Raw genomic sequence first — 57671 nt, forward strand, 5'->3', positions numbered from 1 at the left:
TTATTAGCTTTTTCGATAGCTAAATCTAAAGCATTTTTAGTTTTTTGACCTAATTTTGATTCTTTTAAAGGTGCTGGAAATGCATCAAAAGTTTTTTGTTTTTCCTCTATTTCAACCGATGGGTCTGCAATGGTTTGTGCAAAAAGAATCATGGCTATTGGAGAGTCCGCATTTTTTTGCTTAAAGTCTTCCATAGCACTATTCATTTGCTCCATTAAGTCTTGTTGCTGTTTATTTAATTCTGCTAACTTTTGTTGTGAAGCCTCATCATTACTTTGTTGTAATGTCATTAGTTCCATTCCATTGTCGTTAGTAAAACTCATAATTGCCTCTACCTTAGGGGCCATTAAATCTTGGAAGTTCTGTACATCTTGATTGCCTTTAGTACCCCCTACTTTATTGTTTTTAGGATCTGCATTATCCATTTCAATAACAATTGCTCCAGGCTCTCCTAGGAAAAATACCCCACCATTGTCTTGATTTTGAATACGGATATATGCTTCTTCTATATCTGTAAAAGGATTCTCTATTTCAACCTTACCATTTTTAACAACACCCGTTGCCAAAACAACTGGTTCTTCACCAGCAACAGGCATAGATACAACCTCTACTGTTTTATCGTCCAATGACGCGTCAGTGGACTTAATTTCAATTGTATTACTTTTTCCACAGCTAAAAAAAGTAACAGCGCATAGCAATAAGATACTTAATCTTTTCATTTTTTGTGATTTTATTAGGTTTGGATATCTTGTTTATTTTATATTCTCCGTTTTCGGATTCTATGTCTTAAAAAAGATATTAATTAGCTAAAATAAACAAATAAAAATAATTTCAATTGTTTTTGCCAAGATATTAAGAGTAACTTAGCTTATAAAAGGTCCATTTTGGTAAAAAAGCTAAAAAACAAGTCTTATAAATTTATTTGTATTCGTTTTTAGAATTAAAAAAGGCCAAAACTATGTTTTGGCCTAATACTAACTAATCTATTTTATAAGAAAATCTATTTATTGTATTTAACTAAGTTACTCTAGCCAATTTTTAAAGTCATTTACTTTTTCACGGCTAACTATTAAATCTAAATTTTGGTAATTAACAAGGTGTAGTAGTAACCTGGAGTTTGAATAGGAATGAATTTCCTGAATACTTTTTATATTAATAATATATTTTCTATTTATGCGAAAAAAACAAGCAGGATCTAATTGCTTATCTATTTCCTCTAAAGATTGATCTAATAGATAATTCCTATTATCCAGTGTCTTTAAGTAAGTAGCTTTATTTTCGCTAAATAAACACATGATTTGATCTATAGTAATTATCTTTATTTGAGTACCTATTTTTACTGAAAATCGCTCTTTATAACTCTGCGTGCTGCCTCCTTTTAAAAATTCTTGAAAAACGTTCAATCTCTCACTAAAATCATAAGTGGCAGATCTATTGTTTAGGTATTTATTTACCGCATAGCTAAGTTCCTCTTGACCAATGGGTTTTAAAAGATAATCAATACTGTTTAGCTTAAAAGCCTTTAACGCATATTCATCATAGGCGGTTGTGAAAATAATAGAGCTATTTACATTTACTTGTTCAAAAATTTCAAAACTTAATCCATCGCTTAATTGAATATCCAAAAAAATTAAATCCGGATGGGTATTGTTTTTAAAATAATCTACTGCTTCCTCTACTGTACCTAAATATTTATCCACAGCGTATCCAAGTGCTTTAAGTTTTCTTTCTAAAGAACGTGCAGCTGGTTTTTCATCTTCTATAATTACGATTCTTTGAATGCTCATTGTCTAGTATATTTTGGTTTCTTTTTAATCTATCTATTTCCTTTATAAGCTTATTTTGTTCCCACTGCCTTAGATAAGGAATTTTATCACTATATAAAAACACACCATAACTAATTATGCAGGCCAACCAAAGCAACATAAAGTAAATAGGGTTTTTAAATCCAAAGTTGAAATTAACTTGATAATTCTCTTGTAAAAAATCATTGTAATAAATTACAATCCACATTAAGATCCATAGGCAAAAATAAATAAGTAAATTTTGCTTGCCTTTATATCTAGAATCTTTATTTGTTTTCATCGCTAAAGGATTTGTTTTCATTGATATATTCCTTTATTTTTTTACTCTCCCAGTCTTCTCCTAAGAAAAAGCTATAGTTATATACTTGCATTCCTTGTACCACAATGGAAATTCCCCAGGCAAATAAAACAATGAAACTCCACATGAAATTAGGTTCTGTAAGTAGATTTAAAATAATCAAAAAAACATTTACCATAATGTAAACCGTTAAATGGCTGTAGAATTTTTTAATCTTGGCTACTTTCTTTTTAGCTTGAGCTAATAACTCTTCGTTATTATACTGTTTTTCTTCAATTACTTTCATATGTTCAATTACTTTGGTTAATATTGGTATATATACAGAAAATACATCTTGAGTCTCCACTATTTTTACCGGTTTATTACTTAAAAAAGCATATCGCTCGGTTATATTACTTAAACCAATACCTTTACGGTCATCTAAAATGCTTTTCTTATTTAAGTTATTTGTAATTTCTAAATAGCCATTACTATGTTCAACGATTTGAATTTTTATGGGATTAGATTCTGTGGCTTTATTATGTTTTATAGCATTTTCTAATAACAATTGTAAAGACAAAGGAACTACCTTGGCGCCTTGTTGTTTAATCTGATCTGGAATCTCAAAGATTACACTATCTTCGAATCTCATTTGCAGTAGTTCAATATAGGTTCTGGCAAAAGCAAACTCTTGTTCTAAGGATACTAAATCTTTGTTTTTTTGGTCTAAGATATATCTGTAGGTCTTAGAGAGTGAGTGTGTGAATTTAACTGCCTTATCTTGATCCTCCTCGATTAAAGCACTTAAGACATTAAGGCTATTAAATAAAAAATGAGGATCTAATTGATTCTTTAAACTATTGAATTGTGCAGATACATTTACTGTAATTTCCTTTTGCTCTTCAATTATTTGTTCACTAGAAAAGGTATTTAAACGCACATAGGTATATAGAGCATAAATAATACTTACTGTGGTGGCAAAATTGAAAATATCTTTCCAATAATTTTGTTTAGCAAAGCTTGATAAACTAGAATTGCCTATGACATAAAAATCAATCCACTTTATTATAAAGGCTAAAAAAACCAGAGCAATAAAGCTAGCCAGGCTAATAAAGATGGTTGCTATTAGTATATTTTTCTTGTCTTTTCTTATAAATCTTTCCACCAAGCTTTGGAATTTATTCTTTATAGCTACATTTATGGCCAATAAAACAGCAATGAAAAAAGTTACATATGCCAAAAACAAAGGAATATTCATATGTGATAGCTTAAGTACTTTTTTGAACAATAAGAAAACAACAAATATTAATATAAATGCTTTAAATGTTTTGTTCTTCTGTGACATATGTAGTAAGATTATCTGATTGCTCAGGATTATTTTCTATAAGTTCTGTAGTAACTGAATTTGCTTGATTATTAAATACTATATCGATAAACGAACAAAGTAAATTAGATAAATACAAAGCAATAATAAGTATAATTTTCATAGTTCTTGATTTTAGCTTGAACAAATGTGCAACTATCCCGAGGTAATAAAAAAAAGGAAATACCCAATTGTAGAATTACCTAACCGAATTGTAAAAAAAGTAAAAACTTATAAAATTCTGAAGTTCAATTGCTTTAAAAAATACTATTAAAAACCTATTAAAATATTCTCTTTAAACAAATAATAAGTTTAAATTTGCTTTTTAATCTGGATAAAAATATGGTTTATAAATTTAGAATAATCCTTGATACAGAAGAAGATATCTTTCGAGATATTGCTATTTTAGAGGACGATACATTAGAGGATTTCCACAATGCTATTGTAAATGCATTTGGTTTTGATGGTATGGAGGCTGCTTCGTTTTATCTTTGTGATGATCAGTGGCAACAATCCGATCAAGAAATTTCGTTATTTGACATGGGAGAGGATGAAACTTCTTTGTCTATGGCATCTACAAAAATCAATCAGGTTCTAGACCAAGATCAAACAAAAATCATTTATGTGTATGATTTTTTAAATATGTGGACTTTCCTTGTAGAACTTGGAGCTGTTGAACAACAAGAACCGGGAGGAGTTTATCCGGAGTTATTGTTTTCTCATGGAATTTTACCTGAATCAATGCCAGTTAAAAACTTCAATGCTACTCCGATTTCAAATGAGGATATATATGGCGAGTTTGACGATGATATAGATCAAGATGATTTTGATATGTTCGATGGAGATGATTTCGGGGAGTACGGTTATCAGGATGATAACTGGAACTAATTAATAATATTATTTTTTTTAAATATAGGCTTGTCCTAAAGTAGAAGTATATTGCTATGATTAACTTATTTAATGCTCATGTAGAGACTTTGTCAATTCATCGTGTTGGAAATAAAAGCAGAAATGAAGCTTATTTCCTATCCAGTGAACCATATAGATTAAACGATGAAATTGCTCCTTTATTAAAAGAGTATTTTTTTAAGCCTTTTCGTGAAAAAGAGGAGAATTACTACCAATTTGCACACGATGTAGATTTAGAATTTAACGAAATGTATAATTTAGTTAATGAGGTTTTTAATGCACCCTCGGCTGAAAACATGCATGAAGTTTCTAAAAAAATAACCAAACATTTATTTGAGCAATCTAATCATCCCCACATTAAAAACGGAGAGGTTTACGTGACTTATTTAACCAATGTATCTATTGATAATAATGTAGTAGATGCCATTGGAGTTTTTAAAAGTGAAATTAAAACAGATTTCTTACAGTTTTCTGAAAACGGTTCTAATTTAGAGATGATACTTCAACAAGGTATTAACTTAAACAAATTAGATAAAGGTTGTATTATCTTTAATTATAAAAAAGAAGAAGGCTATAAAATCTTAACAATTGATAGTAATAAATACGATGCACGTTATTGGCTGGAGCATTTCTTATCTGTTGATATCTTTCAAGATGAAGCTTTTATGACAAAGAAATACCTTAAATTTTGTCAAGATTTCGCTAAAGAAGTTGTTCTACCTGCCGAAGACAAAAAAGAAGAGGTAATGTTTATGAATCGCTCTGTTAATTACTTTGCTAAAAACGATGAGTTTGAAGAGACTAATTTCTTAAATGAAGTAATTGACAATCCCGATTTAATTTCAGAATTCAAAAATTATAAAGTAGATAAAGGCGAAAAATATAGTATTGAAGATACAACCTCATTCCCTATTGCTAATAATGCGGTTTCGGATGTTAGAAAGAAAATCAAAAATGTTATTAATTTGGATACAAATATTCAGATTAAATTAGATTTTATAAATCCAGAAAGTGCAGATAAATTTGTAGAAAAGGGCTGGGATGAAGAAAAGCAAATGTATTATTACTTAGTTTACTTTAATAAAGAACAAAAGTCGTAATTCAATATCTAAATAAATTACAAAGAATCTTTATTTTGTTTAATTTAAAAACAGATAAAGATTCTTTTTTATATAGTTCAGTTACCCTTTTTTTTTAAACCTATAAAGAGGTCTTTTTAATAATGTCAATTGGATGACTTTTGTTTAAACAATTTATTTTATGAGAGAATTTCCTAATATTTTAATATCTCAGAATGCCATGATGGGCGATTCCCAGGATATTATTAATTCAAATATTTCTGTAATTAACTTTCTAAGGGGTAATTCAGTTAATGATGATGAGTTACATCCAGATGCCTTTGCAAGTTATTGTGTAGATTATTTCAATAGTATTTTACAACAAGAAGGCTTAGCTAGCTTTGTTCATAAAACAAAATGGGATTTAGATTTAATCGAAATAATTCATGCCGGCCTTATAGCCATTGCAGATAAACAATACATCGATTATTTTGAAATGCAAATGCGAAAAATAAAAGCTTTAAGTAAGATTAAGTTATCTAAATTCTTAGAAAAACCATATGCAACAGATAAGGAGCTAATGGCTATTATACAGGATGACTCTTTTAAGAATATTCCAACAGATTTAGTGTTATTAAATGCACAGTGGCTGAAGAACCATCCAGATTTAAAAGTCTGTAGTTTGGAAGATATGCAGAAAGAAATTCAAGAATTTCTTCTTTAAAACAAACCCCCATAGTAATACTATGGGGGTTATTTTATTTCTACTATTCAAATTCAATTTTGGATATTTTAAGAGTATTCCCTTTTTTCTCTAAATATATTTTCTCTAAAGTAGATTTGTTTTCGTATTTCACTTCGTATTGAAATATAAAATCTTTTGTTTTCTCTTTTTTATTACTATCGGTTTGCTCCCAATCTTTTAATACAAAAGATTTAATGGCCCCGCTGCTTTCTTGCCTGTCTTTAATAGCATTGATTAGTTGCGTTTGTTGAGCTGTTGTAAACGAGTTTGCATCTAATAAATTAGGAATAGAATCCAATTGATTACGCATCACATGGTAATAATACCACCCCGTTAATGATTCTCCTGCTTGTTGATCACCTAAAATTTTACTGTTTTTAGTATCCTTACATGCCATTAAAGCTACACATACCAATACTAGTGTAAGAAGTTTTTTCATATATATTTAAATTTAAGTTTGAGTTAAGCATCTAATGGTTTTTTTACCTTATAGATTCTAACTAAATTTAATAAAAATTTATGAAAATAACAAATACTATTTTTTTGAAATAATATATGTATATACCCAAGTTAGAGTAAAAGTGGGTATTATATCCATACCAGGACTTACTTCTTCTATAAAATTCACAATTGCCCCTACTCTACCTATCTTGCCAGGATACATCTTAGCTAATAAATATGCGGAAATCGGAGCCCATATAAGATCGGAAAATTCACCCAAAAAAGGTACCGTGTAACTTAACATTCCAATAGCATCCAAAAAGATGCTTAATATTAGTTGACGTTTTTTAATGGTTTTATCTGAGAGTATGGGTTTTTCACGCATGGATATAACTTATTTTAGCTTACTGGCATAAGAAGCTTTGAATTTTTCAATTTTTGGTTTGACAACCATTTGGCAGTACGGATTTTGGTCTCCTTTTAAAGCAAAATAATCCTTATGGTAATCCTCTGCTACATAAAATGTGGATGCAGGAGAAATCACAGTAACAATTGGATCTTGAAAAACATTCTCTTGCTTTAAAATGTTCATATATTCGTTGGCTAATTTGGCCTGTTGTTCCGTGGTATAAAATATTTCACTTCTATATTGCGTACCAACATCTTCCCCTTGTCTGTTTAGTGTTGTTGGATTATGGGTAGAGAAAAATATTTCTAGTAATTGATTATAATTTACTTTATTAGGATCGTAAGTTATTTTAACAGCTTCGGCATGAAGAGTTTCTCCACTACAAACTTGTTCATAGGTAGGATCTGGGGTTTTACCTCCTATGTAACCTGGTAAAACTTGGTCTACTCCTTTTAAATCTTTAAATATTGCTTCTGTGCACCAAAAACACCCTCCGGCGAAAATAGCTGTTTCTAAGTTGTTTGTATTCATAATTTAGCTCTGATTTAATTTTAATCTTTACTTTAAGTAAAGTTAGTGTTTTTTGTATTGTAAATTGTTTTATCTAAGGCTATTTATTACGCTATAAAAATCGTTACTTTGTGTGGTTTAAAATAACATAACAAATGATTAGAGCTACAAATATCCACAAATATTACGAAAATCTAGAGGTTCTTAAGGGTGTTGATCTACATATTCAAAAAAAAGAGGTTGTATCAATTGTTGGGGCTAGTGGTGCAGGAAAAACTACGCTTTTACAAATTCTAGGTACATTAGATAAGCCTGAATTTCTACCAAAAACTTCCCTGATAATAAATAATATAGATATTTTAAAACTAAGTGATAGGGAGTTGTCTAAGTTTAGAAACTTAAACTTAGGATTTATCTTTCAATTTCATCAGCTTCTACCTGAGTTTACTGCCCTAGAGAATGTATGTCTTCCAGGACTAATTGCTAATAAATCAAAATCAGAGGTACAAAACAAAGCCAAAGAACTCTTAAATTATTTGGGATTGTCACATCGTGAAAATCACTTTCCATCTCAATTATCAGGAGGAGAACAACAACGTGTAGCTGTGGCTAGAGCTTTAATAAATGATCCCCAAGTTATATTTGCTGATGAGCCCTCTGGTAATTTGGATACGCAAAGTGCACAAAATCTACATGATTTATTCTTTAAACTGCGCGATGAGCTTGGTCAAACATTTGTTATTGTTACCCATAACGAAGAACTAGCCAATATGGCCGATAGAAAACTAGTAATGGTAGATGGTAATTTAACCCTGTAATAAACAAAAGGTGGAAAAAGAGATTTTAAAAGAGTTTTTAGATCAAAAAGTGATTCTATATAATAATCCTAGTTTCATTGAAGATGATCCAATTAGTATACCACATGGATATAGTTTAAAACAAGATATTGAGATATCCGGTTTTTTAAGCGCCACAATTGCATGGGGTAATCGAAAAATGATTATTAAAAATGCACAACGCATGATGCAAATCATGGGTAACTCTCCATATGATTTTGTAATGAGCCACAACCAAAAACATTTAGATGATTTAACTGGTTTTGTACATCGTACTTTTCAAGATGTTGATTTAAAAACTTTTATTGTTTCTTTAAAAAATATTTATCAAAACAAACAAGGCCTTGAAAATATTTTTAACCAATACCCTTTAGATCTTCAAAAAGGTATTTCTGAATTTAAAAAAGTTTTTTTTGAAATAGAACATGAAACTCGTACTTTAAAGCATATTTCTGATCCACTGAATAAGTCTGCAGCCAAGCGAATAAACATGTTTTTAAGATGGATGGTCAGACAAGACAACAATGGGGTTGATTTTGGAATATGGAAATCAATCAGTCCTAGTCAACTATCTTGTCCCTTGGATGTACATTCGGGTAATGTAGCCCGTAAATTGGGAATTTTAAAGCGTAAGCAAAATGATTCTAAAGCTTTACTAGAACTTGATTTAGCCTTACGAGAGATGGACCCAGTAGATCCGGTTAAGTATGACTTTGCTTTATTTGGTTTAGGGGCTATTGAAAAGTTTTAGCCCCTAGTATTTCTGTTTTTATTGAATTTCTTGGTATTTTAAGCCTATAGTATCGTAATAAATCTCTTTTACAATACCATCAGAGACTCCTATTTTAGGAACATATATTTGTTTGGAATTACTCCATTTCATTGCATTTTTATAAATCCTTAAGGCTGGTATAATCACATCGGCACGATCTGGATTTAATCCTAAATTTGAAATTCTTTCTTCATATGACATCGAGCTTAGAATATTATACTGATTACTTACATAACTATAACTTAAGGGCTTGTCTTGAGGTTTACCAGAGAGTTTAAAAATTTTATTTATATTTCCTCCTGAACCAACCACAGTAACTTGTTCAAAGTCTTTTGTTTGATCTTTTATCCAACTCTCCATATCTTTCCAGACTTGTTGACTTACCATATCGTTTATTAAGCGAACAGTTCCGTTTCGAAAGGACTTAGAAGAGATTAATTCCCCTTTATTAAATAAAGTTAATTCGGTACTCCCACCCCCTACATCTACATACATAATAGCTTTGTCGCTATTTATAAAATTTTTCAAATCAGAAGCAGCTATAATCATAGCTTCTTTCTTTCCATCTATAATACGAATGTCAATACCAGATTGCTCAAAAATTTCTTTTGTAATCTCACTGGCATTTTGCGCCTCTCGCATGGCACTAGTGGCACAGGCCATAAAACGCTCTACTTTATTTACCTTCATTAATAAAGCGAAAGCTTTCATGGAATCTATCATTCGATTTTTAGACTGTATACTAATAATTCCCTGGGTGAAAGCATCCTGACCTAAACGAACAGGTACCCTTACCAAGGAACTTTTATTAAACACAGCTTTTTTATCCTTTTCCTCTACTATATTTACAATCAACAATCGCATCGCATTGGATCCAATATCAATTGCCGCAAATTTTCTTATTCTTAACATATTACTTTTCTGTAGATAATTTGTCTTTATAATAATTAAACATCTGTTTTTGAGAATGAAATATCTCCTTCCCTTTTATTGGCCTATATGCATTATCGTTTTGTTTTGTAATCATACGGGTCTTGTAATTTCCATTCCATCCTATATCAAAGGTTGCCATTAATTGTTCACGAATATCTTTATCATAAATAGGGCAAGTTACCTCTACTCTCTCATCTAGGTTTCGTGTCATAAAATCAGCAGAAGAAATAAAAATCGCTGGATTGTTATCATTACAGAAAATATAAATTCTAGAATGCTCTAAAAAACGGTCCACAATACTAACCACCTCTATATTTTCACTCATACCTGCAACCCCGGGTATTAAAGAACAAATTCCACGTACAATTAATTGTATCTTAACACCTGCATTACTTGCCTCATACAACTTATCGATCATACGCAAATCCGATAAGCTATTCATTTTGAGCCTAATATAGGCAGGTTTACCTAAAATAGCATTTGAAATCTCCGTCTCAATTAGTTTATAAAAACCTTTACGTGTATAATGAGGCGATACCAATAAATGTTTATACTTTAATACACGATAGTTTACCTGTAAGAACTCAAATACCTTAGAAACATCTTTTAAAATACCATTATCACTAGTTAATAAAGTTACATCGGTGTAAACTCTGGCTGTACTTTCATTAAAGTTACCTGTGGAGATAAACCCATATCGTTTTACTTTCTTATTCTCTAGGCGTTCAACTAAACATATTTTACTATGTACTTTAAGTCCTTTTACCCCAAAAATAAGTTGCACACCCTCAGACTGCATTAATTCAGAATAATAAATATTACTTGCCTCATCAAATCTGGCTTGTAATTCAATTTGAGCAATTACCTTTTTTCCGTTTTTAACCGCATTGATTAAAGAACTGATAATTTGTGAGTTTTTTGCCAGTCGATACAATGTTATATTTATAGAAAGAACTTGCGGATCTAAAGCAGCCTCTCTTAAAAAGCGCACTAAATAGGAAAAGCTTTGGTATGGCGTAGAAATTAAGTAATCTTTTTTGGCCACTTGCAGTAAGATACTCTCCTCTAGATTTAATCCCGGTACGGCCAAAGGAACAAGTTTTGGATAAACCAAATCACTACGGTCCATATTGGGAAACTTCATATAATCTCTTCTGTTGTGATATCTACCTCCGGGAATAATACTATCATTCATTTCTATTTCAATATTTTCAACTAGAAATCTTAAAGTATCTAATTCCATTTCTCGATCGTAAACAAATCGCACAACCGCCCCTTGGCGTCTATCACGCACTCCGCTGGATATCTTCTCTAAAAAACTTTTGTGTAGATCGGTATCAAAGTCTAGTTCCGCATCACGAGTTACTTTAATCATGTGAGCTGCATGTGCTTTATAGTCAAATATATTAAAGATGGAGTCCAGGTTAAAACGTATAATATCATCTAACATGATAATAAACTTTTTCCCATCTTTACTAGGAAGCTCCACAAATCGATTAATTGTATTTGGAATTTCTATAATAGCATACATCAAAGGGGCTAGACTTTTCTTATTCTTTGCGCTGTCATGTTTTTTGATTAATTGCTTATCTAATACTAATTTAACCACCAAATATCCATGGGTGTCCCTTAATAAAGGAAATTCAGCTAAATCACTAAGAATAATCGTTACTAAATCTGGGGAAACCACATGAAGGAAAAAATCTTTTACAAAGGCTTGCTGCTCTTTATCGATTTGCTTTTCATTTAAAATGAAAATATTTTGGTCATCTAATTTACTTTCTACTTCATTTAAAATACGTAAAGACTCATTTTGTAATTCAATAACTCGTTGGGTTATATCCAATAACAAATCTTTTACTATTACTCCACTACCTAGGCGTCTATTGCTTTCACCCAAAAGAGTCATTCTACGTATTGTGGCGTAGCGTACCCGGAAAAATTCATCTAAATTATTGGAGAATATCCCCACAAATCGCAAACGTTCTAATAATGGGACAGTAGAGTCTGCGGCTTCTTGTAAAACTCGTTCATTAAAAGAAAGCCAACTTTTTTCTCGATCTATATAAGTAAACTTCGGTGATTTATTGCTCATCTTGTTTAAGGTCTCTAGGAAATATGGTTAATTCAATATTGCCATATTCTATATCCTCCCACTTGTCTTGGTTAAAATTTAGTATAACTACTCCACAGGTAGGAATATTATTATAAAACAGGTTACCAAATTTATTAACAAATTTTGTTATAGCATTATTATGACCAAAAAGAATTAGGCTATCGTGGCGATTTTCACATTTCTTTATAGCTTCTAACAGGGTTTTATATTCAAAAGTATAAATTTCAGGTTTTAGAATTATACAATCTAGATTCATATCCATATTTTGTCCAAAGATTACAGCTGTTTCTTTAGCTCTTTTGGCAATACTTGACCAAATGATATATTTATCGGGTAAATGCTCTATTAAAGCTGTTGAAACTAGGTGGGCATCTTTAATTCCTCGCCTGGAAAGAGGACGCTCACTATCTTTCATTACCGTATCCCAAGAGGATTTGGCATGTCTGATTAAAACTAATTTTTTCATAATAAATAACATTTAAGGGTGAGTTTTAAAAAAAATAAATTTTTTAATGGAGTTTTTTGCATAGAAATCATTTCTATATCTAAATCTAATAAAAAAAATCAAAATAAAATATATTTTAAGCTATAAAATAAAAACTTTACTTTTGACTATTATTTATAAAACTTAATAATGAAGAAATTCTCTATTGAATTTAAGTGGGCTGCCATAGCTACTCTTGCAGCACTTATTTGGATGTTTTTTATTAAATCCATGGGATATCACCAGGTAGAAAAAATTCGATATGTGGTAGGATTCGATATTTTATTTAATATCGTACTTATATTGCTTTATTACTTGGCAATAAGACAGAAAAAAAAGGAATATTATAATGGTACTATTACCTGGCAAAAAGCTTTTTTAAGTGGACTTGCTATGTGTATTATGGTTACTTTCTTTTATCCATTAATTCAATATATTACCTTTAAACAAGTAACACCTGATTTTCTTGATAATCTGCAACTTGCCCTGCAAACTCAGATTAATATGCCAAGTGATGAGGCAATTAAAAACTCTTCATTTGATTTATTTTTAAGAAACGCTGTTACAAATAACCTATCTTTTGGTGTTGTAACTGTGGCAGTAATTGCTTATTTTATCCAAAGTAAAAACACAACAAATATCAAACAACAAGCCTCTAATAAACCAGAGGTTGTTAAAGTGAAAAAAAATAAAAATAAAAATAAAAAATAGCCGTATATGAATATTACTAACATTCCTTTAATTAAAAACACCGATGCAGATAACTTTTTTCTTCTAGCTGGACCCTGCGCCATAGAATCAGAAGAAATGGCTATGCGTATTTGTGAGCGAATTGTAAAGGTTACAGATGATCTTAAAATTCCATATGTTTTCAAGGGGTCTTTTAAAAAGGCTAACCGATCAAGAATAGATAGCTTTACAGGAATTGGGGATGAAAAGGCTTTGAAAATTTTACAAAAAGTTGGAAAAGAATTTAATGTACCAACTGTAACGGATATCCATGAGAGTTCCGATGCCGATTTAGCAGCACAATACGTTGATGTTCTACAAATCCCAGCTTTTTTAGTTAGACAAACTGATTTAGTTGTGGCGGCGGCCAAAACAGGAAAAGTTGTCAATCTAAAAAAAGGACAGTTTATGAGTCCTGAAAGCATGCACCATGCGGTAACAAAAGTTTTAGATTGTCAGAATCAAAATGTAATGGTAACCGATCGCGGTACTATGTTTGGTTATCAAGATATGATAGTTGACTATAGAGGTATTCCTGCTATGAAAGAATTCGCAACCACAGTACTGGATATAACCCACTCTTTACAACAGCCCAATCAAAGCTCAGGGGTAACAGGGGGAAGACCTGATTTAATTGAAACAATAGCTAAGGCTGGTATTGCAGTTGGTGTGGATGGTTTGTTTTTAGAGACGCATTTTGACCCGGCTAATGCTAAGAGTGACGGGGCAAATATGTTACATTTAGATTATTTTGAAGATTTAATGAAAAAACTAGTTGCCATTAGACAAACAGTAAATAAATTTTAAAAAAAAATATTCCCCGTACCATTTTTATAACCAAAGAGTTAGTGATACGGGGAAAAATAAAGTTAAAAAAAAATCAACATTGTCCTTGCACATTAGAGAAACAGCGCTATATTTGCAGCGTTGAAATCAACAAAACAAGCCAAGTTGCTTACAGGGGAGATACTCAAGCGGCCAACGAGGACGGACTGTAAATCCGTTGGGAAACCTTCGCAGGTTCGAATCCTGCTCTCCCCACCTAAGTTCTATAAAATACTGAAAATACTTAATAAAATGCCAATGGGGAGATACTCAAGCGGCCAACGAGGACGGACTGTAAATCCGTTGGGAAACCTTCGCAGGTTCGAATCCTGCTCTCCCCACTACTCTTAAATATATTTAAAGAGGGCATTTTATTTTAAAGAAACCACACTGGGGAGATACTCAAGCGGCCAACGAGGACGGACTGTAAATCCGTTGGGAAACCTTCGCAGGTTCGAATCCTGCTCTCCCCACAAAATTTCTTTAAACAAGTATAATAAAACAAAGAAACCATACTGGGGAGATACTCAAGCGGCCAACGAGGACGGACTGTAAATCCGTTGGGAAACCTTCGCAGGTTCGAATCCTGCTCTCCCCACAAAATTTCTTTAAAACAAGTATAAATAATAAAACCCAAATTGGGGAGATACTCAAGCGGCCAACGAGGACGGACTGTAAATCCGTTGGGAAACCTTCGCAGGTTCGAATCCTGCTCTCCCCACAAAATTCCCTTAAAACCTGTAGCATAATTGTTACAGGTTTTTTTTATCCCTAATACCAATATAGTAACGTTCTGCTTTTTTTAAAAAACAGCAAAAACCTATATTTGTTTTACTTGAAATAACTATAAGTTCAAAAAAAGTAATGTATATTTATATAAGGTATAGACTTTACTTATTTTTTAAAAAATTTGGCACACTTGATGCTATAAAATAGTCTAGGAATTAGACATAAACTAAAGCCTGATATTAATAATAAAAATTGTCAATTATGAAAAAGAAAATTTTACTTTGTTTAGCCATGGTCTTTGCCATTGCTACAACCAATACATTTGCTCAATCCGTATCGCCAGTTCATATTGGTATAAAAGCAGGTGCAAACTTTACCGAGATGTCCACTAACTTAAAAGATTACAACAGTAAATCTGCAACTGGCTGGGGTGCGGGAGCAATGTTTAGAGTAAACATAAAAAAAGCCTATCTACAAGCAGAATTGATGTATACGGAAAAGAACGTAAAGTTCGATGGGGCAACAAATCAAGAAACCTCTACTATGAAAAACCTTGAAGTACCATTGGTTGTTGGATATCGTTTTATAAAACTTCCTGTGTTACATGTAAGAGGTTTTGCTGGAGGAGTGTACACCAATATGGTAGGAGATAATTTTAAAACAAAAGATATAGCTGGAGTTTTTGATAATTTCAACAAAGATAATCTAGGATATAGAGTTGGTCTTGGTGTAGATGTTTTAAATTTCACACTCGATGTCTCTTATGATGGAGGATTTAAAAATGTAAGTAAAGATTCTAAAACTAAGCCAAGTGCTTGGATGGTTTCTTTAGGATACTTCTTTTTCTAGAATTAAATTTTAAGATTTACCAAAAGAGTTGTTACTTTGTAGTGGCAACTCTTTTTTTTGCCAGCATTGAATTAATTAAAATAACATTTTGCAAAATGCAGAAGAACATTAATATACAAAATAAAAGGGCCAGATTTGATTATGAAATCATTGATAGGTACACAGCCGGCATTGTGTTAACGGGAACAGAAATTAAATCTATTCGACTGGGCAAGGCCAATATCGCAGAGAGTTTTTGTGAGTTTCAAGGCCATGAGCTTTTTGCCATTAATACACAAATTGAAGAATATGCATACAGTAGACATTTCAATCATAAGGCCAAAACCGAAAGAAAACTACTTTTAAATAAAAAAGAATTACGCAGTCTTTTAAAAAGTGTACAAAATAAGGGTTTAACTATTATCCCGTTACGATTATTTTTAAACGAAAGAGGTTTAGCTAAGTTAGAGATTGCTCTTTGTCGAGGAAAGAAAAATTACGATAAACGAGAAACTATGAAAGAAAGAGATACAAAAAGAGATTTAGATCGCTTGAAAAAAGCTTTTTAAAAAAATTATAAAAGCCCCAAAAAGTTAAAGCCTCTTTTGGGGCTTTTCTTGTTTTAACTCTTATTGGCAAGTAAGGGCACAAATTTAAAATCCCCATGCTCATATTTTTCAAACTGAGTTTGATTTATTCGCACAAGTTCTGTCATAATTTGGCTATGTTCCCCAAGTGGAATAATTAGCCTGCCTCCTATTTTAAGTTGAGCCATCAAAGCTTCAGGAATAAAAGGGGCTCCTGCTGTGACTATAATTGAATCATACGGGGCATAACTAGCAAGTCCCTTATAACCATCACCAAAACTCAAATGTTTAGGTCTAATACCTAATTTTGGCAATAAAGCACTTGTTTTTTTAAAAAGCTCATGTTGACGCTCTATACTATACACCCTTGCTCCCATTGCAACTAAAACTGCAGTCTGGTAACCACTCCCTGTGCCGATTTCCAGTATTTTATCTTCTTTGTTAACTTGTAAGAGTTGCGATTGAAAAGCCACGGTATAGGGTTGCGAAATTGTTTGCCCTGCTGCAATTGGAAAGGCTTTATCTTGATATGCAAAATCTTCAAAACTAGAATCTAAAAAAAGATGTCTAGGGATTTGTTTAATAGCTTGTAGTACCTTGGAGTCACTAATACCTTTTTGCTCAAGGCTTTGTACTAATTTGTTTCTTAAACCTTGATGTTTTACAGAATCTTTCACTATTGTTAAAATTAGTTTAAAACAAAAATACACATTATATCTAATAAATGAAGTCTTATTAACTGCTTTGAAAAATAACTATAAAAACCTATATAAAATTTAAATATATCCAATAGGTTTTCTCCTTATGGGTAGCTTCTAGTTTTTTTTAAAGGGTGTTTATTCTTCCACTATTTTTTAGCCAATTACCGGCTATTCACAAAAGACTAATAAATCTGATAAAAACTACTATTTTAACAATTGTAAATGTTTTGGAATTTATTTTGCCTAAAAAGACATTTAAATCAAAATAAAAACAATCCAGAACACAACTAATTGAAAATTAATAAAATAAATAGTTTTTACTTTTTCAACAATACAGACTGCTTACTTATCCACTACTGAGAAACATAAATAATACCTATTGGTGTTTGGTATTATATCGCTCAAGATTGTTTTACCAAGGTTTTTAAAAAAATTAAAACACTAAAGTTTATGGTGCTTTTTTTACCCAAAGAGATAAATATGTTATATTTTTGTTGGAAATAAATTTAATATGCTAAAAGTTGGTGTATTGGGAGCAGGTCACTTAGGTAAGATTCACTTACGTTTGCTTAACCAATCAGAAAAGTACGAGTTAGTAGGGTTTTATGACCCTTGTGAAGAAAATGCCATTAAAGTTGAAAATGAATTTGGATATAATCGCTTTACTAGTATTGAAGAATTAATACAATCTGTGGATGTTGTTGATATTGTCACTCCAACCTTATCTCATTTTGAATGTGCAAAGCAAGCCATCCAGGCAGGTAAGCATGTTTTTTTAGAGAAACCAATTACAACCACTGTACAAGAGGCTGAGCAATTAATTGCCTTAACCCAGCAATATAATGTAAAGGGTCAAGTGGGACATGTAGAACGTTTTAACCCAGCCTTCCAAGCTGTTGTCTCTAAAATTGAAAATCCAATGTTTATTGAAACTCACCGATTAGCTGAATTTAATCCTCGAGGTACAGATGTACCGGTGGTATTGGATTTAATGATTCATGATTTAGATGCAATCCTAAGTGTTGTGAAATCTCCTGTTAAAAAGGTAAGCGCTAGTGGAGTTGCTATTTTAAGTGAATCCCCTGATATTGCTAATGCTAGAGTAGAATTTGAAAATGGATGTGTTGCCAATATTACCTCTAGTAGAATCTCTATGAAAAATATGCGAAAAACTCGCTTTTTTCAAAAAGACGCTTATATATCGATAGATTACTTAGAGAAAACTTGTGAGGTAGTTAAAATGAAAGAGGCTCCGAAGAATCCAGGCGATTTTGATTTAATTCTACAAAATGCAGAGGGCGTAAAAAAACAAATTTATTACGATAATCCACAAGTAAAACAAAATAATGCTATTTTAGACGAGTTAGAAACCTTCCACGATGCCATTGTAAATAACACCACGCCTGTTGTTACTCTACAAGATGGAACCAATGCTTTGCGCTTGGCCTATCAAATCATCGAGGCTTTTGACCATTAAAATAAATACTAATAAAAAACTAGAAAATAATTATGAAGAACATTGCAGTAATTGGTGCAGGTACTATGGGTAATGGGATCGCTCACACCTTTGCACAAAAAGGTTTTACCGTTTTATTAATTGATATTTGTGAAAAATCTATTGACAAAGGAATGGCTACTATAGCTAAAAACTTAGATAGAATGATTGCAAAGGGATCTATTACTGAAGCAGACAAAAAATCTACTCTTGAAAATATTATCACCTACACCGATATAAAAGATGGAGTGGTAAACGCAGATTTAGTAGTTGAGGCTGCAACTGAAAATGTAACTTTAAAATTAAATATATTTAAAGAGTTAAGTCAAGTTTGTAGAGAGGACGTTATTTTAGCCTCTAATACATCTTCTATTTCAATAACACAAATTGCTTCGGTTGTTAAGAATCCACAACGCGTAATTGGAATGCATTTTATGAATCCAGTTCCGATAATGAAACTTGTAGAGATAATTCGTGGATATAATACCTCTGATCAAGTTACAAAGACTATTATGGATTTATCAGTTACACTTGGTAAAACTCCAACTGAGGTAAATGACTACCCAGGCTTTGTGGCTAACCGCATTTTAATGCCTATGATTAATGAGGCTATAGAGACCCTTTACAATGGTGTTGCAGGTGTGCAAGAAATCGATACGGTTATGCGTTTAGGAATGGCACATCCAATGGGACCCTTACAGTTAGCTGATTTTATTGGTTTAGATGTTTGTTTATCTATCTTAAATGTAATGTATGAAGGATTTAAAAACCCTAAATACGCACCTTGTCCATTACTTGTTAATATGGTAATGGCTGGAAAATTAGGTGTGAAATCATCAGAAGGATTCTACGATTATTCCCAGAGTAAAAAAGCAGAACACGTAGCTAAGATGTTCTTGTAATAAATATATAATAACCAAATTAAAGGCAACTGGTTTAAATCAGTTGTCTTTATGATTTTGATACCATAAGAATGGCAAAAATAATACCTTTTCAGGGCATACGCCCTACTAAAGATAAAGTTAGCTTGGTTAGTTGTAGGTCTTTTGAAGATTATACAGCAGTTGAACTGGCCTATCTTTTAGATTTTAACCCTTTTTCTTTTTTACATGTTTTAAACCCAGCTTATGTTAATCTTCAAAAGGTAACAAGTGATAAAAGATTTAAAATGGTGTCGGCTAAATTAAACGATTTTAAAAAAGAAGGAATTTTACTTAAAGAGGAAAAGCCTGTTTTTTATGTTTACCAAATCAAAACAAAAACATCCAATTTCACTGGCATCATAGCTGGTTGTTCTTTAGAGGATTATCAAAGTGGTGTTATTAAAAGACATGAAGATACCTTAGAGTATCGAGTAGCATTATTTAAAGAGTATTTAGACTATAGCAAATTTAATACCGAGCCTGTTTTAATGATGTACCCGGATAAAGAATCTATTAATAATTGGTTAGATCAACAAAAAGAGCAAAGACCTATTTATGATTTTTCAACGGTAACCAGAGAAAGACATACTATTTGGAAAATAGAACAACAAAGTGATATTGATTGGTTGTGTCAAGAATTTGAAAATATATCCGAGTTATATATCGCCGATGGACACCATCGATTTGCTTCGGCAGATCTTTTACAAAAACAAGATCCTGGCAATACAAAAGGAATAAATAATTCCGTAATGACTTATCTTATTTCAGAAAGCAATATTAAGATATATGAATTTAATCGAATTATTCACGATTTAAACAACCATACCAAAGAAGAGTTTTTAGCCTTAATTGAAGAGAAATTTCATGTAATCAATAAAGAACAGCAATTATGGAAACCTACAAAAAAAATGGAATTTGGGATGTATTTAGATGGGGATTTTTATGCGCTTCGTCTAAAGCATATTCACAAGACAGATGATATATTACAACAATTAGACGCTCAGATTCTCTACGATCAAGTACTACACCCTATACTTGGATTAGATGATTTACGTAATGATGCAAGGATTGATTATATACCTGGTAACCAGTCTATAGTTTCTATTAAAGAAATGGTGGATGAAGGTGAATATGAGGTTGGTTTTATGTTATATCCAACCAATGTAGAAGAGATTAAACAAGTGGCGGATAATTCATTAATTATGCCTCCTAAGAGTACATATATAGAACCAAAATTCATGAATGGTTTATTTATTTACGAAATTTAAATATTTTTATTATGCGTATTGATGAGAATTTAATGAAAGTTAAGCAAGAATTACCAGATCAGGTAAGTTTAGTGGCGGTTTCTAAAACAAAACCCAATGACTTGATTTTGGAAGCTTATGCGGCTGGTCAGCGTATTTTTGGGGAAAACAAAATTCAAGAAATGTGTGATAAACACCAAGAGCTTCCCAAAGATATACAATGGCACATGATAGGTCATGTACAACGAAACAAGGTTAAGTATATGGCTGCTTTTGTAAGTTTGATTCACGCGGTGGATAGCATGCGTTTACTAAAAGAAATAAATAAGCAAGCAAAAAACAACAACCGTGTAATTGATTGTTTACTACAGGTTTACATTGCAAGTGAGCAAACTAAATTTGGTTTAGATAAACAAGAGCTTTTAGATATTTTAGGGAGTCAAGAATTTAAAGAATTCAAAAACATACGTATCAAAGGTCTAATGGGCATGGCTAGCTTTACAACAGATAAGCAGCAAATAGAAAATGAATTCACAGAATTAAACCAAATATATAACCTTATTAAACAAGATTATAGTGGTTTAGAAAATATAGATTTAGATACCTTATCAATGGGAATGAGTAACGATTACAAAATCGCCATAGACTGTGGCAGTACAATGGTTCGCATTGGTAGTAGTATTTTTGGTGATCGAAATTATTAATTAATATTTTAGCATATTGTACGCGATTTTAGATATAGAAACTACAGGAGGTCAGTTTAATGAAGAGGGAATTACAGAGATTGCCATTTATAAATTTGACGGTGATCAAGTCGTTGATCAATTTATTAGTCTGATCAATCCGGAGATTGAAATTCAGCCATTTGTGGTAAAACTAACCGGTATTAATAATGCCATGTTACGTTTGGCACCTAAATTTTATGAGGTAGCTAAACGAATCTTAGAAATAACGCAAGATTGCGTTGTTGTGGCACATAATTCCGAGTTTGATTATCGCGTACTTAGGACCGAGTTTAGAAGATTAGGATTTGATTATCAACGTGAAACATTGTGTACCGTTGAACTCTCGCAAAAGTTACTACCTGATATGGCATCTTATTCTTTGGGAAAATTAGTTCGCTCCTTAGGTATTCCTATCTCTGATAGACATCGTGCAAGTGGTGATGCTTTAGCTACAGTTAAACTGTTTCAATTATTACTATCTAAAGACACCCAAAAAAGTATTGTTACCTCTATGATTAAGACCGATATAAAAACTGGGCTTAATCCAAAATTCTTAGATATTTTAGATAGTCTACCTAGTCAAGTAGGTATTTATTATATACATGATGAGAAAGGTAATATTATTTATATAGGGAAAAGTAGAAATATCAAAAAGAAAATTCAACAACATTTCACTAGCAACTCCCCTGTCTTTAAAAAAATTCAACAACAAACCTATACGGTTACTTTTGAGAAAACAGGAAATGAACTAATTGCTTTATTAAAACAAAGTGAAGAAATTGAATTAAATAAACCTAAATACAACAAAGTTAGTAAAAAGAACGTTTTTCCTTACTCTGTATATTTAAAGACCAACTTGCAGGGATACTTTTACTTTACCATTGAGAAGACAGATGGTAGAAAAAAAAGTATTATGGCTTGTACCACTTACAATGAAGGCAAAAAGTTTATAGACAAAATAACAACGAATTTTACCTATGATTACTATTTGGAATGTTTATATGATAAAAAATCCAAGAAAATAACTTCTGAGACATTTTCCAAAGATTTACAAATAGATAAAAGTACATATAATGAGCTTTTTCTAAGTATGTTAAACCCTTATAATGTAGATAAAGGCACTATTTTAATTTCAGGAAAGGGACGTAAATTAGAAGAAAAAAGCGCAATTGTACTTCAAGATGGCAAGCTACTTGGGTATTGTTTTTATGATTTAAATTACCAGGTTAATTCTCTTGAGAGAATAAGTAGTAACTTAATACCGATAAACTTTCACAGAAATAATAGAAATATTGTATTAAATTACTTAAATAAAAAGGTTGGTTATAAAATAACACGTTTTAATTCGGACAATAGTGAGAAAGAGGTTAAAGAATAAATGGGATATTTTAAAACAAAAGATATACATTATCATCTATGGTTCTAATACCTTAGGTGGAAAGCTTTTTGATGTAGCTCTTTTGGCTGTTATTTTATTGAGTGTGTTTTTAATCATGCTAGAATCAGTTCAAAGCGTTGATACTAAACATCACACTGCTTTAAAGTTTTTAGAGTGGGTTATAACAGTTTTCTTTACAATTGAGTATGTGTTGCGTATTTTATGTAATAGAAAGCCATTAAATTATATTTTTAGTTTTTATGGTATTGTAGACTTTATGTCAATCTTACCGATGTATTTGTCATTCTTTATTGCCGATGTAGAGATATTAACTGTTGTTAGAGCTCTTCGTTTATTACGCTTGTTCCAGATTTTAAACCTAGTTCCTTATATTGGTCAGGAGTCTCATTTAAAACTGGCTATTAAAGCTAGTAAAACAAAGATTATAGTTTTTGTCTATTTTATATTAGTAATGAGTGTTATCCTGGGTGCTTTAATGTACGTTATCGAGGGTAAAGAGAACGGATTCAATAACATACCAAGAAGTATTTATTGGTGTGTGGTAACATTAACTACCGTTGGTTATGGAGATATTGCTCCCCAGACTATGTATGGTCAAATGATCGCAACTCTGATTATGATTATGGGATATGGTATTATTGCCGTACCTACAGGTATTGTTACTGCTGAATTTTCAAATATTAAAAGAAATCGATTAGATGCAAGAAATCGCAGGAACTGCAATTCATGCACAACAACAATTTATGATGATGATGCCAATTATTGTTATAACTGTGGAGAAAAACTAGAAGATGCATACAAATAAAGATAAGAATTACTTAATTGTCGTTGTTGGGCCAACAGCGATAGGCAAAACAGCATTGGCCATAGAAATTGCTAAACATTACAATAGTGAAATTATTTCCTGCGATTCAAGACAGTTTTATAAACAAATGAATATAGGAACAGCTGTCCCATGTGACAAAGAGCTCGAAGCGGTACCACATCATTTTATACAAAATATCTCTATTGAAGACTTGTATAGTGTGGGAGATTTTGAGAAACAAGCTATTGCTAAATTAGATCAACTCTTTGAAAAAAATAATATCCAAGTCATGGTAGGTGGTTCGGGGTTGTATGTAAAGGCTGTGATACAAGGATTAGATGATTTTCCTGAAATAGCCCCTGAGATCCGAGAGAGTTTAAATCTGGAATATAAGCAAAATGGATTAGCCCCTTTACAAGAACTTTTAAAGGAGTTAGATTTTGAACACTATCAAAAAGTTGCATTAGATAATCCCCAAAGAGTTATAAGAGCCTTAGAGGTTTGCTTAGGAACCAATCGCGCTTACTCTTCTTTTTTAAATCAAAAATCAACACAAAGAAACTTCACCCCTATTTTAATTGGTTTAACAGCTGAGCGCCAAGCCATGTATCAAAGAATCAATGATAGAGTGGATCAAATGATAGAGAAAGGTTTAGTTCAAGAGGTTCGCTCACTTTTAGATTACAAAGACCACAATGCGCTTCAAACCGTTGGATATAGAGAAATTTTTGAATATCTGAATCAGGAGTGTTCCTTAGATTTTGCTATTTCAGAAATCAAAAAAAATACTAGACGTTTTGCAAAAAGACAAATAACCTGGTTTAATCGAACACCAAACATCCACTGGTTTGACTATCAATCGGACTTAAATCCAATTTTACAAACCATAGAAAAGTCCATGAAAAAATAAAGACAGTATGCCGATATCAAAAGATTTCAACTCTATTCACCAAGAAACCTTCATTATTGATTATTTTGATTGTGATACTAATGGAAAACTAAAATTAGTAGATTTATGTAAACTCTTACAACTCGTTTCCTCAAACCACTCGGTTTTAGGGGGAATTAGTTTATGGGACTTAGAAAAACATAATCAAGCCTGGGTCTTAAACAAATTTCGTTTAGAAATCGATTATATGCCTAGTTGGCAACAAACCATTACTATATCAACTTGGATTGAAAAACTTGATGGGGTCAGATCGATAAGAAACTTTCAAGTCCTGATGGATAATAAGCCCATTATTGGGGCTAGCTCGCTTTGGGTTATTATTAACACCCAAACAAGAAGACCACAAGGCCTTACAATAGACCATCAACATTTTACTAAATATGAACAAAAAAAAGTATTTAAAAGTGCTTTTACAAATTTTTCAAAACAACTTGAATTACAGTTTTTAGCTAACGATGTTGTTCGTTATTCGGATTTAGATATGCTTAAACATGTAACAAACATTAAATACATTGAATGGGTTATTGATGCCATACATCAAAATGATCTACCTTTAGAGAATATCAGGATTCTAGACATGGTTTTTCAAAAAGAACTTATCTTTAAAGAACCCTATACTATTAGCAGAAATATATCACAGCATCAAAATCACTATATTATTCAAGACGATAATCAAAAGGTTAATTTTCAATGTATTTTAGAATCTAAATTAGACTAATAAATTAGACCCACTTGAAATGCTGTGAATTATGCTATGGTAATATTTGGTGATACTATTTCAATTTTTTAAAGCTTATTTATAAGTTCTTGAAATCTTATTTTGAATCTTTAGTTTAATAATGAGCTATTTTTTTCCTTTATTTAAGATCATTTTTTTTTAAAAGCCTTAGATTCAAAAGCATTAAAAAAGATTTACAACTTATTGTTATATAAATGACTTATTATCCTTAATAAAAAATTATAGAAAAGAGCAGTTTTCACTAGACTGCTCTTTTTTATAAGTATCCTTTTTCTGGTTTTTAAAAGTTGTTATTGTAAGTCTAAATGATAACTTACTTGGATTAAATACCCTTTTTTTGCTGTTAAAAAATCATAATCTTCTAGAATTTGCTGCTCCTTTAAGATCCCATAAGTAGATGCATTATAGACTGCTCTGGTTCCTGATACCTGATGTGTGGCTGATATTTGAAAAAAAGAATGATAAACAACAATAGACTTTCCGTTGTTCTTTATATCACAAACCAATTTATTCTCAGCTTGATCTAAAATAAATAAGCTTCCTTGATTTTTTTGAGCTTTCCAAGTCTTACGCGAGTTTACATCTTGTAAGGTAATATAATCTTGATCTATGGTAACTTGTTTAATCTTAGCATTTTCAATTATTTTAACAACGCTATCATCTATAGAATCTAAAGCAAATATCACACTATCTTTATCTATGTTAAAATAGCCCAAAACTTTATAATCCTTATATTTATATTCTTTTAGAGGTTCTTGTGAAAACTCAACTTTAGATTTTACTTGTTCAACTTTTTTAACTGTGGATTCTTCTTGCTTTCCTTGGCAAGCATGCACTAAGACAATTAAAATCAGTGCTCCACAGAAAAAAATACTTTTTATCATTATTTCTTCTATTAACAGGGCTAAGTTATCAAAAAATCAGCCAAAATCCACACCTATAAAGCAAAAACCTTTATAGTATTTTTTTTCAAAAGTTTTATCTAATCCAAAGGCTATAAATAAAAAAAAACCAGCCCTAGAGCTGGTTTATAAATCTATTTCTTTCAAGGATAATTACATAACAAACATTGGCTTGTCTCCCATCATTTCGTTAACAGACTCTCTTACTTGCTCCAATACTTCTTTGTTGTCAATATTGGTTAAAACTTTGTCTATTAATTCCACAATAACTACCATATCTTGCTCTTTTAAACCTCTTGTTGTAATAGCAGGTGTTCCAATACGAATACCAGATGTTACAAATGGAGATTTATCATCAAAAGGAACCATGTTTTTATTAACTGTAATCTCAGCAACTCCTAAAGCCTCTTCAGCTTGTTTTCCAGAGATTCCTTTATTACGTAAGTCAATAAGCATCATATGATTATCTGTCCCTCCAGAGATAATATTATAGCCTTTATCTACAAAAGCTTTTGCCATTGCTTTCGCATTTTTTTGCAGCTGTAAAGCATAGTGGAAAAACTCATCTGATAAAGCCTCACCAAAAGCAACGGCTTTAGCTGCAATAATATGCATTAAAGGACCTCCTTGATTTCCAGGGAAAACAGAACTATCCAATAAAGAGGACATCATTCTAGTTTCTCCTTTTGGAGTTTTAATTCCAAATGGGTTAGGGAAATCCTCACCCATCATAATCATTCCTCCACGAGGACCACGAAGGGTTTTATGTGTGGTTGTTGTAATTATGTGACAATGAGGAACTGGGTCATTTAATAATCCTTTTGCGATTAATCCAGCAGGATGAGAAATATCAGCCATTAAAAGAGCACCAACGCTATCGGCGATTTCTCTAAAACGTTTAAAATCTATATCACGAGAGAAAGCAGATGCACCAGCGATAATCATCTTTGGTTGTTCTTTTGTAGCTATCTCTTGAATTTTATCATAATCTAGCATTCCTGTTTCTTGCTCCACTCCGTAGAAAACAGGTGTATATAATTTACCAGAGAAGTTTACCGGTGATCCGTGTGTTAAGTGTCCTCCATGTGATAAATCAAATCCTAAAATTTTATCTCCTGGCTTTAAACAAGCAGCATAAACAGCAGTGTTGGCTTGAGAACCTGAATGCGGTTGAACATTCACATACTTAGCTCCAAATAAAGCCTTAGCACGATCAATGGCAATCTGTTCCACAATATCCACTACCTCACATCCACCGTAATATCTTTTATTTGGATATCCCTCAGCGTATTTGTTAGTAAGACATGAGCCTGCAGCCTCCATAGTCTCTTGACTTACAAAGTTTTCTGAAGCAATCAATTCAATACCGTGAACTTGTCTATCTTGCTCATCAAGAATAAGGTCAAAAATTTCTGTATCCTTTCTCATTATTTAATGTGTTTTTCATTTAATTAAAACCAAATGTACAAAAAACGTTTGTTATATTCGGTCTTAATTATATATTTGATATAGTTAACACACTAAAATAAAATAAATATGATAATTAGCGCAAATGATCCTTCAAGGAAATCCTGGTTAGACGTTGCTCAGAATAGCGATTTTCCTATTCAAAATATTCCATTTGGGGTTTTTATCACAAAGGATGATGTTATAACAATAGGAACTCGTATCGGAGATTATGCCATTGACTTAAGTGCTCTTCAGATGTTAGGGTATTTTAAAGGCATTGAATTAACAGATGACATTTTTCTACAAGATACCCTTAATGATTTTATTTCTTCAGGTAAGAAAACCTGGAGGGCAGTTAGAAATAAAGTAGCTGACATTTTTGATCTAAACAACACGGAATTACAATTAAATGATAAACATCGACAAGCAATAGTACATCCTATAGATCAAGTTGAAATGCAATTACCTGTTTTCATTGGAGATTACACGGATTTTTATTCCAGCCGCGAACATGCTACTAATGTAGGTAAAATGTTTCGTGACCCTGAAAACGCATTACTACCAAATTGGTTACATATTCCTGTGGGATACCATGGTAGAAGTTCAACTGTTGTACCATCTGGAGTTAGAATAAAAAGGCCCCTTGGTCAAACTTTACCCAAGGGTGAAACTCAACCTATTTTTGGCCCTTCACAACGTATAGATTTTGAGCTAGAAACAGGTTTTATTACTACCGATGCAAATAATTTTGGAGAAAACATTAACGTTGAAGACGCCGAGCAATACATCTTTGGAATGGTACTATTAAATGATTGGAGTGCTCGAGATATACAAACATGGGAATATGTGCCCCTAGGACCTTTTCTATCCAAAAACTTTGCCACCTCTATTTCTCCTTGGATTGTAACATTAGATGCATTGGAGCCTTATCGAGTTGCCAGCCCACAGCAATCCCCTACTCCATTACCTTACTTACAACAATCCGGTGATAAAACATTTGATATTAATCTACAAGTTTATTTACAACCAAAAAATCAGGAGCCTAATTTAATATGCCAAAGTAACTTTAAGTATCTTTATTGGACAATGAGTCAACAACTTGCTCATCATACGGTAAATGGATGCGTGATTAATTCTGGTGATTTAATGGGATCGGGTACTATCTCGGGAACCCAACCAGATAGTTTCGGTTCTCTTTTAGAATTAACCTGGGCAGGTAGTAAACCGCTGGTTCTTAAAGATGGTAGTAGTAGAACATTTATAGAAGACTATGACACTATCATTATGCAAGGATATTGTCAAAAGGATGGTATACGAATAGGTTTTGGCCAAGTTAGTAATATGTTATTACCGGCTAGAAAGTAGTAAAACATCTATTAAACCAAAAAAAAGCATGCTGTATAGAGTATTGTATTATACTCTTTACAGCATGTTATATTATTTTACTTTTTGGTTTTTTTCTTAGAAACTTAATAAGCTCTTTTTTTAAACTTAAACATAACTTTTAAGTTTCTTGGCACCATTTTTTACTTTATAAGGATGCTAAACACAGGTAAAGAGTCTTTTTTATAAACAGCGGTACTATCCACGGCAATTCGAGTTTGAATTAATAATGAATCTATACAAACTTTCTTATCAAACATTGGCGTGAGAATATGCTCTTGTAATACTACTGGATCTTTTTTACAGCTACTGATAGATAAAACAAAAAGAACAGAACCAATAAAAACTATTATCTTAGAACTCATAAATCTTATTTTTTGCATTCTTTTGAGAAAAATTTTGTTTTAAAATTTATCCTGTTTTTTTAAAGAATATCAAATATAACAATTATTTACCATATCTTATGGATTACTTTGGTTTGAGAGTAAAAAATATTTCATAAAAATATATTAAAAAAAACATATCTTAGCATATTGAAAAAATAATCTCACCACTCTTTAAAGTAACTATTTAATAACGTAGCACTTAGTTTTTTATAAAAAAAACAGAAATTAAGCTCATAGGTGAGAAAATAACAAATCTGTTTTACAATTTTCCACAGGTGAATTCTACATCCCTACTTACCAATGTAACTTAAGTTACAGTATATCTATTTTTTTGAATATATTTTTACCTGGTCTACTACTATCGGGTTATTTTTCTTGAAATTAACTTGTTGTATGATAGACAAAAAATAACATAAATGTTACATGATGTTGTGTTAGAAACACTAGCCTTCGTTATTTTTACCAACATCTATGTTTTTTTTCAAAAAGGAACAAGCTGTAAAACTAACGTTATACCCATTATCCCCCATGAAATTAAACAAAACTAAAAAGAGATTTCATAAAGAAATCTCTTTTTTTATTTTTATTACTAAATATTTGGCTTCTTTTTCGTAAATTAGAATCAAATCAACCAAATCGATTTTTACTATGAAAAAGTTATTTTTTTGCGCTTGTATCCTAAGCGCGGTTCCCACTGTAGCAAATACAACACTCCCCAGCGAAATGTATTTGAACTTAGAAACTTCATCTTTTGTATTTCAAAAAGAATTTAAAGTTCCCTATCAAGACTCGAATTTAAATAGCAGCTCGAACAATGCTGATTTTGAAAAAGCTTATCTTTTATTAATTGAGTATGTAGTTGAACAAAAGCAGGATACCCCTTTTCAAAGTGTAAGTTTTACTACTTTAATAGATCCTAAGGATAAACAAATAATTATTCGAGATATTGATTTTCACCAAGATAACTCTTATGCTGTAGCATTAGAAAAATTACTTAATCAAAACAGTCAAGATCAACTCGATGCCATGGGAATCACTCTTGAGGCAACACAAGCATATAGACAGGAGGATTTAAGTAAATGCAAAGACTTGGCTAAAAATATTTTAGAGACTATAAATTCAACACAATATAAAGCAGGAAATAAAATAGTGTCTACCATAGATATTAATTATCAAAATATTCAATAACTAAAGAGGCATCTTTATTTGTATGACCCCAGGATTTATATACGTAGTAATAATTTTTGAATTTGACTAGGGTCTATATTCTCGTGAGAACAATCAAAAACTACTTCTTGTTTATAGATAATTAACAATTGAGGAGATTGATGTTCTACATTAAACTCAGAGGCTATATATTGTGATTCGGGTCTATTTGCTATAACATCAACCATATAACATGGAGTTTGGGTAGAATTAATAAAGGTGCGCTCAAAATTTTTCAAAGAAAATTTACTTATATAACATCTTGGAGAGTTTTTGAAAACAATAACAGCTTTTTGATTAGACAATTCCTTTAACTGGTCAATTTGTTGTTTATTAGTAAGTAAAATCCAGTCCATATGACAAAATGTTAGCGTATTAATTAATAAGAGTTGCTAAAATAAGTCATTTTGTCTAGCATAACCAACTTTTTAACATAAAGTATTGCCAATTTGTCGTATCTTTAAGAATGGAATATCATTTGTATAAATAAAATCAACCAAAAATTTTAAAAAAAAAGAAAAATGAATTTGAATAATTTTACCATAAAGTCACAAGAAGCTCTACAGCGTGCACAGGTAATTGTACAAGGATTAGGGCAACAACAAATAGAAAATGAGCATATTTTCAGAGCAATTATGGAAGTAGATGAAAATGTAACTCCATTTATTCTGAAAAAATTAAATATCAATATAGAAACTTTTAAATCTGTTTTAGAAGCTACTATTCAGAGTTTTCCAAAAGTTTCAGGGGGACAAATAACTTTATCTAGAGAGGCCGGTAATACGATGAATCAAGCCCAAGCTATTGCCCTTGAAATGAAAGATGAGTTTGTCTCTATCGAACATCTTATTCTAGCTATTTTCCAAGCAAAATGTAAAGTATCGCAAATCTTAAAAGACCAAGGTGTTACTTTAAAAAATTTAGAGGCTGCTATTCAAGAAATTCGCAATGGCGCAAGGGTTACTTCTGCCTCGGCAGAGGATACCTACAATTCATTAAACAAATACGCAAATAACTTAACAAAGCTAGCAAATGAAGGAAAGCTTGATCCGGTTATAGGTAGAGATGAAGAAATACGACGTGTATTACAAATCCTTAGTAGAAGAACCAAAAACAACCCTATGCTTATCGGTGAACCGGGTGTAGGAAAAACGGCTATTGCAGAGGGATTAGCACATCGTATTGTAAAACATGATGTACCTGAGAATTTAAAAGATAAACAAATTTTCGCCTTAGATATGGGAGCTTTAATTGCAGGAGCTAAATATAAAGGAGAATTTGAGGAGCGTTTAAAGTCTGTTGTAAAAGAGGTTACCTCATCCGATGGTAATATCATTTTGTTTATTGATGAGATTCACACCTTAGTTGGCGCTGGAGGGGGCGATGGAGCAATGGATGCTGCAAATATCTTAAAACCAGCCTTAGCCAGAGGTGAGTTAAGATCCATTGGAGCCACTACCTTAGATGAGTATCAAAAATATTTTGAAAAAGACAAGGCTTTAGAGCGTCGTTTTCAAAAAGTGATGGTAGATGAACCTGATACAGAAAGCGCTATTTCTATTCTACGTGGTATTAAAGAGAAGTATGAGGCTCACCACAAAGTTCGTATTAAAGATGAGGCTATTATAGCGGCTGTTAATTTATCCGAAAGATATATAACAAATAGATTTCTTCCAGATAAAGCCATTGATCTAATGGATGAGGCTGCATCTAAATTACGTATGGAAATTAACTCTAAGCCAGAAGAATTAGATGTTTTAGATCGTCGAATCATGCAGTTAGAAATTGAGATCGAAGCTATTAAACGTGAAAACGATGAAGCCAAACTAAAATCTCTTGGATTAGAACTTGCTAATATTAAAGAAGAAAGAAACAATCTTTTTAGTAAATGGCAAAGTGAAAAAGAAGTAGTTGATCGCGTACAAAATATCAAACAAGAAATTGAAAAATACAAAAACGAAGCGGAAAAAGCCGAGCGTGAAGGCGACTATGGAAAAGTAGCCGAACTTCGTTATGGTAAGATCAAAGATGCCCAAGAAGCACTTTTAAAGGCTCAAGAAGACCTAGAGAACAACAATAGTGGAAACACCTTAATTAAAGAAGAGGTAACTAGTGAGGATATAGCAGATGTGGTGGCTAAATGGACTGGGGTACCAGTTACAAAAATGCTTCAAAGCGAGCGAGAGAAATTACTACATTTAGAGGACGAGCTACATAAAAGAGTAGTTGGACAAAATGAAGCAATCGAAGCTATATCTGATGCAGTTAGAAGAAGTCGTGCAGGGTTACAAGATCCTAAAAAACCCCTAGGTTCGTTTTTATTCTTAGGAACCACAGGAGTAGGAAAAACAGAATTAGCCAAAGCCCTTGCCACTTATTTGTTTGATGATGAGAATGCCATGACTCGTATCGATATGAGTGAATATAGTGAACGACATAGCGTAAGTAGATTAGTTGGAGCGCCTCCGGGATATGTAGGTTATGATGAAGGTGGACAATTAACAGAATCTGTTAGAAGAAAGCCTTATTCAGTTGTATTATTAGATGAAATAGAAAAAGCTCATCCAGATACTTTTAATATTTTGCTTCAAGTTTTAGATGAAGGTAGGCTAACTGATAACAAAGGTCGCTTAGCGGATTTTAAAAACACGATTATTATCATGACTTCTAATATTGGTAGCCATATCATTCAAGAGAAGTTCGAAGATGCTTTAGATCTTGATCAAGCCTCTGAACAAGCCAAAGTAGAAGTACTTAATGTATTAAAGCAAACAGTTCGTCCTGAGTTTTTAAACCGAATAGACGAAGTGGTAATGTTTACACCTTTAACAAAGGATAACATTTTAGAAATAGTAGACTTACAACTACTTAATGTAATTAAGATGTTAAAAGCTCAAAATATCATTATGGAGGCTACAATTGAAGCTAAAGAATTTTTGGCTGACAAAGGATATGATCCAGAAATGGGTGCGCGTCCAGTGAAACGAGTAGTGCAAAAAGAGGTGCTTAACAAATTATCTAAAGAAATTCTATCAGGTAATGTAAAAGCCGACAGTATTATTTTACTAGACGCATTTAATGATGAATTAGTATTTAGAAATCATAGTGAGTAATAACTAAAAAAGACAAACCCTACTGGTTTGTCTTTTTTGTTACTATAAATTAAAAATAAAAAAATTATCTTTAATGCGTATTAAAAAAGCTTTAATATTAAAATTGACGTATTTTTTTTAGAAAATTAATCTGATTTTTGCATATTTTAGTTATGATAATCAATAAATAATATTTATCTTCGATTAAATAAAAACTACTATTATTATGAATCATGTAATACTTTACGCTGGCAGCGAGATAATGGTCTTGGCTGTTAAAAATATTTTAGAACAAAACAATATCCCATACATTATTAGAAACGACATTGATTCCTCTATTACAGCAGGATTTGTTTCAGCGGATAATGCTGTAAATGTTTTAGTTGAACAAAAAGATTTGGAAAAAGCAGAACAGCTATTGATTCAAAATGATATTAAGTAAAAAGAACCATTTTTTTAAAAAATATTCTCTTTTTATAAAATTTAGCATTAGATAATCAAACATAAGGACACTTTACGTTTAAGTGTGCAAGTTCAAAAATAAAAATAGGGTTAGGTTTTATTTAAAAGCCTAACCCTATTTTATATAGGGATTATAAATCGCTTTACAAATATTCTGTAGTTTTTATCTGGTATAGTCCATTTTATAGAAGCTTGTCTTACAGTTAAATATACGAATTCAAGGACAGCTTGATCCCTAGTAAAGGATAATTTATTTTTGGTGTATTGACTTATTTTCCTATCGAGATATTTAATTAAGTTAGTGGTATAGATTCAGGAAACGACTTTAGTGGCTTGTTATACTTTATACAATAACATGACAAGCTATTACTCAAACAGGCTCTAGGCAACGATTTCAACAAGTTCCAGTATCAGCTAAGACCGCATCTGTAGCCCTAGAAATTGTAGTTTGTTAAATATAAAAAAATCTACTTAGTTATCTCAAGCAGATTTCTATACTTATACACTTTATAAAACAGTGTGAACATAAGATTGTAAGGATATAAAAACAAATGCCTTAAGTCTAAATACTTAAGGCATTTGTTTTTTTAATCTAATTCTTTATCTATAATACGCTGAAAATAATCTTGAATAAAAGCCTTTACTTTTAGCTCTAAATCTTGCATCTGTTGATTCTTATTTCCAATTAAGTTATTGGTCAAGCCCTTGTCATTAATGTCATAAAAACCTGTCACTTGTCTACCATCAAACCTAACAATATAATCTCCTTGTTGATAGGTATATTCATTTGCACCATAATTAATAGTAAAGGGCTGTGTTAGGGTATCATTTATCAAACTCCTACCCCAACTTCTAAAGGGTTCCTTATAGCCTATCAAATCTAAAACCGTTGGGTATATATCAATTTGTTGGGCAAGTTTTGTATCTTCTCCTACTAAATTTTTCTTTGGCCAATAAATTAAAATTGGAACAGCAGTTCGATTAACCAACTTTGTATATTCTGGATAATCCACTTGATTTGTGTGATCAGCCGTTAGAATAAATATCGTATTGTCGAACCATTTCTCTTTACTACTTTTTTCAAAAAACTCCTTTAAAGCATGGTCTGTGTATCCAATTGTTTGGTGTATTTGTTGATTCCCTTTTGCAAACTTACCCTCATATTGTTGCGGCACTTTAAATGGCTCATGAGAAGACACACTAAACATGGTAGCAAAAAAAGGTGTTTGTTTGTTATTTAAGGTTTCTCTCATATATTGAAAAAATGGCTCATCCCAAATTCCCCATGTTCCATCAAAATCTAGGTCATTGTTATATTCGGTCTTACCATAATAATGATCGTATCCCAAGATATTGGCAAAACCCAAGAATCCCATTGATCCATTAGGAGCACCGTGGAAAAATGAGGTATCATAACCTTTACTTTTTAATGTAGAGACCAAGGATTCAATATTTTGTTTTGGAAATGGTGAGGAGGTAAAAGCATCTTTGAATGAAGGAATACCAGCTATCACAGAAGACATTCCATGAATAGACTTATAGCCATTGGCAAAAGCATTTGGAAAAATTAAACTTGAACTAGCCAATGAATCTATAAAAGGCGTGTAGCTTACAAAGTTTTCAATATTTTGGTCCTTGTTAAAGGCTCCAATGTATTCTCTGGAGAAACTCTCTAAGATAAAAACCACCACATTTGGCTCACTAGGCTCGTTGATAAGATACTGTTTTATAGGGCTTATATTCTCTTTGAGTTCTTTTTGATCTAGATACTCTACCTTTTTAAAACTAGTTTTGCCTATGGTACGTAAAATGGCAAAAGGGGTATTTAAAACAATATCGGCATGCTCTGGTTTACTCACATGTCTATTGGCATCAATAATATTCAAAGGACGAGTAGTCTTTTTTAAATCTCCTCTTACCCCGGCTACAAAACCAAGACCGGTTAATGCGAAAATAAAAATACTTGCAATCCAATAGCTTTTTTTATTCTCTGTTTTAATTACTCTGTTAAAACTAACTTTCTTATACAACCATACCCAAGTTATGCAAAGAACTATACAAATTAAAAACACATGGTAATAAGCCCCCAGGAAGTTAAAAAACAACTGCAGCTTATTTGTCTCGTGTTCTAAACTATCAAAAACAGCTATTGTAGTTCTGGCATAAATGAAACGATAATATATAAAATCAATAAAATTTGTAGAATAGGCCAATAAGTTTGGAATAATATATACCCAAAAAAGCATTTTTTGATAGCCTTTGGTTGTATTTTTAAATATTGGAATAATCGATAAAATAATAAACAAACTATTGACATAGAAAATTGCCATCCGATCAAAAGTTAGTCCATGATAACTCAAAGTTAAAAATTGTCCAAGTGAATCGACATTTAATAAATCACTATTATAAAAATAGAAAAGAACTCTTGCTATAAAGTAAAAAAAGAAAGCAAGAAAAAGCCTGTAGAACAATACAAGCACCTCGTTTAATCGGTAACGATTTGAGATCATAATAAATTTTTGTTTATTTTTTTATTCTCAACAAATTTACTTAAAACTTTAGACTAATACATTTTTAATTAACAGATAGTTTTTGTTGTTTTTTTTGCTTATTTTGCAGTTACTAATTAAATAAACATGATAAATCCAACAAGACTTTTTGATATTCCCTATTTTCAATTAGAAAACTTTCCTCTTGAAGATGCTTTGGTTACAAAAGTAAATGGAGTTTGGCAAAAAACTTCTTCGCAAAACTACATAGACCAGGCCAATAAGGTTTCAAGAGCTCTATTGCGTTTAGGGGTAAAGCAAAATGATAAAATAGCTGTGATTTCTTCTACAAATCAAACCAAATGGCATGTATTAGATATAGGAATTTTACAAACTGGTGCTCAAAACGTTCCAATTTATCCAACAATTTCTGCTGAAGATTATCAGTTTATACTAAGTCATTCTGATTCTAGTTATTGTTTTGTTTCAGACCAAGAAATATATGATAAGTTAATTTCGGTTAAAAGTCAGCTACCAAACCTAAAAGAAATATATAGTTTTGATTCCATAGATGGGTGTAAAAACTTAGATGAACTATTAGACCTGGGTACAGATCCAAGTAATCAAGATCAAGTAAATCAGATTAAAAACAATATTAAACCAGATCATCTAGCAACTTTAATTTATACCTCGGGTACAACAGGCCGACCAAAGGGTGTGATGTTATCTCATAATAATATTTTATCTAATGTTTTAGGTAGTTTCCCTAGGGTACCATTTGTAAGAGAAGACAAATATATAGGTCTTAGCTTTTTACCAATTTGCCACGTTTTCGAACGTATGATAACCTATTTATATCAGTACCTCGGGGTCTCAATCCACTTTGCCGAATCTATCGATAAAATGGCAGACAATCTCCAAGAGGTAAAACCCAATGTGATGACCGTTGTTCCAAGACTTTTAGAAAAAGTATACGATAAGATATTCACCACCGGGAGCGCGTTAACGGGAATTAAAAAGAAAATTTTCTTTTGGGCCTTAGAGCTAGGTTTTAAATACGAACCATACAATAGAGGTTGGCTGTACAATACACAGTTATATTGGGCAAGAAAATTAGTTTTCTCTAAATGGCAACAAGCCCTTGGTGGACAAATCAAAGTAATTGTCTCGGGAAGTGCTCCTTTACAACAAAGGTTAGCAAGGGTATTTAATGCAGCAGATCTACCAGTTTTAGAGGGTTATGGATTAACAGAAACCTCCCCGGTTATTTCTGTTCAACAAATAACCAATGGTGGTTTTAGATTTGGTTCAACAGGTAAGCCTTTGGATAATGTGGAGGTTAAAATTGGGCCAGATGGAGAAATACTTGTCAAAGGACCTAGTGTAATGATGGGGTATTATAAAGATCCTGAAAAAACTGCCCAAGAGATCACAGATGGGTATTTTCATACAGGAGATATTGGCAAGATTGATCAAGATGGATTTTTATATATTACCGATCGAAAAAAAGAAATGTTTAAAACATCAGGTGGAAAATATGTAGCTCCCCAGATTATCGAAAACACGATGAAGCAATCCCGATTCATAGAACAAATTATGGTTATCGGTGAGGCAGAGAAAATGCCAGCGGCCTTAATTCAGCCTAATTTTGAATTTGTTCGCCAATGGGCAAAAAGAAAACAAATAGACATTGGGTCAACCAATGAAGACTTAGTTAGTAATGCCCTGGTGATAAAACGTTTCGAAAAAGAAATCAATCAAATTAATCAAAAATTTGGTAAATGGGAACAAGTTAAACGATTTGAACTCACTCCTGATGTATGGAGTATAGACTCGGGTCAGCTCACTCCTACTCTTAAACTTAAAAGGAAACCAATTTTAGAGATGTATAAGGATTTATACAATAAAATATATCAAAGAAGTAATCAAAATTAATATTAATTAAAATAAATTCATTAAAATAGTATGCATGCATACTATTTTTTTTTATATTTGATTTTCACATCCTAACAATATGAATAACAAAACCATTGATTATGTGTTAAGAGCTACTTGGCAAGCCGTAGCTAGAATGTACAATGAAGAGGCTGCAAAATATGATGCTAGTATGTCTTTGGCCTTTGCACTGTTGAGTATAAATAAAGAAGGAACACCTTCCACCCTATTGGGTCCTAGTATGGGTATGGAGGCAACTAGTTTGACGAGAACTTTAAAAAAAATGGAGCAAAAAGGGCTTATTCTAAAAGAAAAAAACCCTAATGATGGACGTGGTGTTATTATAAAACTAACCCCATTAGGACTTGAGAAACGAGAACTTTCTAAACTAAAAGTAAAGCGTTTTAATCAGATGATTCTTGCCAATATTGATCCCCAAAAAATTGAGCATTTTTTTGAAGTTACCGAACTTATTAATACCTTAATAAACGAGAAGACTATTTTCGAAACCAAATAGACTCTATTTTTCAAAAATAAATATTAACCAAATCAAAATAAAGTATGAAACGAATCATTAAAAAGGTTGCCGTAGTAGGGTCCGGGGTTATGGGATCGGCTATTGCTTGTCATTTTGCCAATATTGGACTCGAAGTACTACTTCTTGACATAGTACCTAAAGAGTTGACACCTGAGCAACAAAGCAAAGGTATGACTCTAGAGGATAAAGTAGTTAGAGACTCGATTGCTAATACCCATTTGGCTAATGCTTTAAAATCTAAGCCATCCCCTATTTATGTGCAAAAATTTGCCCAAAGAATTCAAACGGGTAATATTACTGATGATTTAAAGCAAATTAAAGATTGTGATTGGGTAATTGAGGTTGTTATCGAACGTTTAGATATTAAACAGTCTGTATTTGAACAAATTGAAAAATACAGAAAACCAGGTAGTTTAATTACCTCTAATACCTCTGGAATTCCCATACATTTAATGTCTGAGGGAAGAAGTGAAGATTTTCAGAAACATTTCTGTGGTACACACTTTTTCAACCCGCCAAGATACTTAGAGTTATTTGAGATAATTCCCGGGCCAAATACCAGTAAGGAGGTTTTGGAATTTTTTCAAAGATACGCAAGCTTGTATTTAGGTAAAACCCCTGTGTTGTGTAAAGACACCCCAGGTTTTATAGGAAATAGAATTGGTGTATACTCTATGGCCATGATTATGCAACTTGCTCAAGAAATAGGTCTTACTGTAGAACAAACCGATAGTTTAACGGGTTCCATCTTAGGTAGACCTAAAACAGGTACTTTTAAACTTGCTGATTTAGTAGGTTTAGATACAGCCTATAATGTAACAAATGGCCTAAAACAGAATTGTCCAAATGATAAAATGATCCAAGAGATTAAAGATAATAAAGCTTTAGATTTCTTGTTGGAAAACAAATTTTACGGTGATAAGTCTAAAAAGGGTTTTTATTACAAGCAAATAGATAAACAAGGTAAAACCCAACGATTTGCCTTAGATTTAAACACACTTAGCTACAGGGAGTTACAAAGAGAGTCTATTGATTTATTAGAAACTGCTAAACAAGCAGGTGGGATTAAAGCCAGACTTCAAGTTTTATTAAGTGATACCAGTAAATATGGTGAATTAATCTCACGTCATTTAGCAAGTTTATTTTCTTATGTTGGACAAAGAGTTCCTGAGATAACCGCGCATTTCTATCCAATTGATGATGCTATGCGTACTGGTTATGCCTGGAAATACGGCCCTTTTGAAACCTGGGATATCCTAGGTGTTAAAAAAGGTGCTGAGTTAATAAAAAAACACGGCTACACGGTAAGTCAATGGGTTGAAGACTTTATAGATCAAGGAAATACTAGTTTTTATAAAATAGAGAATGGAAAAAAACTATTCTATAATCAATTAACTAAATCCTACCAAGTAATACCAGGACAAGAATCATTTATAATTTTAGATAATATTCGTCAAAATAAGGTATGGTCAAATAAAGAGGCCTCTTTAATTGATTTAGGAGATGGAATAGTAAATTTAGAATTTCATTCTAAGATGAACACCATTGGAGGTGGAGTCTTACAGGGGTTAAATAAAGCTGTTGAGATTGCCGAAAAAGATTTCCAAGGTTTAGTTGTTGGAAATCAAGGGTCTAATTATTCGGTGGGTGCCAATTTAATGATGATCTTTATGATGGCCGCCGAGCAAGAATACGATGAGTTAAATATTGCTATTAAAACCTTCCAAGACACAATGATGCGTATGCGTTATTCGGCTATTCCAGTTGTCGCTGCCCCATTTGGTATGACCTTTGGAGGAGGTTGTGAATTGAGTTTACATGCCGATAAAGTAGTAGCTGCGGCAGAGACATATATTGGATTAGTTGAATTTGGAGTAGGTCTTATTCCAGGTGGTGGTGGTTCCAAAGAAATGACCCTACGTGCCTCTGAACTATATCGTAAAAATGACGTTGAATTAAATGTTTTACAAGAGAATTTTCTAACCATAGGTATGGCAAAAGTTGCTACTTCTGCTTATGAGGCTTATGATTTAAATATTTTACAAAAACATAAAGACATTGTGGTTGTAAATAAAAACATGCTTTTGGCTGTGGCTAAAAAAGAAGCTTTATTATTAGCAGAAAGAGGTTACACCCAACCGGTTAAATCTAAAAATGTAAAAGTCTTAGGAAGAGAAGCCTTAGGAATGTTCTTAGTGGGAACAGATAGCATGATGGCCGGTAAATACATCTCGGAACACGATAGAAAAATAGCAAATAAACTTGCTTATGTAATGGCCGGAGGCGATCTATCGGAGCCTACTTATGTAACAGAGCAATATCTTTTAGATTTAGAAAGAGAAGCTTTCTTATCTCTGTGTGGTGAGCGTAAAACCCTTGAGCGTATTCAGTATATGCTAAAAACAGGTAAGCCCCTTAGAAACTAATATCTAACCAACAAAATTTGTAAAATTATGAATACTGCATATATAGTAAAAGGATATCGAACAGCTGTGGGTAAAGCCCCAAAGGGGGTATTTCGTTTTAAAAGACCTGATGAATTAGCTGCAGAGACCATTGAATATTTAATGAGCAAGCTTCCTGAGTTTGACAAAAAACGCATAGACGATGTGATGGTTGGTAATGCAATGCCAGAGGCTGAACAAGGTCTAAATATGGGAAGATTAGTCTCTTTAATGGGATTAAAAATTGACGATGTACCGGGAGTAACCGTAAATAGATACTGCGCCTCGGGCTTAGAGACCATAGCAATGGCTGTTGCTAAAATTCAATCGGGAATGGCACACTGTATTATAGCTGGTGGGGCCGAAAGTATGAGTTTTATTCCTATGGGAGGTTACCGACCTACTCCGGATTATACAATTGCCAAGCAAGGTCATGAGGATTACTATTGGGGAATGGGACTAACAGCCGAGGCGGTAGCCCATCAATTCAAAGTATCGCGTGAGGATCAAGACTTGTTTGCTTATAATTCCCATTTAAAGGCTTTGAAAGCTCAAGAAGAAGGTTTGTTTGACAATCAAATTGTACCTATAAATATTCAACAGGTCTATGTCAATGATCAAAACAAAAGAAGTACTAAAGACTATACTGTAACCCAAGATGAAGGTCCTAGAAAGGGTACCTCTTTAGAGGCATTAGCTAAACTTCGTCCTGTGTTTGCTGCCGATGGAAGTGTGACAGCTGGGAATTCTTCCCAAACAAGTGATGGCGCAGCTTTTGTGATGGTAATGTCCGAGCAGATGGTTAAGGAATTAAATATAGAACCAATTGCAAGAATGGTCTCTTACGCAGCCTCTGGAGTAGAGCCAAGAATCATGGGAATCGGTCCTGTTAAAGCAATTCCCAAAGCCTTAGATCAAGCTGGATTAACCCTAAAAGACATTGATTTAATAGAATTAAATGAAGCCTTTGCCGCCCAGAGTTTAGCTGTAATTAGAGAATTGGATTTAAATCCAGAAATTATAAATGTTAACGGAGGTGCCATTGCTTTAGGGCATCCATTAGGATGTACAGGAGCTAAACTATCTGTTCAGCTTTTCGATGAAATGCAAAGACGTCAAGGTAAATACGGCATTGTTAGTATGTGTGTTGGTACCGGGCAAGGTGCAGCAGGTATCTATGAATTATTATAACCAAACTATTAATTAACCAAAAATAAATAAAGAAATGAGTACAGATATAACAAGAGGTGGTCAATTCTTAGTAAAAAAGACCCCTAGCCAAAGTGTTTTTACCCCAGATGATTTTTCACAAGAACAAATTATGATGCGTGATTCTGTTCGCGAATTCATAGACAAGGAAATTTGGCCCAATAAATATCGATTTGAACAAAAAGATTACGCTTTTACCAAAGAATGTATGCAAAAAGCAGGACAACTTGGATTACTTGGGGTAGCTGTTCCAGAACAATACGGAGGTCTAGGTATGGGATTTGTATCCACAATGCTTGTTTGTGATTACATCTCGGGAGCAACAGGATCTTTCTCCACTGCCTTTGGAGCGCATACAGGAATAGGAACCATGCCTATTACTTTATATGGAAATGAAGAACAAAAAAATAAATACGTACCAAAACTAGCCACTGGAGAGTGGTTTGGAGCTTATGCTTTAACAGAACCTGATGCTGGATCAGATGCCAATTCAGGTAAAACCAAAGCCGTTTTGTCTGAAGATGGCCAGTATTATGAGATCACGGGACAAAAAATGTGGATCTCTAATGCAGGTTTTTGTAATTTATTTATTGTTTTTGCCAGAATACAGGACGACAAAAACATTACAGGTTTCATTGTTGAAAATGACCCTTCAAATGGAATAACTTTAGGAGAAGAAGAACATAAACTAGGTATTAGAGCCTCCTCTACTCGTCAAGTGTTTTTTAATAAAACCAAAGTAAAGGTTTCCGATATGCTTTCCCAAAGAGGTAATGGTTTTAAAATAGCCATGAATGCCTTGAATGTAGGAAGAATTAAACTTGCTGCAGCTTGTTTGGATTCGCAAAGAAGATTAACCACCCAAAGTATTCAATATGCTAATGAACGCATACAATTCAATACCCCTATTTCTAGCTTTGGTGCTATTCGAAATAAACTAGCAGAAATGGCAACCAATGCCTATGTTGGCGAGGCTGCTTGTTATCGAGCTGCTGGTAGTATTGAACAGCGCATTGAGGAAAGAATTCAAAATGGAGAGTCTATCCAAGATGCAGAATTAAAAGGTGTTGAGGAGTTTGCCATCGAATGCTCGATTTTAAAAGTCGCCGCTTCAGAGGATGTGCAAAATACAGCTGATCAAGGTATTCAAATCTTTGGAGGGATGGGATTCTCGGAAGACACACCTATGGAAAGCGCCTGGAGAGATGCTAGAATCGCACGTATATACGAAGGAACCAACGAGATCAATCGCATGTTAGCTGTGGGGATGTTGATTAAAAAAGCAATGAAAGGTCATGTGGATCTTTTAGGCCCTGCAATGGCCGTGGCTGATGATTTGATGAGTATTCCTAGTTTTGATACGCCAGATTACTCGGAATTGTTTGCACAAGAGTTAGAGATTGTAGAAAACCTAAAAAAGGCTTTTTTAATGATTGCTGGTAGTGCGGTACAAAAATATGGACCGGAACTAGAAAAGCATCAATCTCTTTTATTGGCGGCCTCGGATATTATGATTGAGATATATATGGCCGAAAGTGGTATTTTAAGAACTCAAAAACTAGCTAGTATAAAACCAGAGTCTGAGATTCAAGCGCAAATTGCTATGGCTAAGCTCTATTTATACAATGCCGTGGATATTATAGCCCAAAAAGGTAAAGAAGCCATTAGTTGTTTTGCACAAGATGATGAGCAGCGTATTATGTTAATGGGGTTAAGAAGATTTACAAAATATACAGATTTACCAAATGTAGATCAATTAAGAGAAACTATCGCAAGTGATCTAGTGAATAGTAACCAATATGGCTTTTAAACTATAGAGAGTCATAAAAACTGGTTTAGTTTGTTTGTAAAGACCGTCTTTTTTTTAAATAAAAAGGGCGGTCTTTTGTTTTTAATTGACAATTTTTAGCATAAAAAACAAACAAAAAGCAATCCTTTTACGCAAAGAATAGTAAGCAAATTTAAAGTTATTAAATTTTTATTATTAATAATTCATTCAAATTTACCCAAATTTTCATATTCTTTAAAATTACACGGTTTTGTTAAAAATTTTAATAATATTCACGTAATAATTAGAAAAACTTTAGTTAAAGTTGAGCAATAGCCGAATAAACCATATTTACATATTATTACAAGCCGTATCTTTGTTGTATAATTATTATTTTGATGAAGAAATTTTTAACAACAGGAGTCTTGTTGGCTATGTTCACCATGGCCAATGCACAAGAAAAGCAAAACGCATTTATCCCTATTAAAGAAACTTCTACTTTAAATGAATTCAATTTTTATTTAGATACACGATATCAGTATAAATCAGATTTTGGACCAAATTTAAGTACTGCCAATGGTTTCCAAGTTGATAAAACTCGTATTTACCTAACAAGTAAGGTAAAAGATAAGCTGAGTTTTGTATTAAGGTATGATTTAAATGCCAGTGAGAGCTCTAATGCTTTAGAAGCAGCTTTTTTTGAATATCGTATAAATCCAAATTGGGCCATAGCTGCGGGTAAACTATTTACAGCTTGGGGTACCTATGAGATTGATTACAATGGTGGGGATATTTATTCTAATATGACTTTATTGAATAACCTACCTGTTTATGCTCCTGGAGTAAATATAGCTTACTTTACAAATAATCAACGATTTAATTTACAAATCACAAGTCAAGATAATCAATTTGCAAGTCCTAGTTATCAAAACAAAGCATATGGATATATGTTTTTATGGCAAGGTAGTTTATTGCAAGACAAGCTAAGAACTAGATATGGATATGGGCTTTTACAGCATGATTCCGATAAGTTTTACAATTGGTTAACCATAGGTAATCAACTGCGAGTTAAAAGATGGTTTGCCGAGCTTGATTGGGTTTATGGTTTTAGAAATATTAATTTTGACCCAAACCAAGAATTAACCACTCCTGGATATATGGATACCTATGTAAAGGAAAACGCAGTGGGTTTATCTTTAAAATACCACTTTGATACTTGGAATCCTGCCTTTAAGGTTATCTACAATAAAAGGGATGCTTTGGATCAAGGAGCAGCCTTTAAATTATGGACTTTAGAGGGTACAATGGAATTTTATCCCTTTAAATATGATGCATTGTTTAAGGACATTAGGCTTTTTGCAAGCTACAGTTATAATTTAACGCAATACACCAAAGACGTGGCTTATTTAAACCACAATATTGTTCACAAAGTGCAATGTGGGGTTAGGTGGTTAATTCCACTTGTTAAAACACATAAATAAATCTTGTTAAAACAGGTAACAAAAATTAATTGTTACCTGTTTTTTTTATATTATTTTTTTAATAATAACATTCAGTAAAAGATACTTTATTAGTATAAGAAATAAATATTAACTCGCAAAATCACCGATAATTAGAATAAAAATATATTATTTAACATTTATTTGTATTTTGAACCCTTATTAATTTTATTTTTGGAAAATTATTTGTAAATTTAATTATTGATCCACCATAAACAACTGATTTTTTAATTTTATGGTTAAAAAACTAAGAAAATGAATAAGATGCAAAATTATAATTATTGTGATTTACTAGATCAGGACAACATAGAAAGAGATTGTATTATCATAGATTTACAAAGAGCCAATGCCGATATGAGTAGCCTTGTGACTCAAGGGCATAAGCATTGTTTTTATCAAATCATTTTTTTTACTGGTGGCACAGGGATTAACTTTATAGATTACAAGAATTACGACATAAAAAAAGGAGATATGTTTTTTTTATCTCCCGGTCAAATCCATAAATGGACTTTAAATCCCTCCACCCAAGGTTTTGTTATTAATTTCTCGAGCAAATTGTTTTCCACATTTTTATTAAATGATAACTACATCAGTGACCTACCCTTTTTTCAAGTTGACAGTGAACAATCGGTGATAAATGTGACATACAATTATGCAAATATCTTAAATATCTTTGAGAAGATTCTTTACGAGAGTCAGTTAACCAATGGAGGTAATTTGGATTTGATACGAGTATACTTAATAGAGTTGTTTTTAATTTGTCAAAAGCAAGTTGAACAAACCCCTAATTACGAAAATAAATTATTACAACCTTCTAATTTAGTGAAACAATTTGAAGTTTTTGTCGAGAAACACTTCTATGAATATCGCTTCCCAAAAGAATATGCCCAATTACTTTACGTTACGCCTAATTATTTAAATGCGGTTTGTCAAAAAGTAAAAGGTATTTCGGCCGGAGAAATCATTAGAAACAGAATATTATTGGAGAGTAAGCGTTTACTGGTAAACACCAATTTATCGGCCAGTGAGGTAGCCTATAAATTAAGCTTCAAGGACAATTCTTATTTTTCAAGATTTTTTAAAAAATACGTAGGTGTATCCCCCGATGAGTATAGAAGAAATTAGTGTTAGATTATAAAAGCCCTAGTATTTAAAAAATAGCTAGGGCTTTTATTTTATAATAATTAAATGAATTTACAACCAATCACAATTCCACACCTTGTTATTATTATAATGCAGTTTGCCTTTTGTAACCACCAATGGAGATTCAATATTATTGGTATATAAAGCCCCTGTACCCAATCCTTGAGGTGTTTTTAACCCAAGGGTATAGGTCCACTGTGCAATAGCATTTAAACCAATATTACTCTCTAAAGCCGAGGTAATCCAATAGTCAATATTTCGCTGTTTAGCCAAATCAATCCACTGCATACATCCTTTAATTCCACCAACCAAACTTGGCTTTAAAATTATATATTGTGGCATTATTGAATCCAATAGCTCTTGCTTTTGGGATGGTTCAATTACCCCTATTAGCTCTTCATCCAAGGCAATGGGAACAGGTGTTTGTTTACAAAGCTGCGCCATTTCCTGGATATTTCCTGCTTTAATTGGCTGTTCAATACTATGCAAATCCAAAGTAGTTAACTTCTCTAAGCGTTTTAAGGCTTGTTGATTTGAAAACCCGCCATTTGCATCCACACGAAGTTCAACTTGTTGTTTTGTATAAGAATCGCGGATATAAGATAAAAGTTCAAACTCTTTATTAAAATCAATAGCACCAATCTTCAACTTTAAGCACGAAAAGTTTTCTTGAAGTTTTTGCTGAATTTGCTGACTCATAAACTCAGGCTCGCCCATCCAAATAAGTCCATTTATAATTATCGAGTCCTTTGAATTTGTAAACTCAGATTCAAACAAAACAAAAGGGTCTATACTTTCTAAGGATAAAAAAGCTTGCTCTAAACCAAATTGAATGGATGGATAATGCTTTAATTCTTCCAGTAAAACCTCCAACCCTAAATGAATATTTTGGCAAGTCCACTTTAATTTTTGTTCATAATCTGGTCTATCATCATAACTTAAAGTTCGTAATATCCCACACTCCCCTATGCCTTTTTTACCTTGACTTTCCAATTTGATAAACCAAGTTTCTTTATCTATTAACACGCCACGAGAGGTACCCGAGGGTCTTTTAAAATTCAGAACATATTTAAAATAACTTGCTTTCATATCTTTTTTATAGTGTTAAACTATCTCCTATTGGTAAAAGCATTAAATCTTTGGCTTTAGCAAAAAAGCTACTTTTTGCTCTCTCGTGATCTATTTCAATAAAACCAAAGGTATCGTAGTGGTAGCCTAATATTTTATCACATTGTAAAAATTCAGCCGCCACAACAGCTTGATCAATTCCCATTGTAAAATTATCACCAATTGGCAAGACTGCTAAATCTAGTTTTGTAAACAAAGGGATTAATTTCATATCCATGGTAAGAGCTGTGTCTCCTGCGATATAAACATTTTTATTTTTACTCTCTATGACAAATCCACCAGGTTCTCCACCATATGTTCCATCATCAAATGAACTTGAGTGGATTGCTACGGTATAATGAAGTTTACCAAAATCAAACTCCCAACTTCCTCCGTGATTCATAGGATGGGTTTGAAATCCTTTCTTAGCATAGTATCCCGCAATCTCGGCATTAGATACAATTAAAACATCGGGATTGTTTTTGGCAATTCGCTCCACATCTGCCACATGATCCCCATGAGCGTGGGTTAAAAGAATATAATCTGCTTTAATAGCATCCACATCAATAAGCTGAGCAGCCGCTAAAGGATTTGCACTAATAAACGGATCGACAACAATTTGTATATCGCCCACTTGAATTCCCAAACAAGCATGTCCATAATAAGTAATTTTCATAATAATACAATTTTAGATAATACTAGAGATACAAAATAAAACGCATAGCAAAAAAGTTGACAGTGCTACCGGTTTCATTTGCGAATCTAATTCCCCAGGACTAGTATTTGATTTGACAAAATATATATGTTTTAAAAAAGGAATATAAGCTAAGATAAAGAAATATTGATAAAATCTAAACCCGGCATGCACACCGTAGGCTATAAATGCCAATAGAGCAAACACAATTATGGCGTAATGATAATATTTTGCTTTTTGTCTACCTAGTTTAACCGCTAAGGTATTTTTCCCAACGTTTTTATCGGCATCCAAATCTCGCATATTATTTATGTTTAATACAGCTATGGATAAGTTTCCCACAGCAATACCACATAATAAAACCCAAAAGTTTACTTGTTGGGTGTATAAATAATAACTCCCCATAACACTTACTAACCCAAAGAAAATAAATACAAATAAATCACCTAGTCCTTTATATCCATAGGCTCCCTTTCCTACCGTATATTTAATTGCAGCACCAATGCAAGATACCCCTAAAACAAAAAAGAAAACACTTGTAACAAACTCGCTACTACCAAATGAAACGTATATAAGCAAAACAGCGCTAATTAAACAAGCAATTGATGTAATTACAATACCATGTTTCATTTCTCTAGGGGAAATAACCCCACTTTGCAATGCTCTTTGCGGACCTATCCTAGTTTCATTATCTGTCCCCTTGACTCCATCCCCGTAATCATTGGCAAAGTTAGAAAGAATCTGAAGTAAAAGAGTGGTTAGAATAGCTAAAGAAAAAATAGCTATAAAACTAGAATCACTTCCATGTTTAGGAAAAGCCAAAGCGCTTCCTACTATAATACCCGATACAGATAAGGGCAAAGTTCTCAGGCGAGCAGCGCCAACCCATGCTTTGAGGTTTATCATAAAAAATAAAAAATTAATACTCTTGTGGCTAATGGCCAAACAAGATAAGTAAGGTCCAAAATTAACCGAAATAATTGACTTATGCCATTTTTAAAGCAATGAAAACACCTGTTGAAAAACCAATATTCCCCTTAGATATCAGGACATTTTAAAGTATCCATAAATTGGTTCAAACCCAATTAATTTACAAGTAGATTGGCTAAATACACAAAAAAATTAAAAAGTATAAAAAGAGAAAATTAGGACACCTGAGGGGTTTTAAAAAAACGTTTAAAAGACCTGTTTTTTTTAAAAGGTTATCATCAGTAAGTAAGCTTGTATGATAGTAGTATTTTTTAAAAAGAGCTTAGATTCTTTATTTAAGATAAGATTGAAAACTGATTTTTAAACTTCTACGGGATTTTATAAAAAAACAGTTACAACTTGTTATTTAAACTTTTACTTTAATAGTTTAAATCTACTTAAAAAAGGTCTCACACCACCCTTTTCTTGCAAAAACACACCCATAACTTAAAGTTATATCACTCATGTGGTTTAATTTAAAAATCTCATTTCCAACTCTTTTAATACCTTTACTTAAAGTATTACTTTTTTGTATTTTTAAAGTAAAACTCTAATTAAAAAAGTGTTTCTAACTAAATTTTAAATTATTTTTTTTGTCAAAACCACCTATTTAATTTTCGTAACTTTTTAAAACAATGAAAAAAAAGCACTATTTCATATCCCCTATTATTATAATTTGAGGTAGAAAAACATTACAACCATTAGTATATAAACTGTGTTTATTATCTTTAAATCCTTGACTAAGGAGTTAGGTATTTAGTGGTATTTTTCATTTTTTTTGTAAGACACTCTTTGTAATAAAAAGAACTATTAAGACATTTACTTTATTTAAACTACCTTTCTCTTGAATTGTAAACTAACCTGTAGAGACTTTTTCTTATACTACTTCTAGAAATATTTGTTAGTTTTTAAAAAAAAAAATCCGCTTTTATAGCATAAGCTACAAAAGCGGATATATTATCTGGTTAAATAATTGCTTTTTATGGAATCCATTTTTTTGCAAAGTTTGGCTTTCTTTTCTCCAAAAAGGCATTCCTTCCCTCTATGGCTTCCTCGGTCATATAAGCCAGGCGTGTAGCCTCTCCGGCAAATACCTGTTGACCAACCATACCATCATCGGTTAGGTTCATGGCAAACTTGAGCATTTTAATAGAAGTTGGTGATTTCTCTAATACCTCTTGGGCCCATTGATAAGCAGTATCCTCTAGTTTATCATGTTCCACTACAGCATTTACCATTCCCATTTCAAAGGCCTCTTGGGCTGAATAATTTCTACCTAAAAAGAATATCTCACGTGCCTTTTTCTGACCAACCATCTTGGCTAAATAAGCCGAGCCATATCCCCCGTCAAAACTAGTTACATCGGCGTCGGTTTGTTTAAAAATAGCATGTTCTTTACTTGCAAGAGTCATATCACACACCACATGTAAACTATGTCCTCCTCCAACGGCCCATCCTGGTACAACAGCAATAACTACCTTAGGCATAAAGCGTATTAATCGCTGTACTTCCAAGATATTTAAGCGGTGCATTCCATCCTCGCCAACATATCCTTGATGTCCTCTTGCTTTTTGATCTCCTCCGCTACAAAATGAATAAACTCCGTCCTTTGCAGAAGGTCCTTCGGCTGATAATAATACAACTCCAATTGAAGTATCCTCTTGTGCATCATAAAAAGCACGATATAGTTCGCTAGTGGTCTTTGGTCTAAAAGCATTGCGAACCTCTGGTCTATTAAAAGCAATACGAGCTACTCCATTACACTTTTTATAAGTGATATCTTCAAACTCGATTGCTGTTTCCCATTGTATCTTACTCATAATCTTTTTGATTTTAGGGTAAAAATAACCTATTTTTTGCATTATATTGCAAATCCAAAACAATTTTAAAAAATGAGAAAATTAATTATTTCGATGTCCATGCTTTTTATTGCCATGGGAGCATCGGCACAAAAGTATGGTTTTAAGACTATTATCGACCTACAAGCTCTTCCTGTAACTAGTCAAGGAAGTACAGGTACATGCTGGAGTTTTAGTACTTCTTCCTTTTTAGAATCTGAGATTCTACGTATTTCAGACAAGCACATCGACCTTTCGGAGATGTATAATGTTAGAAATACCTATCCAAAAAAAATCGAAAATTATATTACAAGACAATCTAAAGCACAATTTGGTGAGGGTGGTCTAGCACATGATGTTATAAATAGTGTGAGAGACTATGGTTTAGTACCTCAGGCCGTATATGATGGTTATATGGGACAAGATACTTATAACCACCAAGAGTTATTTAAAGCCTTACAGGGGTTAATTAACGTTTATGCCACTAGTAATAAACCAATTACTATGAACTGGAAGCCAATCACCGAGTATATTTTAGATACTTATATGGGTAAAAACGTGCAAGAGTTCACCTATGAAGGAAAAAATTACACCCCGATGAGCTTTTTAAAGATGACCGGAATTAATCCCGATGATTATTTAACCATTACCTCATTTGCCAATCAAAAAGATTATAGCTCCTTTATTTTAAATATTCCGGATAACTTTTCCAATGGAAGCATGTATAATCTACCTTTAGATGAATACATAGCAAATATTGATAATGCCTTAGACAATGGTTTTACTTTGTCTTTAGATTGTGATGTTTCGGAAAAAGGATTTTCCGCTGAATCTGGAGTTGCTTTTGTTGCATTAGACCCAAAAGATAATGAAAAAGGATTAACAGAAATTATCCAAGAAAAGGATATTACACCAGAGTATCGTCTACAGGAGTTCTTTAGCTTTGATACCAACGATGATCACTTAATGCATATTGTGGGTAAGGTACAAGACAAAAATGGAAATATTTACTATAAGGTTAAGAACTCTTGGGGTAGCCAAGGTCCAAGAATTGGAAACGATGGTTATATTTATATGAGCCTTGCCTACTTAAAACTTAAGTCAATTTCGGTATTGGTTCATAAAGATGCATTAACAAATCAAACAAAGGCAAATTTAAAAATCCAATAATCCCCCGTAACGTAAAGTAGCCCCAGTGGGTTACTTTACGTATTTATATTATGAAGTACACACCTAGTTTCCCAATTATTCTACTCTCGGTTTTTATGCTTTTGTCTTGTGAGAGTAATCAAACAAAACAGCAAAATTTATTGGCCTCGGTAGACCAGCCCGAACATGATTTTTTGGAAAAAACCCTCCCCCCTTATAGTGTTGATTTTGAAAAATTAGATCCAAGTTATATTTTACAAAAAAATCAAGAAGTAGAAGAATTTTATTTAAATAATATTAAGAAAAACGGTTATACTGGAAGTTTTCTAGTTGCTAAAAATGGGCAAGTTATCTATGAAGATTATTCCGGTTTTTCCGATAAAAAAAATGCAAAACAAATCGACAAGGACACCCCAATACATGTTGCCTCTGTTGGTAAGGTGGTAACGGCAATAAGTATATTGCGTCTTGTGGATCAAAATAAGCTAGATTTAGACCAAAGTGTTCAAGATATTATACCTGGGTTCGGAAATCCAGAAATAACCGTTCGTAGCTTATTAAATCACCGAAGTGGATTAACCTATTATGGATACTATCAAGATATATGGGATAATCAAACCCCTATAACCAATCAAGATGTTATTGATGTAATAAAAAACAAAAGAGTTGATTTAGCTTTTACCCCCAACACCCAATTCTCTTATAGCAACACCAATTATGTGGTTTTGGCTAGTATTGTTGAGAAAATCACCGGTAAAAACTTTGATCAAGCTTTACGAGAATTGATTTTTGACCCTTTGCAGATGCATAACAGTTTTGTTTTGCAAGATTTGGATCAAAAACACACTGTAACTCAAAGTTACATGAGTAATTACCGACCAATGCATTGGGATTATATGGATGGAACCTATGGAGATAAAAATATTTTTTTAACTCCAAGAGATTTTCTTAAATTAGATACTGCCTTATACAGCGATGAGTTTCTTAGTCCAGAATTAAAACAGCAAATGTTTAAAGGATATAGTTACGAGCGAAAAGGCAAGCGAAATTATGGACTGGGATTCCGTTTAATTGAATTAGATAACAATCAGATTTATACCTATCACAACGGATGGTGGCGAGGCAATACCTCTTCTTATATTCGACTGGCTAAAGATAATGTTTGTATTATACTTTTTTCCAATAAGTATTCCACAGCAACTTATAAAACCATTAGTTTATCACATCATTTTGGAGACTATCCGGTGGGTAATATGAAATTATAAAAATATGAATCTACAACAAGCACTTAATCTTAAGCATTACATTGGCTTGGCTCCAATGCTAGGGGTTGGCACCCCTGAGCTTGTTGGAGCCATTGCCAACCAAGGAGCTTTAGCTTTTTTACCCCTGGGAAGATTACCAAGTAGTCAATGCCAGAGCCTGATTCTAAAGACTAAGGGAATAACACAAAAACCCTTCGGGGTTAATCTATTTTTACATGTCCAGGCCAAGGTTGATTTATCTCAAGTTACCCAAATGCAAGATTTACTAGCCCAGGCATGTGAGTTGCAAGACTTGGATTTAAAAACCACTAATGATTTTTGTGAAGATCCTTATAGTGAGATATTAGATCTTATAATCAAACACGAAATTAAAATAGTTAGTTTCACCTTCGGGTGTTTAACGCCACAACAAATTCGAGTATTGCATTTGCATGGGGTTTTTCTAATAGGTACAGCCACAACGGTAAAAGAGGCCATTTATTTAGAAAAGCATAAAGTAGATGCTATTGTTTTACAAGGAATCGAGGCCGGAGGGCATCGAGGTAGCTTTTTAAAAGACCGTATAAGCGATAATCTACCATTACATACCTTGTTTACCAAAGTAAAAAAAGAATTGCCCTTAACTAGTTTAATTGTCACAGGTGGCCTATACAATGGTGCCCAGGCCAGAGAGTATATCGAAAACGGAGCTCAACTAGCCTTATACGGCTCGATGTTTATTCCAAGTATGCAGAGTAGCGCTATGGCTTACCATAAAAATTTATTGGACAGCAATCTAGGTTTTCAAACCAGGTTAACAAAGAGTTTTAGTGGTAAATGGGCAAGAGGGATCGTAAATAGTCTTATGAATCATATTGACTTCAGCGGCCTTGAAATACCAAAGTACCCTATTCAGAATTTTTTAACCCAAAGTATTCGCCAACAAAGCAAAAAATTAAACAAAGCAGATTATTACTCGCTTTGGTGCGGAGAAAATGCCAAGCACGCCTATAAAGCGGATGCCACACAGATATTAAATAATCTAATACAAGAGTTTTATAGTCATCGCGACTTTTAAAAACAAAATCAGCAGCTAGAAAAATAGCTGCTGATTTTGTTTTACAATCTTTCTACAGTACTAATTCTTCAAAAAGCTTATCAAAAGTAGCTTGTAAATCTTGGCTTAATCCCACATGGGGTCTTGAGCTTTGAAGTACGGAGCTTTTCACGGCACTAAGCCAACGAAATCGCTCAGAAGTCTCTAAATTAGCAATTGGACTAGCGCATGGTGTTGCTTTTGCAATATTATCAAAAGCCTGTACATGTAATTGCAATACATCAAAATCAATTTGACTTGAAAAACATGCTATTTTTTCTTTATCTAGGTGAAATTTAGATAAAAGTACTTTTTTGCTTTTACAAAAAAGCAATAATCCTATATTTATAAACTCTTCTCGTTCTACCCTAGGCACATAACGAATTATGGCATATTCATATACTTGCATTTCTTGCTTGGTTTGCTTGGTTAACAAAAATTTCAGAATGATGTAGTCTTTGAACTAAAAAATCATAATAAACCTGTTTGATTTGCTCTGGATTTAAATCCGAATCTTGCCATTGTAGCCAATCCAAAGGAATAGTATTAACAATTTGCAAAAGCACCTGTGGGGTTAAAATAGCTTTAAATTTTTTATCTACCTGCTCAATCTGATCTGCATATGGTAGTAATACATGATCTTTAATTAAAGCAAAAGGGGTTAATGCACTTTTTTCCCAGTTTACAAACGAATGGTGAAAATAAAACGAAGCGCCATGGTCAATCAACCATAATTCTTTATGCCAAAGTAACATATTTGTATTTCTAAAGGTACGATCTACATTGGTTATATAAGCATCTAACCAAACTATCTCACTGGCTAATTTTCCCGACACATTCCAAGCAGCAGGATCATAGGTGAGAGCTCCTGATAAAAAATGAAGCCCTAGATTTAAACCTTGACTAAATTGCAATAAGTCTTGAATCTCTTCATCTGCTTCTGTTCTACCAAAAGCGGGATCTAACTCTGCAAAGACAAGCTCGGGTACTTTCAAGTCTAATCTTTGGGCAATTAATCCACCTAATAACTCGGCAATTAGAGCCTTGACACCATGTCCAGCCCCACGAAATTTTAAAACATACTTATAGCCATCATCAGCTATGGCCAATGCCGGTAGACTCCCCCCTTCTCTTAAAGGGCTCAGATAATGGGTAACTGTTACCGTGCGTAAATCCACTTTATCTTGCATAATTAACTTTTTTAATACTCAATATGGTTACTTTGCTACTTTACTAAAAACAAATTATTTTGATTCTCTTATTTTGGTATTTTAAATATCTTGTAATAAAGATACAAGTATTTAGATGTGATTTTGCTTTAAATGTAAATAAAATCACCGTGTTTTAAGCTCATTTTTGTTTAAAAACGATGCTTATACAGCCATGCAAAAGGTTTTTAAAAAATCACCTAAAACAGGCCTGTAGAGTTTATGCCTACTACTTTTGTATGATTAAAAAAAAAGTATAGCCCGTATTGCCCAAAAAACAACCTAAAGATATAACCTTAATAACCCTGGTCTTACTTATTGGTATTTCATTTATTTAATAAATGCTAGTTAAAGCTAAAAATTGGGTGTAATTCTTAAAAGGTGGTAAAGCTAATTTATTTAAATAAACTAATGAATTTCTTAGCTGTTAAACAAAACAGCCGATTTTCTTTTCATCCTTTTATTAAAAAGTCAAGGCACAATGCATTAAAACCTAATTTATTAACAGTAAAAAATAGCGTTTTTCTTTAAAAAAGGCTCTATTAAAACACCTATGCAAGAATTCTTTAAATACCCTCAGAGCATAGAACATCCAATAAAAATACTAAAGAAAGATATTTGTTAAAAAAAAATACCTCCTAGGTTAAATGGAGGTATGCTATTTTTAAGACCAAAAAGGGTTTTTTATCTATTGTTTATCAAATCGTATATTGGACAGTCCTTATGATGAGCTCCTTGTAAAATTCCAATACTCATTAAAAATTCATTTACGATTTGCGGGCCAACAAACTTAAAATTCTTTTTAAAGAGTTTCACCCATTGATCTAATTCATATCCTTTATAAGAATATAGCCAATTTTTAAAAGAACCATGTTGGCTTTGTATCTTAAGGATTTGATTAGCATTATAAATTGCCGCATTTACCTTAAGTCTATTTCTTATAATACCATTGTCTTGCAATAACTCTTGTATTTTTTGTGGCCCATATTGTGCCACTTTAGCTATTTCAAATCCATCATATCCTTGGTGAAAATTAGCTCTTTTTTTTAAAATCGTAGTCCAGCTAAGCCCCGCTTGATTTATTTCCCAAACAAAGCGCTCAAATAGTTTGTTATCACAATC

At 32.6% G+C, this 57671-nt stretch carries 55 protein-coding genes and 5 tRNA genes (2 of these 60 cut by a window edge); 36 read left to right on the plus strand and 24 right to left on the minus strand.

Annotated features, from left to right (window positions below):
- The 5 genes from ACYSNV_RS05205 to ACYSNV_RS05225 all read right to left on the minus strand — a co-directional run.
- A protein-coding gene (locus ACYSNV_RS05205) for a redoxin family protein (RefSeq protein ID WP_461761506.1) crosses the window boundary here: on the minus strand, window positions 1–719 show its 5' portion. It extends 433 nt beyond the left edge of the window; only the first 719 of its 1152 coding nucleotides appear in the window; its start codon is at window positions 717–719; its stop codon lies off the left edge, out of view.
- A 303-nt stretch (window positions 720–1022) separates the two neighbouring features.
- On the minus strand, window positions 1023–1787 hold the full coding sequence (locus ACYSNV_RS05210; protein WP_461761507.1) for a LytR/AlgR family response regulator transcription factor: 765 nt from the start codon (window positions 1785–1787) through the stop codon (window positions 1023–1025).
- The gene (locus tag ACYSNV_RS05215) at window positions 1753–2085 is read right to left on the minus strand and encodes a hypothetical protein (protein WP_461761508.1); all 333 of its coding nucleotides are present in this window, start codon (window positions 2083–2085) and stop codon (window positions 1753–1755) included. The genes ACYSNV_RS05210 and ACYSNV_RS05215 overlap by 35 nt, the downstream gene beginning before the upstream one ends.
- A complete protein-coding gene (locus ACYSNV_RS05220; RefSeq protein WP_461761509.1) occupies window positions 2072–3340 on the minus strand; it encodes a 2TM domain-containing protein in 1269 nt (422 codons plus the stop codon). Before ACYSNV_RS05220 ends, ACYSNV_RS05215 begins: the two co-directional genes overlap by 14 nt.
- 61 nt (window positions 3341–3401) lie before the next feature.
- The gene (locus ACYSNV_RS05225) at window positions 3402–3569 is read right to left on the minus strand and encodes a hypothetical protein (protein WP_461761510.1); all 168 of its coding nucleotides are present in this window, start codon (window positions 3567–3569) and stop codon (window positions 3402–3404) included.
- Window positions 3570–3787: 218 nt separating this feature from the next.
- Between ACYSNV_RS05225 and ACYSNV_RS05230 the strand changes: the two genes are divergently transcribed.
- From ACYSNV_RS05230 to ACYSNV_RS05240, 3 genes are all read left to right on the plus strand, one after another.
- Complete coding sequence (locus ACYSNV_RS05230; protein ID WP_461761511.1) at window positions 3788–4333, plus strand: IS1096 element passenger TnpR family protein; 546 nt, start codon at window positions 3788–3790, stop codon at window positions 4331–4333.
- A gap of 56 nt (window positions 4334–4389) precedes the next feature.
- Window positions 4390–5454: a nucleoid-associated protein gene (locus tag ACYSNV_RS05235; RefSeq protein ID WP_461761512.1), complete on the plus strand. Its 1065-nt coding sequence runs from the start codon at window positions 4390–4392 to the stop codon at window positions 5452–5454.
- A 160-nt stretch (window positions 5455–5614) separates the two neighbouring features.
- The gene (locus ACYSNV_RS05240; RefSeq protein ID WP_461761513.1) at window positions 5615–6136 is read left to right on the plus strand and encodes a DMP19 family protein; all 522 of its coding nucleotides are present in this window, start codon (window positions 5615–5617) and stop codon (window positions 6134–6136) included.
- Between the two features lie 43 nt (window positions 6137–6179).
- Here ACYSNV_RS05240 and ACYSNV_RS05245 read toward each other — a convergent pair whose 3' ends face one another.
- The 3 genes from ACYSNV_RS05245 to msrA all read right to left on the minus strand — a co-directional run bounded on the left by ACYSNV_RS05245 (window position 6180) and on the right by msrA (window position 7538).
- A complete protein-coding gene (locus tag ACYSNV_RS05245) occupies window positions 6180–6596 on the minus strand; it encodes a hypothetical protein (protein ID WP_461761514.1) in 417 nt (138 codons plus the stop codon).
- Window positions 6597–6692: 96 nt separating this feature from the next.
- Window positions 6693–6983: a hypothetical protein gene (locus ACYSNV_RS05250; protein ID WP_461761515.1), complete on the minus strand. Its 291-nt coding sequence runs from the start codon at window positions 6981–6983 to the stop codon at window positions 6693–6695.
- A gap of 9 nt (window positions 6984–6992) precedes the next feature.
- Window positions 6993–7538 carry a peptide-methionine (S)-S-oxide reductase MsrA gene (gene msrA, locus ACYSNV_RS05255; RefSeq protein WP_461761516.1) on the minus strand — a complete coding sequence of 182 codons (546 nt, stop codon included), beginning with the start codon at window positions 7536–7538 and terminating at the stop codon, window positions 6993–6995.
- A 134-nt stretch (window positions 7539–7672) separates the two neighbouring features.
- Here msrA and ACYSNV_RS05260 point away from each other — a divergent pair, with 134 nt between their 5' ends.
- Window positions 7673–8335: an ABC transporter ATP-binding protein gene (locus ACYSNV_RS05260; protein WP_461761517.1), complete on the plus strand. Its 663-nt coding sequence runs from the start codon at window positions 7673–7675 to the stop codon at window positions 8333–8335.
- A 10-nt stretch (window positions 8336–8345) separates the two neighbouring features.
- Window positions 8346–9104, plus strand: coding sequence for a TIGR02757 family protein (locus tag ACYSNV_RS05265; RefSeq protein ID WP_461761518.1), 759 nt, complete (start codon window positions 8346–8348; stop codon window positions 9102–9104).
- An 18-nt stretch (window positions 9105–9122) separates the two neighbouring features.
- Here ACYSNV_RS05265 and ACYSNV_RS05270 read toward each other — a convergent pair whose 3' ends face one another.
- Genes ACYSNV_RS05270 through ACYSNV_RS05280 form a run of 3 tightly spaced genes read right to left on the minus strand, consistent with a single transcriptional unit; the run spans window position 9123 to window position 12640 of the window.
- Window positions 9123–10037, minus strand: coding sequence for a Ppx/GppA phosphatase family protein (locus ACYSNV_RS05270; protein WP_461761519.1), 915 nt, complete (start codon window positions 10035–10037; stop codon window positions 9123–9125).
- Between the two features lies 1 nt (window position 10038).
- On the minus strand, window positions 10039–12153 hold the full coding sequence (ppk1, locus tag ACYSNV_RS05275; RefSeq protein WP_461761520.1) for a polyphosphate kinase 1: 2115 nt from the start codon (window positions 12151–12153) through the stop codon (window positions 10039–10041).
- Window positions 12143–12640: a SixA phosphatase family protein gene (locus ACYSNV_RS05280; protein WP_461761521.1), complete on the minus strand. Its 498-nt coding sequence runs from the start codon at window positions 12638–12640 to the stop codon at window positions 12143–12145. The genes ppk1 and ACYSNV_RS05280 overlap by 11 nt, the downstream gene beginning before the upstream one ends.
- 168 nt (window positions 12641–12808) lie before the next feature.
- On the opposite strand from ACYSNV_RS05280, the gene ACYSNV_RS05285 reads away from it, so the two are divergent.
- The 9 genes from ACYSNV_RS05285 (at window position 12809) to smpB (ending at window position 16338) form a co-directional block, all read left to right on the plus strand.
- Window positions 12809–13369 (plus strand): DUF4199 domain-containing protein, encoded by a 561-nt coding sequence (locus ACYSNV_RS05285; RefSeq protein WP_461761522.1) that lies wholly within the window; start codon window positions 12809–12811, stop codon window positions 13367–13369.
- 6 nt (window positions 13370–13375) lie between these two features.
- The gene (gene kdsA, locus ACYSNV_RS05290; protein ID WP_461761523.1) at window positions 13376–14194 is read left to right on the plus strand and encodes a 3-deoxy-8-phosphooctulonate synthase; all 819 of its coding nucleotides are present in this window, start codon (window positions 13376–13378) and stop codon (window positions 14192–14194) included.
- Window positions 14195–14347: 153 nt separating this feature from the next.
- A tRNA-Tyr gene (locus ACYSNV_RS05295) sits at window positions 14348–14428 on the plus strand.
- 44 nt (window positions 14429–14472) lie between these two features.
- Window positions 14473–14553: transfer RNA gene (locus ACYSNV_RS05300), tRNA-Tyr, on the plus strand.
- Window positions 14554–14604: 51 nt separating this feature from the next.
- Window positions 14605–14685: transfer RNA gene (locus ACYSNV_RS05305), tRNA-Tyr, on the plus strand.
- 44 nt (window positions 14686–14729) lie between these two features.
- Window positions 14730–14810 (plus strand) — tRNA-Tyr (locus tag ACYSNV_RS05310).
- Window positions 14811–14852: 42 nt separating this feature from the next.
- Window positions 14853–14933 (plus strand) — tRNA-Tyr (locus tag ACYSNV_RS05315).
- A 269-nt stretch (window positions 14934–15202) separates the two neighbouring features.
- Complete coding sequence (locus tag ACYSNV_RS05320; RefSeq protein ID WP_461761524.1) at window positions 15203–15790, plus strand: porin family protein; 588 nt, start codon at window positions 15203–15205, stop codon at window positions 15788–15790.
- Window positions 15791–15885: 95 nt separating this feature from the next.
- Window positions 15886–16338, plus strand: coding sequence for an SsrA-binding protein SmpB (gene smpB, locus ACYSNV_RS05325; protein WP_461761525.1), 453 nt, complete (start codon window positions 15886–15888; stop codon window positions 16336–16338).
- 53 nt (window positions 16339–16391) lie between these two features.
- Here smpB and ACYSNV_RS05330 read toward each other — a convergent pair whose 3' ends face one another.
- Complete coding sequence (locus tag ACYSNV_RS05330) at window positions 16392–17033, minus strand: protein-L-isoaspartate(D-aspartate) O-methyltransferase (RefSeq protein WP_461761526.1); 642 nt, start codon at window positions 17031–17033, stop codon at window positions 16392–16394.
- A gap of 535 nt (window positions 17034–17568) precedes the next feature.
- On the opposite strand from ACYSNV_RS05330, the gene ACYSNV_RS05335 reads away from it, so the two are divergent.
- The 8 genes from ACYSNV_RS05335 to ACYSNV_RS05370 all read left to right on the plus strand — a co-directional run bounded on the left by ACYSNV_RS05335 (window position 17569) and on the right by ACYSNV_RS05370 (window position 25318).
- Entirely contained in the window at window positions 17569–18534 is a 966-nt protein-coding gene (locus ACYSNV_RS05335; protein ID WP_461761527.1) for a Gfo/Idh/MocA family protein, read from the plus strand.
- Window positions 18535–18566: 32 nt separating this feature from the next.
- On the plus strand, window positions 18567–19454 hold the full coding sequence (locus ACYSNV_RS05340; protein WP_461761528.1) for a 3-hydroxyacyl-CoA dehydrogenase family protein: 888 nt from the start codon (window positions 18567–18569) through the stop codon (window positions 19452–19454).
- Window positions 19455–19525: 71 nt separating this feature from the next.
- Window positions 19526–20743 (plus strand): DUF1015 domain-containing protein, encoded by a 1218-nt coding sequence (locus ACYSNV_RS05345; protein ID WP_461761529.1) that lies wholly within the window; start codon window positions 19526–19528, stop codon window positions 20741–20743.
- A gap of 11 nt (window positions 20744–20754) precedes the next feature.
- The gene (locus ACYSNV_RS05350) at window positions 20755–21426 is read left to right on the plus strand and encodes a YggS family pyridoxal phosphate-dependent enzyme (RefSeq protein ID WP_461761530.1); all 672 of its coding nucleotides are present in this window, start codon (window positions 20755–20757) and stop codon (window positions 21424–21426) included.
- 16 nt (window positions 21427–21442) lie between these two features.
- Window positions 21443–22825 (plus strand): exonuclease domain-containing protein, encoded by a 1383-nt coding sequence (locus ACYSNV_RS05355; protein WP_461761531.1) that lies wholly within the window; start codon window positions 21443–21445, stop codon window positions 22823–22825.
- Window positions 22803–23651 (plus strand): ion transporter, encoded by an 849-nt coding sequence (locus ACYSNV_RS05360; protein WP_461761532.1) that lies wholly within the window; start codon window positions 22803–22805, stop codon window positions 23649–23651. Before ACYSNV_RS05355 ends, ACYSNV_RS05360 begins: the two co-directional genes overlap by 23 nt.
- Window positions 23638–24561 (plus strand): tRNA (adenosine(37)-N6)-dimethylallyltransferase MiaA, encoded by a 924-nt coding sequence (gene miaA / locus ACYSNV_RS05365; protein WP_461761533.1) that lies wholly within the window; start codon window positions 23638–23640, stop codon window positions 24559–24561. The genes ACYSNV_RS05360 and miaA overlap by 14 nt, the downstream gene beginning before the upstream one ends.
- 7 nt (window positions 24562–24568) lie before the next feature.
- Window positions 24569–25318: an acyl-[acyl-carrier-protein] thioesterase gene (locus tag ACYSNV_RS05370; protein ID WP_461761534.1), complete on the plus strand. Its 750-nt coding sequence runs from the start codon at window positions 24569–24571 to the stop codon at window positions 25316–25318.
- A gap of 311 nt (window positions 25319–25629) precedes the next feature.
- On the opposite strand, the gene ACYSNV_RS05375 is transcribed toward ACYSNV_RS05370, so the two are convergent.
- A complete protein-coding gene (locus ACYSNV_RS05375) occupies window positions 25630–26223 on the minus strand; it encodes a hypothetical protein (RefSeq protein ID WP_461761535.1) in 594 nt (197 codons plus the stop codon).
- Window positions 26224–26394: 171 nt separating this feature from the next.
- Window positions 26395–27669: a serine hydroxymethyltransferase gene (gene glyA / locus ACYSNV_RS05380; protein WP_461761536.1), complete on the minus strand. Its 1275-nt coding sequence runs from the start codon at window positions 27667–27669 to the stop codon at window positions 26395–26397.
- 108 nt (window positions 27670–27777) lie between these two features.
- On the opposite strand from glyA, the gene fahA reads away from it, so the two are divergent.
- Complete coding sequence (gene fahA, locus ACYSNV_RS05385) at window positions 27778–29055, plus strand: fumarylacetoacetase (RefSeq protein WP_461761537.1); 1278 nt, start codon at window positions 27778–27780, stop codon at window positions 29053–29055.
- Window positions 29056–29216: 161 nt separating this feature from the next.
- Here fahA and ACYSNV_RS05390 read toward each other — a convergent pair whose 3' ends face one another.
- Window positions 29217–29438 carry a hypothetical protein gene (locus ACYSNV_RS05390; protein ID WP_461761538.1) on the minus strand — a complete coding sequence of 74 codons (222 nt, stop codon included), beginning with the start codon at window positions 29436–29438 and terminating at the stop codon, window positions 29217–29219.
- Window positions 29439–30107: 669 nt separating this feature from the next.
- Here ACYSNV_RS05390 and ACYSNV_RS05395 point away from each other — a divergent pair.
- Window positions 30108–30647, plus strand: coding sequence for a hypothetical protein (locus ACYSNV_RS05395; RefSeq protein WP_461761539.1), 540 nt, complete (start codon window positions 30108–30110; stop codon window positions 30645–30647).
- 35 nt (window positions 30648–30682) lie between these two features.
- On the opposite strand, the gene ytxJ is transcribed toward ACYSNV_RS05395, so the two are convergent.
- Window positions 30683–31021, minus strand: a complete 339-nt coding sequence (ytxJ, locus tag ACYSNV_RS05400; protein WP_461761540.1) for a bacillithiol system redox-active protein YtxJ — start codon at window positions 31019–31021, stop codon at window positions 30683–30685.
- A 165-nt stretch (window positions 31022–31186) separates the two neighbouring features.
- Between ytxJ and clpB the strand changes: the two genes are divergently transcribed.
- Both clpB and ACYSNV_RS05410 read left to right on the plus strand, forming a co-directional pair.
- Window positions 31187–33778: an ATP-dependent chaperone ClpB gene (clpB, locus tag ACYSNV_RS05405; RefSeq protein ID WP_461761541.1), complete on the plus strand. Its 2592-nt coding sequence runs from the start codon at window positions 31187–31189 to the stop codon at window positions 33776–33778.
- A 205-nt stretch (window positions 33779–33983) separates the two neighbouring features.
- Window positions 33984–34199 carry a putative signal transducing protein gene (locus ACYSNV_RS05410; RefSeq protein WP_461761542.1) on the plus strand — a complete coding sequence of 72 codons (216 nt, stop codon included), beginning with the start codon at window positions 33984–33986 and terminating at the stop codon, window positions 34197–34199.
- Between the two features lie 607 nt (window positions 34200–34806).
- Here ACYSNV_RS05410 and ACYSNV_RS05415 read toward each other — a convergent pair.
- A complete protein-coding gene (locus tag ACYSNV_RS05415) occupies window positions 34807–36729 on the minus strand; it encodes an LTA synthase family protein (RefSeq protein WP_461761543.1) in 1923 nt (640 codons plus the stop codon).
- Window positions 36730–36855: 126 nt separating this feature from the next.
- Between ACYSNV_RS05415 and ACYSNV_RS05420 the strand changes: the two genes are divergently transcribed.
- The 7 genes from ACYSNV_RS05420 to ACYSNV_RS05450 all read left to right on the plus strand — a co-directional run bounded on the left by ACYSNV_RS05420 (window position 36856) and on the right by ACYSNV_RS05450 (window position 47226).
- Window positions 36856–38643: an AMP-dependent synthetase/ligase gene (locus ACYSNV_RS05420; RefSeq protein ID WP_461761544.1), complete on the plus strand. Its 1788-nt coding sequence runs from the start codon at window positions 36856–36858 to the stop codon at window positions 38641–38643.
- Window positions 38644–38722: 79 nt separating this feature from the next.
- Complete coding sequence (locus tag ACYSNV_RS05425; protein WP_461761545.1) at window positions 38723–39160, plus strand: MarR family winged helix-turn-helix transcriptional regulator; 438 nt, start codon at window positions 38723–38725, stop codon at window positions 39158–39160.
- A 44-nt stretch (window positions 39161–39204) separates the two neighbouring features.
- Window positions 39205–41607, plus strand: a complete 2403-nt coding sequence (locus tag ACYSNV_RS05430) for a 3-hydroxyacyl-CoA dehydrogenase/enoyl-CoA hydratase family protein (protein ID WP_461761546.1) — start codon at window positions 39205–39207, stop codon at window positions 41605–41607.
- 27 nt (window positions 41608–41634) lie between these two features.
- Entirely contained in the window at window positions 41635–42816 is a 1182-nt protein-coding gene (locus ACYSNV_RS05435; protein ID WP_461761547.1) for an acetyl-CoA C-acyltransferase, read from the plus strand.
- A 34-nt stretch (window positions 42817–42850) separates the two neighbouring features.
- Window positions 42851–44644, plus strand: coding sequence for an acyl-CoA dehydrogenase family protein (locus ACYSNV_RS05440; protein ID WP_461761548.1), 1794 nt, complete (start codon window positions 42851–42853; stop codon window positions 44642–44644).
- Window positions 44645–45000: 356 nt separating this feature from the next.
- The gene (locus ACYSNV_RS05445) at window positions 45001–46083 is read left to right on the plus strand and encodes a porin (RefSeq protein WP_461761549.1); all 1083 of its coding nucleotides are present in this window, start codon (window positions 45001–45003) and stop codon (window positions 46081–46083) included.
- 273 nt (window positions 46084–46356) lie between these two features.
- Window positions 46357–47226, plus strand: a complete 870-nt coding sequence (locus ACYSNV_RS05450; protein WP_461761550.1) for a helix-turn-helix domain-containing protein — start codon at window positions 46357–46359, stop codon at window positions 47224–47226.
- Window positions 47227–47295: 69 nt separating this feature from the next.
- Here the strand turns inward: ACYSNV_RS05450 and ACYSNV_RS05455 are convergent, their stop codons facing one another.
- From ACYSNV_RS05455 to ACYSNV_RS05470, 4 genes are all read right to left on the minus strand, one after another.
- Entirely contained in the window at window positions 47296–48333 is a 1038-nt protein-coding gene (locus tag ACYSNV_RS05455; RefSeq protein ID WP_461761551.1) for an o-succinylbenzoate synthase, read from the minus strand.
- 7 nt (window positions 48334–48340) lie between these two features.
- Window positions 48341–49027, minus strand: coding sequence for a metal-dependent hydrolase (locus tag ACYSNV_RS05460; RefSeq protein WP_461761552.1), 687 nt, complete (start codon window positions 49025–49027; stop codon window positions 48341–48343).
- Between the two features lie 12 nt (window positions 49028–49039).
- Window positions 49040–49951, minus strand: coding sequence for a 1,4-dihydroxy-2-naphthoate octaprenyltransferase (gene menA / locus ACYSNV_RS05465; RefSeq protein WP_461761553.1), 912 nt, complete (start codon window positions 49949–49951; stop codon window positions 49040–49042).
- Window positions 49952–50994: 1043 nt separating this feature from the next.
- Complete coding sequence (locus ACYSNV_RS05470) at window positions 50995–51834, minus strand: 1,4-dihydroxy-2-naphthoyl-CoA synthase (protein ID WP_461761554.1); 840 nt, start codon at window positions 51832–51834, stop codon at window positions 50995–50997.
- Window positions 51835–51906: 72 nt separating this feature from the next.
- Here ACYSNV_RS05470 and ACYSNV_RS05475 point away from each other — a divergent pair, with 72 nt between their 5' ends.
- From ACYSNV_RS05475 to ACYSNV_RS05485, 3 genes are read left to right on the plus strand one after another with little or no spacing between them, the layout of a single operon-like run.
- On the plus strand, window positions 51907–53022 hold the full coding sequence (locus tag ACYSNV_RS05475; RefSeq protein WP_461761555.1) for a C1 family peptidase: 1116 nt from the start codon (window positions 51907–51909) through the stop codon (window positions 53020–53022).
- 50 nt (window positions 53023–53072) lie between these two features.
- Window positions 53073–54266 carry a serine hydrolase domain-containing protein gene (locus ACYSNV_RS05480; protein ID WP_461761556.1) on the plus strand — a complete coding sequence of 398 codons (1194 nt, stop codon included), beginning with the start codon at window positions 53073–53075 and terminating at the stop codon, window positions 54264–54266.
- Window positions 54267–54270: 4 nt separating this feature from the next.
- Entirely contained in the window at window positions 54271–55323 is a 1053-nt protein-coding gene (locus ACYSNV_RS05485) for an NAD(P)H-dependent flavin oxidoreductase (RefSeq protein WP_461761557.1), read from the plus strand.
- A 52-nt stretch (window positions 55324–55375) separates the two neighbouring features.
- Here the strand turns inward: ACYSNV_RS05485 and ACYSNV_RS05490 are convergent, their stop codons facing one another.
- The 3 genes from ACYSNV_RS05490 to ACYSNV_RS05500 form a co-directional block, all read right to left on the minus strand.
- Window positions 55376–55750 carry a DUF3037 domain-containing protein gene (locus tag ACYSNV_RS05490; protein ID WP_461761558.1) on the minus strand — a complete coding sequence of 125 codons (375 nt, stop codon included), beginning with the start codon at window positions 55748–55750 and terminating at the stop codon, window positions 55376–55378.
- Window positions 55737–56531, minus strand: coding sequence for a HipA family kinase (locus ACYSNV_RS05495; protein ID WP_461761559.1), 795 nt, complete (start codon window positions 56529–56531; stop codon window positions 55737–55739). The genes ACYSNV_RS05490 and ACYSNV_RS05495 overlap by 14 nt, the downstream gene beginning before the upstream one ends.
- 702 nt (window positions 56532–57233) lie before the next feature.
- On the minus strand, window positions 57234–57671 hold the 3' portion of the coding sequence (locus ACYSNV_RS05500) for a DNA-3-methyladenine glycosylase I (RefSeq protein ID WP_461761560.1). Its footprint extends 90 nt past the window's final position; 438 of the gene's 528 nt are visible here — the last part of the coding sequence; its start codon lies beyond the right edge, outside the window — the gene reads right to left on this strand; its stop codon occupies window positions 57234–57236.

It is taken from the genome of Myroides sp. LJL119 (assembly GCF_054871605.1).

Bases quoted from the DNA above. Each gene is read 5' to 3' on its own strand.
- ACYSNV_RS05435 (WP_461761547.1), top strand. From the start codon at position 41,635: ATGAATACTGCATATATAGTAAAAGGATATCGAACAGCTGTGGGTAAA.
- ACYSNV_RS05395 (WP_461761539.1), top strand. From the start codon at position 30,108: ATGAAAAAGTTATTTTTTTGCGCTTGTATCCTAAGCGCGGTTCCCACT.
- ACYSNV_RS05485 (WP_461761557.1), top strand. From the start codon at position 54,271: ATGAATCTACAACAAGCACTTAATCTTAAGCATTACATTGGCTTGGCT.
- ACYSNV_RS05215 (WP_461761508.1), bottom strand. From the start codon at position 2,085: ATGAAAACAAATAAAGATTCTAGATATAAAGGCAAGCAAAATTTACTT.
- ACYSNV_RS05455 (WP_461761551.1), bottom strand. From the start codon at position 48,333: ATGAAAGCAAGTTATTTTAAATATGTTCTGAATTTTAAAAGACCCTCG.
- ACYSNV_RS05260 (WP_461761517.1), top strand. From the start codon at position 7,673: ATGATTAGAGCTACAAATATCCACAAATATTACGAAAATCTAGAGGTT.
- ACYSNV_RS05460 (WP_461761552.1), bottom strand. From the start codon at position 49,027: ATGAAAATTACTTATTATGGACATGCTTGTTTGGGAATTCAAGTGGGC.
- ACYSNV_RS05415 (WP_461761543.1), bottom strand. From the start codon at position 36,729: ATGATCTCAAATCGTTACCGATTAAACGAGGTGCTTGTATTGTTCTAC.
- ACYSNV_RS05270 (WP_461761519.1), bottom strand. From the start codon at position 10,037: ATGTTAAGAATAAGAAAATTTGCGGCAATTGATATTGGATCCAATGCG.
- ACYSNV_RS05235 (WP_461761512.1), top strand. From the start codon at position 4,390: ATGATTAACTTATTTAATGCTCATGTAGAGACTTTGTCAATTCATCGT.
- smpB (WP_461761525.1), top strand. From the start codon at position 15,886: ATGCAGAAGAACATTAATATACAAAATAAAAGGGCCAGATTTGATTAT.
- ACYSNV_RS05430 (WP_461761546.1), top strand. From the start codon at position 39,205: ATGAAACGAATCATTAAAAAGGTTGCCGTAGTAGGGTCCGGGGTTATG.
- ACYSNV_RS05480 (WP_461761556.1), top strand. From the start codon at position 53,073: ATGAAGTACACACCTAGTTTCCCAATTATTCTACTCTCGGTTTTTATG.
- ACYSNV_RS05350 (WP_461761530.1), top strand. From the start codon at position 20,755: ATGCGTATTGATGAGAATTTAATGAAAGTTAAGCAAGAATTACCAGAT.
- ytxJ (WP_461761540.1), bottom strand. From the start codon at position 31,021: ATGGACTGGATTTTACTTACTAATAAACAACAAATTGACCAGTTAAAG.
- ACYSNV_RS05495 (WP_461761559.1), bottom strand. From the start codon at position 56,531: ATGCAAGATAAAGTGGATTTACGCACGGTAACAGTTACCCATTATCTG.
- ACYSNV_RS05250 (WP_461761515.1), bottom strand. From the start codon at position 6,983: ATGCGTGAAAAACCCATACTCTCAGATAAAACCATTAAAAAACGTCAA.
- ACYSNV_RS05390 (WP_461761538.1), bottom strand. From the start codon at position 29,438: ATGAGTTCTAAGATAATAGTTTTTATTGGTTCTGTTCTTTTTGTTTTA.
- ACYSNV_RS05245 (WP_461761514.1), bottom strand. From the start codon at position 6,596: ATGAAAAAACTTCTTACACTAGTATTGGTATGTGTAGCTTTAATGGCA.
- ACYSNV_RS05320 (WP_461761524.1), top strand. From the start codon at position 15,203: ATGAAAAAGAAAATTTTACTTTGTTTAGCCATGGTCTTTGCCATTGCT.
- ACYSNV_RS05375 (WP_461761535.1), bottom strand. From the start codon at position 26,223: ATGATAAAAAGTATTTTTTTCTGTGGAGCACTGATTTTAATTGTCTTA.
- ACYSNV_RS05490 (WP_461761558.1), bottom strand. From the start codon at position 55,750: ATGCAAGTATATGAATATGCCATAATTCGTTATGTGCCTAGGGTAGAA.
- ACYSNV_RS05225 (WP_461761510.1), bottom strand. From the start codon at position 3,569: ATGAAAATTATACTTATTATTGCTTTGTATTTATCTAATTTACTTTGT.
- ACYSNV_RS05450 (WP_461761550.1), top strand. From the start codon at position 46,357: ATGAATAAGATGCAAAATTATAATTATTGTGATTTACTAGATCAGGAC.
- ppk1 (WP_461761520.1), bottom strand. From the start codon at position 12,153: ATGAGCAATAAATCACCGAAGTTTACTTATATAGATCGAGAAAAAAGT.
- ACYSNV_RS05370 (WP_461761534.1), top strand. From the start codon at position 24,569: ATGCCGATATCAAAAGATTTCAACTCTATTCACCAAGAAACCTTCATT.
- ACYSNV_RS05420 (WP_461761544.1), top strand. From the start codon at position 36,856: ATGATAAATCCAACAAGACTTTTTGATATTCCCTATTTTCAATTAGAA.
- ACYSNV_RS05340 (WP_461761528.1), top strand. From the start codon at position 18,567: ATGAAGAACATTGCAGTAATTGGTGCAGGTACTATGGGTAATGGGATC.
- ACYSNV_RS05210 (WP_461761507.1), bottom strand. From the start codon at position 1,787: ATGAGCATTCAAAGAATCGTAATTATAGAAGATGAAAAACCAGCTGCA.
- ACYSNV_RS05410 (WP_461761542.1), top strand. From the start codon at position 33,984: ATGAATCATGTAATACTTTACGCTGGCAGCGAGATAATGGTCTTGGCT.
- ACYSNV_RS05445 (WP_461761549.1), top strand. From the start codon at position 45,001: ATGAAGAAATTTTTAACAACAGGAGTCTTGTTGGCTATGTTCACCATG.
- ACYSNV_RS05230 (WP_461761511.1), top strand. From the start codon at position 3,788: ATGGTTTATAAATTTAGAATAATCCTTGATACAGAAGAAGATATCTTT.
- ACYSNV_RS05475 (WP_461761555.1), top strand. From the start codon at position 51,907: ATGAGAAAATTAATTATTTCGATGTCCATGCTTTTTATTGCCATGGGA.
- ACYSNV_RS05280 (WP_461761521.1), bottom strand. From the start codon at position 12,640: ATGAAAAAATTAGTTTTAATCAGACATGCCAAATCCTCTTGGGATACG.
- ACYSNV_RS05285 (WP_461761522.1), top strand. From the start codon at position 12,809: ATGAAGAAATTCTCTATTGAATTTAAGTGGGCTGCCATAGCTACTCTT.
- ACYSNV_RS05345 (WP_461761529.1), top strand. From the start codon at position 19,526: ATGGCAAAAATAATACCTTTTCAGGGCATACGCCCTACTAAAGATAAA.
- msrA (WP_461761516.1), bottom strand. From the start codon at position 7,538: ATGAATACAAACAACTTAGAAACAGCTATTTTCGCCGGAGGGTGTTTT.
- glyA (WP_461761536.1), bottom strand. From the start codon at position 27,669: ATGAGAAAGGATACAGAAATTTTTGACCTTATTCTTGATGAGCAAGAT.
- ACYSNV_RS05335 (WP_461761527.1), top strand. From the start codon at position 17,569: ATGCTAAAAGTTGGTGTATTGGGAGCAGGTCACTTAGGTAAGATTCAC.
- ACYSNV_RS05425 (WP_461761545.1), top strand. From the start codon at position 38,723: ATGAATAACAAAACCATTGATTATGTGTTAAGAGCTACTTGGCAAGCC.
- clpB (WP_461761541.1), top strand. From the start codon at position 31,187: ATGAATTTGAATAATTTTACCATAAAGTCACAAGAAGCTCTACAGCGT.
- ACYSNV_RS05470 (WP_461761554.1), bottom strand. From the start codon at position 51,834: ATGAGTAAGATACAATGGGAAACAGCAATCGAGTTTGAAGATATCACT.
- ACYSNV_RS05220 (WP_461761509.1), bottom strand. From the start codon at position 3,340: ATGAATATTCCTTTGTTTTTGGCATATGTAACTTTTTTCATTGCTGTT.
- ACYSNV_RS05440 (WP_461761548.1), top strand. From the start codon at position 42,851: ATGAGTACAGATATAACAAGAGGTGGTCAATTCTTAGTAAAAAAGACC.
- menA (WP_461761553.1), bottom strand. From the start codon at position 49,951: ATGATAAACCTCAAAGCATGGGTTGGCGCTGCTCGCCTGAGAACTTTG.
- kdsA (WP_461761523.1), top strand. From the start codon at position 13,376: ATGAATATTACTAACATTCCTTTAATTAAAAACACCGATGCAGATAAC.
- ACYSNV_RS05240 (WP_461761513.1), top strand. From the start codon at position 5,615: ATGAGAGAATTTCCTAATATTTTAATATCTCAGAATGCCATGATGGGC.
- fahA (WP_461761537.1), top strand. From the start codon at position 27,778: ATGATAATTAGCGCAAATGATCCTTCAAGGAAATCCTGGTTAGACGTT.
- miaA (WP_461761533.1), top strand. From the start codon at position 23,638: ATGCATACAAATAAAGATAAGAATTACTTAATTGTCGTTGTTGGGCCA.